This is a genomic window from Ruficoccus sp. ZRK36 (assembly GCF_019603315.1).
Taxonomy (GTDB): Bacteria; Verrucomicrobiota; Verrucomicrobiia; order Opitutales; family Cerasicoccaceae; genus Ruficoccus.
The window spans coordinates 1527431-1585101 of sequence record NZ_CP080649.1; the positions used below are offsets into that span (position 1 = coordinate 1527431).

The window sequence follows — 57671 nt, forward strand, 5'->3', positions numbered from 1 at the left end:
ATGAATAAACTGTGGCCGATTCTATGGGGCAAGCTCGTATCTTGTATCCGTAAGGTGTATCCGGCATGTTAATCCGCAGTTGACGCAGGGGGAAAAGAGGCGGATGTTTGTCCTCTGTTCTTTTTACAATTTTCAGGGGTGAGCTCTCGCGGCTCGGCGCTTGCGCCGGGTCGAGGAAAGTCCGGACATCATAGGGCAGGATTCCCGGTGAAAGCCGGGGCAGGGCGGCGCGAGCCAGCCTTGACGGCCAGTGCCACAGAAAACAAACCGCCTCGCGCCTCGGCGTGGGGTAAGGGTGAAAAGGTGGGGTAAGAGCCCACCGCCGCTTGCGGGTAACCGCGCGGGCAGGGTAAACCCATTCCGGTGCAAGACAGTGTAGGGGACCGGGCGGCCCGTCCATACGGTCCCGGGTAGGTCGCATCCCTTCGGGGAGACGCGCTTGCGCGTCAGATAAATGAGAGCAGCCGCTTCGGCGGCGACAGAATCCGGCTTATGACCCCCTGATTATTTTTACCGTTGACAGGGGAGGGAAGAAACGTAATTTCCTCCCCTTTTCCATTTTCCCAACTCGATTTTCCATGGCCAACACCAAACAAGCCCAGAAGTACATCCGCAAGACCGAGGTTCGCACGGAGCGCAACCGCAACGAGCGTAGCCGTCTCAAGACCCTGGCCAAGAGAGCCCGCACCGCCGAAGGCGAAGAAGGCACCAAGGTCGCTCGTGAGTATGCCTCCGCCCTGGACAAGGCTGTCAAGCGTGGTGTGATCCACGCGAACAAGGCTGCCCGCCAGAAGTCCTCGATCTCGGCCAAGGCTTTCGCCAAGGCCTAAGCGCCGGATGGTTCCGATCCTTTGACGGACCTCCGTTCCCGCCGGAACGGGGGTTTTTTTGTTTGGCAAAGACTTCGCTTCGAGGATCAATGCATAGGCAGCTGGCCTGGGCTGTGTGCCCGGTACATTTTCGATATGGCATCCTCCCAAAATCAACGTTTTATCGGCTTTCCTCCGCCTCTGCTGGGGGAGCGCCCGCTGCGCCTGCCCGTACTCGGGGCCGAGCCGGGTCGCTGGCTCGCTCTGGATAAGCCTGCGGGCATCCTCACGGACCGTCACCGCTGGCACCCGGACCTGCCCGGCCTGTTGGCCGCCTTTAATGAGCAGGTTGAGATGGGTAAGCCCGAGCTGGAGCCCTACGAGATCACCGCTGCGCGCCATGTTTACATCCTTGAGCCTGAGACGACGGGTGTGCTGCTCCTCGCTCTCAGCGAGAAGGCAATCGAGGAGCTGCGGGATGCCTATGGCTCTGCCCTGATGAATTTTACCTTCGGGTTTCTGGCCCGTTGGGATGGTGGGGATAAAAAGCGTACCTGCAGCCTGCCGATTTCCGTCCACACCACCGAGCCGCGCGCTCTGGTGTCGCATCAGAGCGGAAAAAAGTGCGAGACGGTTTTCCAGATGGATAAGCGGCTGGGGAACTACGCGTGGTGGAAGGCCGAGGCCAAGTACATGCGTCCGCACCAGATCCGCCTGCACGCGGCTGAAGTGGGTCTGCCCGTCGTGGGGGACCGGCTTTATGGTGGGCCGCCCCCGATCTGCCTGTCGGCCCTGAAGCGTGATTACCTCTCACGTGGGGTCGAGAAGCCGCTCTATGACGGCCTGTGCCTGCACCTGGAGTCTCTGGAGCTGCCGGATGGGGCTCGGCTGGAGTCGCCCCTCCCCAAGGGCCTGGGCGTGCTTCAGCGCCGCCTCAGCCAGCATGCACGAGACTGATCGCCTCCACGCGGGGGTCCCCGGTCGGGCATTTGCGGGGTTAATTCGACGATGGGGCAGAATAACGAGCTGTTTTGCATTTTTTTCTTGTCTCAAGGGCGATGAGCTTCATTGTCACCTGCTTTTTCCAATTTACGAATCTGCGTATCACTAACGCCAATTAACAGACATGGGTAACCTTAAAAAGAAGCGCCGCCTCAAGATGAACAAGCACAAGCGGCGGAAGCGTTCACACGCCAATCGTCACAAGAAGCGCACCTGGTAGTGTCTGCGCCTTTTGGCGCGACTCACCTGTTGTACGCATTTTGATGCCCAGAGGGATAAGCTCCGCACGGCCTTGACCGGCTGCGATGTTGCCAACCCTCTGGATGCTGTCGCCCGACGATTCTGCGTAGCCTGAGCTTTAACAAGTCCATGGCGCCATCCGGTGCCGTGGGCTTTGCTTTTCCGGCTGCGCGGGTAGGGTAGAGGGCTTGACGAAATCTTGCAGCTTGCTGGAGTAGCGAGCACGGACTGAGTGTGGATATGTTTCCGCCTCAATGCCCCTGCTGAGCTATGACTCTTGCCGAGACTGAGCGTTTACGTTTGCGTAACTGGGAAGACCGGGACCGCGATGTGTTTTTCGACCTGGTAGCCGATCCGGCTATCACGCGCTATCTGCTGCCCTGCACTTCCCGTGAGGAGGCAGATGAACGGTTCGCGCGCATGCGTGATCAGATTCGCGAGAGCGGCTACGGCTTTTATGCGTTGGCGCTGAAGGACTGCGACTCGGCGATTGGCTGGTGCGGGATCGCGCCTACCGATCTTGAGCCCTACCTGCCTGCCGGAACAGTAGAGATCGGGTGGCGTCTGTTGGTAGCCTGTCAGGGACAGGGTTACATGACCGAAGCCGCAAAGGCTTGTCTGCGAATGGGTTTTGAGAGATTTAGCCTGGAGGAGATTGTCGCTTTTACAGTGACCGGGAATCGGCGCTCAGAGGCAGTGATGCAGCGGATCGGCATGCAGCGCGACCCTCAGGCGGATTTCGACCACCCCCGAGTGCCGGTCAGTCGCCCGGACTTGAACCCTCATTGCGTCTATCGTCTTTCTAAAGAGATACACGAAAGCCACTTGCTGGACGCTTGAGTTCTTTTTGGTGCTCCATCTGGTGAAATCTACTCCACTGGAGCAGTGCCAAAGCTCTTTTTGGGGCAGATTTTCCATGGTCACAGGGGGCGGTGGGGTATTAGTTTTCTCACGGTTTCGGGGCCTACTGTATTAAGTCGACTGTGCTCGGTAACTGGCGGGAGTCTGTGGCGTGGGGTGAAGCGCCTAGTTTGCCAGGGGAAGGTTTTGTCTGGGTGAAATAAGTGTAAACCCTTCATTGAAAGTGGGAAAAAGAATTGCATATGCCAGCCCGCTACGATTATGACAGAGGCTCAATGTTGACCTGTACCCCATGGCATTGCTTCCAGTGGCCTGTTGGCTTATCGGGAAATTGACTGGGCTCGGGAAAGACATCGAGATCACCACTTCTATTTCGCGTCCATGCGCAGATCTGCCAATAAACCCCTCTTTGTTGATGTGTCCGATCAGGTCATGCTGATGGCTCGCGTCAATTCCCTTAAGGGGCCTATCCAAATTGAGGCTCTGATGGAGTGCCCATTGGGGCAGAGTCCTGAGCAGATTGGGCAGACTGTTGCACAGTTCTCAGGGCTGACCAAAGGGCAGTTGTGCCCGTCGATTTGTGGTGTGTACCCCCGGGAGGTGCTGGTCCGCCGTGCTTCTCTGGATAATCCGGGTCGTGCAAAGGATCCGGCTTATTTGTTGGAGATGGTACAGGCCCAGTTTAAGGTCGATGTAAACCAGTATGCGATCATGGTCTTGAACGCGGCCCAGGGTACGGAGTTCCGGCTCGATAAGGCTGTCAGTAAAGAGCTCCTGTTTTGTGGAGCCTCGCGCCGGGAGCTACAGGGACTTCAGGAGCAGTTGCTCTCCTATGGGCTCTATCCCGAGCGGCTTGAGCTGAGTACACTGGGTACGATCGGTGGTTTGATCCACGATGCCGAGCTGCGGGAGTGCAAGGCGCCGACCCTCGTGCTTGAGATTACCGATGACCACGCGCAGGTACTGATTTTCCAGGGGGAGTCACTGGATGTGGCCCGCCCGATTCCTCACGGTTTTAATAGCATGTACCCGCTGGTTCAGGAGCAGCTTGGGCTAAAGGATGTGGAATCCGCCCGGAAGCTCTTCAGCTCGAATACGTTTGATTTCACTGAGATGGGGCCGCTGCTGCTCAAAAAGATTATGAAGGAGCTGCAGGCTTCGACGGGTTTTTACGAGGTCCAGACCGGGCAGACGATTGGCCAACTCTTTCTCAGTAACCTGCCGGATAACCTCGACTGGATCGCCCGGAGCCTGTCGAGGACACTCTGTGTGGACATGCTTGAGCCTGATTATGAGCGCTGGCTCACCTCTCTGGGGATTGAGCTGGGCGAGGGCGTGGATGTTTCCCGTCTCGGACCCCGGTGGTTCAGCTTGTTCGCCCTGATGGGCAATTATAACCCAACCCATTCACCCGTTGATGCAAAAGGACAATAAAAAGGATCAGTTCCTGAATTGGCATCCGAACTTCCGGCTGACTGAGACGCTGCCGGATATCAAGGTCGTGCGTACCGGTTTTCTGGTAAACTTCGTGGCGATCACGGTGGTGCTGGTTTTGTTGGCTTTCAATGGGTACCGTGAGCTGCGGATTCATTCACTCAACAGCGAGATCGGGACGTTCGAGCAGCGGTTGGCTGAGGGCAAGACGCAGAACCAGGCTAACCTCAAACTGAGTAGCGAGTTTACCCGTCAGGCGAAACTGATCGATGACGTGCGGGCATTCCACATCACATCGGTGCCGCCGGTGGAGTTTCTCCGTGTCATCACCGCGACTCGCCCGGATGATATCGCCTTTCAATCCGTACGCTATGAGCTGGTGCAGCCCCCGCTGAAAAAGAAAGAGAAGCTGGTTAAGTCCAAGTTCCGGAGCCGTTATACGGTCACCGGTATGCTGAAGGGCAGCTCTGCGGAGGCCCTCATTGCGCTCAATAGTTATCGTGCCCGGCTCTCCTCATTGGAAATCCTGGAAGGGAAAATCGAAGAGATCCAGGTTTCTCAGCCGAGGCGTAACCCTTCGCTGGACCTGTTCGAGTTCGAAATCACCTTAACCCTCCTGCCTGAAGCATGAACGCCCAGAAGCTAATCGCCATTTACAGGCAGCAGCCGCTAGCGGTTATTTGTGCTGGCCTTGCCGTTATCATGGTTGCGCTCGCTTTTTTCCGGGGGGGGAGTCTGGTGGATAGCGAGTCTCGCTACAATGAGGCTTTGTCCGAGGCGGACGAGATGGAGCAGAATGAGCAGAACGCCATCGGGCTGGCCGAGGACGTCGAGCAGATAAACAAGATTGTCGAGGAGACTGAATCACGCCTGATGCGTGAGAATGCGCGTGCCGACCACTACCGTTATTTCCTGTCGCTGGCCGAAGGCAGTAAGGTCACGATGTCTGACCCGGTCATGATCCGCAGCCTGGTCCCGGGCACAAAGGGGGTCAATGTTGTGACCCAGAAGCTCGCTCAGATCGAATACCGCCTCTCGCTGCAGGGTAATTTTAATCAGATCATGGACTTTTTGTATTTGTTGTCTACCGGCCGCTATCTGACGCGGGTGGACGCAATGGCAATGGCCGGGGAGCCAGATATGGGACCGGACATCGTGACGGTTAACCTCTCCATTCGCATCTTGGCGACCCCTCCCCCCAAAGAGAAAAAGGAGGATAAAAATGGATAGTAAAGTTCTTCGTCCGTCCTTCCGGATTCCCCTGCGTCCGCTGGTTATTCTCGGTCTGATTGCGGCCTGCTCAGTCGATAGTGTTTCGGCAGCCGGACTGGTTATGCCGATCAAGCGCCGGGATGTGACTTTGAGTGCCGGCGAGCTCTACTTGCGCCCGCCCAGTGAGCAGGTTGAGGCCGAGTTGGCCGAGCTGAAGTATCCGTTCGCCTTTGAGCGCCCCCCCGAGCCTGTTGGCGTGGCTGAGAGCGAGAAAACGGATTCGGCCGCAGAAGAAACTGAGGCAGCACCCGTCGTCACCCGCACCGACGAGGAAGTGCTCCAGGCCTTTTCGTCCAAGTTTGAGCCAACGGGCATGATGGCTCGTGGGCAGGATAACTACCTGACTGTCCCGGTCGGCGACCGCACGCACTCGGTGAAAGAAGGCAGCTTGATCCGCTTTAACTACGAGAATGAGTCCTACAATGTTCGGATCTCAAAAGTGACGGACGAAAATTTTACGCTGAGTCTGGGCGAGGCCACCCTTACACGCCCTCTCAATACAGATTTCGATAAGGACCAGATTAAACGCTTTACCCCCCAACCCTAAGTTTTTCTACGCCAATTCCAACTAGATGAGGACCTTGAAAATGAAAATCGCACGACCCTTGATAGTCGCTATTTCGCTGTGCCTGCCCCTCCCATGGCTCTACGGGATCGATCCGCCTGAGGATACGATCAACCCGTTGGGCTCGGAAGAGGTGCCTCAGGATGATTTTCCGGTCGTTGATGGTGACGGTCACGTTGTTTCTCAGCAGCCGGGTGAATCCTCCCCCGCTGGCCAGGACACACCCTCCCAGACGCCTGAAGCCCAACCGGCTGCACCGGCTACTGCTGGTCGCTCGGAGTCCACGCCTCCGCCTGCTGTCCCCAGTGACGTCTATGCTCCCGATAACGCCGGTATCACCGTCAAAAATGTGACCGAAAGCGAGCCGACGATCGAAGTGACCGTCTCTCCCGAAGGTGAGAAGGAAATCGAGCGGGTTGAGTCAGATGTGCCTGCTCTTGAGCTGGACTTCCCCACCGGTGGTGAGGCCACCCTGGAGTTCCCCACAGATGTGGCGACCGACATGGACATGGAGATGGGGGACGATGATACCATTTCGGTGGACTTCCCGGATGAAGAGGTCCGCACCATCATTCGTAATGTGGCTGACCTATATGACCTCAACGTGGTCATCCCCGAGACCTTGGTCGGTAACACCACGATCAAGCTGCGTAATGTGACTTGGCGTCAGGTCTTCGAGGTTGTGCTCCAGCCGCTGGGCTACACCTACGTGGAGGACCGCAATATCATTAAGATCAAAAGCATGGATGAACTCATGCAGGAGCCGGTCGATACGCGGGTGTTTCTGATCAACTATGCGTTGGCAACGGATTTGCAGGCTTCTTTGGGTGCGCTCGTGGACCCGGCCTCCGGTGGTATCATACAGGTCGACACGCGTACCAATGCTCTGATCATTACGGAGCGCCCCTCGCGCATGAACGACATCCAGGAGATTATCGAGCGTCTGGACCAGCCGACTCCGCAGGTCATGATCCACTCGATGTTTATCGAGACTACGACCAACGAACAGCTTAACCTGGGTATTCAGTGGCCGCAATCCGCTACCTTTTCTATCTCTGGTTACAACAGTGATCCGACCGTTACGAATACGCCGATTCAGCTCGGTGGTATTGGCGTACCTCCGGGGACGGGTGCTCCCGGTAACGTGAGTTTCGCCAACAATGCGGTGCTGAGCATGAGCAGCCTGGAGGCGACACTGAACTTCCTGCAGGAGGATACGAATTCACGCGTCCTGAATCACCCCAGTGTGGTTACCATGGATGGCGAACAAGCGAAGATCAATGTGGGTGAAGAAATCCCGATCCCCGAGTTCGTCTTTAACGAAGAAACCGGCCGTTTCCAGATTTCCGGTTATGAGTATCGCGACACGGGGGCGGTTTTGACCGTGACCCCGCACGTCAACAGCGCTGGCTTCATCCGCCTGCAGGTTGAGCCCGAGCTGAGCAAGAAGGGCACGAACGGTGTCAGTATTTCGACCGGCACCGCCAGTGCGACGGAGATCCCCTCGTTTGACACCAAGACGGCCAAATCGACCGTTGTGCTCAAGGACGGTTACACGCTGGTCATCGGCGGCCTGCGTGAAAAGAAAAGCCAGGTCACTGAGCAGAAGGTTCCCTTCCTCGGGGATATTCCGCTGATCGGTGAGTTGTTTACCAATACGTCGAAAGACCCGGACAACAACAGTGTCAGCGACTTGCTCATCTTTATCACGGCCCGTACGCTCAATCCGGACGGCACCACGTATAAGGAAATGGTTGATCCCCGCATCCTTGATCGCATGCGTATCACTGATTCGGAGATCCCGGATTACCGTCTGCCTGCTCCCGAGGGTAAGCAGCTCCAGCAGGTGCTCGATATGCGCAATGATCTCGACGTGAAAAAGGAATCCGTCCGCCTGAACGAACAGGCCAAGGACCTGAAAAGCGAGATGAAGGGTGAGGACGCGGATGAAGACTCCTCCGACTCTCCCAAGCGTGCGACCCGCCTCCGTCACGGCCCGTAAGCGCTCTCCCGATTCGACATTCTTGATTCTCTTGATCCGCCCCGGTGCTCTTGGTACCGGGGTGTTTTTTTAGTGTTTGAGATGCTCTGCAGGCCCTCGGGTAGATGAGGGCTTGCCATCTATGGCTTTGGTTATGTTATCGAAACGCCTGTGGACGACCCTTCCCGCAAAGCCCCCAACCATCTGCCGGCCCATGTGAGTTTCCCTGAGGATTGGGAGCATAAGCATACGGACCGGACATGGGGCTGCATTACGCGTGTTGTTCACCGTCTGCCCGATGGGCGCTTGCACATTTGGACTTCCCGCCGACACCGCAAGGGCCTTGGTGCGCTCATCAAGCATAGCCCTGCACATGACTGGGCGGTGCTGGAGCGTCTCGCCCGCGAGAATCTGCGGCAATTCCACTGGTGGGGCTGGTCCCTGAACCGCTTGAGCTGGTGGATCGGCCTGATCTTTATCCTCGGCTCCATCTGCTTCGTGCTGGGTACGGTGCCGCTGGCCTACGAGGCGGTGGCGGACTGGATGGGCTGGAGTCAGTGGGCACTGGATTTTACCTGTTTCCTGGGCTCGGTCTTCTTTACGGTCGGCAGCTACATGCTTGTGCTTGAGGCGCTGAATGCGTCCTCAGACCCGAGCTCGAAGCACGCGGCTAAGCCTCCTCGCCCTCGCTGGCGCTGGCTGGGCTGGGAGTGGGGGCGGATTGATTTTCGCATAGCCAGCGTACAGCTAACCGGTGCGATCGTCTTTAATATCAACTGCGGGATGGCTCTGGTCGAGGGGCTGGACTGGTGGCAGAGCGACCTCTTTGTGTGGACGCCGAGCACCTTGGCCTCCTGCTGCTTTGTCACGGCCAGCTACCTGGGGCTGCTGGAGGTGACCCATCGCCGCTGGGCCTGGCAGGTGTGGGACATGAGTTGGTGGATCAATCTCTTTAGCCTGCTCGGTTCGCTCGGATTCCTGTGCTCAAGCCTGGTCGGCTACTTCGGTCAGGGGCCGGTTCAGTTCCCGCAGTGGTGGGGGAACATGTTCGCCTTGATGATGGGATCGTGGTTCTTCCTCTTCAGTACGTATCTGCTGGTGCCTGAGGTCCTCAGCGAAGAGGAGGAGCAGGATGCTCCTGCGGCTGGGTAAAGTCTGTCTGAGCGGGGCGTGGCCCTCTTGTTGTCGGCTAGCGTGATCAGGGTCTGAGTGTCGTCGCAGGCTTGCAAAGAGGCGCACTCCAGCTATGCTGAAAGTGTCCTTTAACTGATATATTAAGGTATGAGTACCCCGGCCAAGCCCATCCCCGCCCCGCGCATTAAGGAAACCCTCGACAACCTTCGCCAGAATATCGGAACCGTGATCCGAGGAAAGGATGAGGTTATCCGGCAGGTGGTCGTTTCTCTGGTGGCCGGAGGGCACGTGCTGATCGAGGACTTACCCGGAGTGGGGAAGACGACACTGGCCTATTGTCTGGCGCGCTCGGTGGACTGCACATTCTCGCGCATCCAATTCACCAGTGACCTGCTGCCCAGCGATGTGATCGGTGTCTCGATCTACGATGATCAGCTGAAGGAATTCGTGTTCAAGAAGGGGCCGATCTTCGCCAACATCGTACTGGCCGACGAGATCAACCGTACCACGCCGAAGACCCAGTCCAGCCTTCTGGAGGCCATGGACCGTGGTAAGGTGACGGTGGACGGACAGACCTACACCGTGGGCTCTCCTTTCGCCGTCTTTGCCACCCAGAACCCGGTCGACTACGAGGGGACGTTTCCCCTGCCCGAGAGCCAGATGGACCGCTTTCACATGCGCCTGCAGATGGGGTATCCGCAGTACGATGATGAGATGCAGATCCTCATGCGCAGTGATAACCGCGGCAGCTACGATACGATCGACATCGGCCCGGTTGTGACGAAAAAGGAAGTGCAGGAGATTCAGCACTACACCCCGCAGGTCTTTGTCGAAGAGAGCATTTTGCACTATATTCTCCAACTGGTGCAGGCGACTCGCACCGAGAGTGAATTTGAGGCCGGGGTCAGTACCCGTGGTACGCTTGCTCTCAAGCTCGCTGCTCAGGCTAATGCTCTGGTCGAGGGGCGCGGCTTCGTGATCCCCGACGATGTCAGTGGTGTGCTTCGGGCCGTCTTTACCCACCGCCTTAAGCTGCGCCGCCAGACTTCAGACCCGATGGAGGAGCGTCGCCTCGTGGAGGGTATCCTGAACCGCTTGCTCGACTCTATCCCCGTCCCGACGTGAGCACATGGGCAGAGCCGAACCCGGTGGCATCCCGCCCCGGAGACTGGGCCCAGCCGGATTTTTTCTCTATCCGCCTGAGCCGTGAATGGCGCTTTTGGCGGCTGTTGTGGATGATGGTTTTACCCCCGGAGGGTGGCCGTACGATCCCGACACCCTCGGGCTACGCCCTCATCCTTGTCGTGTTGGGCCTGGGGACGGCGGCCTACAACACCGCGAGCAACATTCTTTTCATGGCGCTCTCGTTGTTGCTCTCCAGCTTGATCCTGAGCGGTTTTCTCAGCTGGCTCAACTTCCGTGGCGTGCGTTGGCGTTTGAATCTTCCTGCGAGCTTCCGGGCCGGAGAAAAGGCGGACCTCCAGATCGAACTGAGCAACGCCAAGCGTATGTTGCCCACCTACAACATCTGCTTCAACGTCCGCACGAAGCGGCAGCGCAAGCGGGAGCGCGTGCTGCTGGAGTCCCGGCTCGATCCGGGGGCGTCCCGACGGCTGGACTGGGTTTTCAGGCCACAGCAGCGCGGGGTGGATACGATTATCGTGTCCGGACTGGAGTCGCAGTTTCCCTTTGGCTTTCTCCACAAGAGTATGGGGGGCGGGATCAAATGTCCGATCACGGTCGTCCCGTCGCGTGTGGAGTACGAGTTTCAGCCCCCAGTGGGCCTGCATGCGCATCGCCGTGGAGAGATCAGCCGTCGCCCTGGGAGTGGGGCGGAGTTGATCAACATCCGCCGTTATCAGGAGGGCGATCCGCAGCGGCTTGTGCACTGGAAGGCTTCGGCGCGTTTGCGGCGGCTGATGATCCGCCAGATGGCAGAGGAGACCCGTGAGGGGTATTTAATTTTCGTCGAGTCCCCGTCGTCGCTTTGGCAGGAGGGGGAACAGTTTGAGAAGTTCTGTAGCTTTGCCGGCAGTCTGGCCGAGGACCTCTTCCGCCAGGGCAGCCTGACCGGCTACGCTCTCAACGCGGACCCGGTGAACCCGGTTAAGCGCCTCCAGGATCTCAATCGTTTTCTGAAAGCACTGGCGGTGCTGAAACCGATCGACCACTATCAGCCCGCTCCCGATATAACGGGCTATAACCTGATCACTTTCCGCCCCGGAGCGGGTGGTGCCGTCCTCGCATACATAGGCGGAAACCCGGTGGGGACAGCATGAACAGCCTGAGTCAGACAGACCACCACCGTCTCAAATGGCTGTTGGGGCAGATACTGGCCCTGATTGCCTTCTGGGCCATGCTTTACCTGGACTTTGGCAGTCAGCCGCTGATTCTTTTGTTCGGGTCGCTTATTTTTATTACCCTGCTGTTTCCGGGGCTCCCGGGCCGCATCCCTGCCTTGTTCTGGAAGGCGATGACCCCCGCACTGATCCTGATCATCGCGCTCGATTTCCTCCTGCATGGGGAGGAGTTTCTGCGGCCACTGGTACGCATGGTCATGCTCCTGGCGGTGTACCGCTGTCTACAGTACAGGAACAGGCGTGAAGACCTGCAACTGGTGCTGCTGTGCCTGTTTATCCTCGTCATTGCCGGTGTGATGACGGTCTCTCTGGCCTTTGGGGTGCAGATGTTCCTGTTTACGCCGCTGGCGATGGTATTGCTGTTTGTGCTGAACCTGCTGGAGTCCACCCATGGGCGGAAGCTTGTCCGTGAAGACTGGAAAGGTTTCCGTTGGCTGGCTTTCCTGAGGCGTATTCGGCAGAGTATCGACTACCGGCTCATTGGCTTTACGGGGCTGCTTTTTGTCGGGGTTGTCACGGTCAGCAGTTTGATCTTTGTGGCGATTCCGCGTTTCCGCCTCGATCAGGCTTTACCCTTCTTGCAGATGCCGGGTACGGGGATGACGGGGTTTAGCGACATGGTGCGCTACGGAGATGTCAGTCGCCTCCAGAACGATGACCGCATCGCCTTGCGGGTCGAGACGCCTGAGAACGGCTCTATCCCCGCCAACCCCTACTGGCGGATGGTTGTGCTGGATGAGTACACCGAGCAGGGGTTCCGGGTTTCGCTTTCGGTCAAGCGCAACGAGATGGAGTTCAAGGAGGGCTGGAATGTGACGCCTTTGCGCCCCGCCCCCGATGACGAGAGCGAGGGAGACTGGGTGGTTTATATGGAGGGCAATGTCAGTGAGTATCTGCCCTTGCTCGGTCCGCATACGCACCTGCGTTTCCAGAAGATGAGCAAGTACCAGCTCTTCCCCCGGCTCAAGATGGTGGCTCTGGATGCGGTCAGTGCATCGCGTTTTGCCTACTCGGTCCGGGGGATGAACTCGACCGGACGGATCGCTGCTACCCAGGATGAGATCCTTGAGTTTGTGCAGCATGAGCCGCTGGCAAACCCGATGCGCGAAGACGAGAATATCCGCAACCTCAAGTATCCGGAGACGACGCGGGTTGTGCCCTGGCGTCAGGAAGACCAGGATTACCTGGCAGGTATTGTGCAGGAGATCACCGGTGGCGAGCCGATGGAGGCTCAGCGTTTTATCCCCAAGGCATTGGCATGGCTACACGAGCACTACCGCTATAGCCGGAACCTGCGTGAAGTCTACATGCATGAGGGCGATCCGCTCATGCTGTGGATGCAACACGATACGCAGGGGTGGTGCGAGCACTTTGCCGGGGCCTTTGCATTGATTTCCCGAGCGGCGGGCTTCCCCTCGCGTGTCGTGGCAGGCTTCGCCGGGGCTGAGTGGAACGGCTACGAGGACTACCTTGTCGTGCGTAACAGCAATGCCCACGCGTGGGTGGAAATCTACGACCTCAATGGCCACTGGCTGCGGGTGGACCCCACTCCGGCACAGGGTAGTACCGGTCCCGATGACATAAGCATGCAGACGGCTGCGGCCTTGGGGACTTTTTCCGGGTGGCAGGCCTGGCTGGATAGTATCCGTATGATCTGGTACCGGCGGGTGATCAGCTTCGACGAGGGGGACCAGGCTCGTCTGGCCGAGAATGTTAAAAGCTACTCCGAGCAAACCTATGCGCAGGTACGTACCTGGGTACGTGGAAAGATGGCGGCCCTCAAGGAATGGTTCCTCTACGGCTGGAACCGGGAAAAAGTTATCCAGATATGTCTCGCGGTGGCGGCCTCATGCGGGCTGCTGCTGGGCCTGAAATATCTCTATCAAGGGCTCCAGGCACTCATGCGCAGGCGTGGTAAACCCATGGGGCGCCATGGGGCAGGGCAGATCCGCCGGCGGGCGGGTGTGTTGCTGGGGCGTATCCGTGTGGCCCGTGAGCATGCCCAGTCCGAGCCCACAGATATCCCGGAGGCTCAGGAGTGTGAACGCATTTATCATGAGTTGCTGGCGCTGCGCTTTGGGGAGTCAGTGGAATGGCCCACCGCCAAAAATGTCTTCCGGCAAGCGCGTCGGCTACTGCGTAGTGCCCGGCGCCAGGGCTGGACTTGATTCTGGCAGCGTGTCATGACGGCACAGGACGCCCGATGATGGCTTATTGGCAGGCACATCTGGCTGTTTTTCATTTTTTTTTCGATTTGGCGTGCCATCGATCAGGATGATTCCCACAATGCGCCCACGATGGACGTCGAAATCCTCTCACGGATCCAGTTTGCCTTCACGATTGCCTTCCACTACATTTATCCGGCCTTCAGCATCGGGCTGGGTCTGTTTCTGGTTATAGTCCAGTTGTTTTGGTTGAAAACGCGGCGACCGGTTTACCACAACATGGCGCGTTTCTGGACGCGTATCTTTGGCCTTACGTTTGCTATCGGGGTTGCCAGCGGCATCGTGATGGAGTTCGAGTTCGGGACGAACTGGGCCACGTACTCGCGCTTTGTGGGGGACGTCTTCGGCAGTCCGCTTGCTATTGAGGGGCTCTATGCCTTCTTCCTGGAGTCAGGCTTCCTGGCCGTGCTGCTCTTCGGTTGGGACAAGGTCGGCCCGTACACACACTTTTTTGCCACTCTGATGGTCTGTCTGGGGTCGCACTTCAGCGCCGTCTGGATTGTGGTGGCCAACTCCTGGATGCAGACCCCGGCCGGTTACTACCTGGCTGAAAAGGTCAAGGTCACCGCTGACGGTATCCAACATCCCATGACAGCCGCTCTGGCCGAGGGCACCTTTACCATCAAGGAAGTGCCGCTGCCGTCAGACTATATAGTTCAGGCTGACCAGCTTGATAACGTTCGCGCCGTCATCACCGACTTTTGGGCCATGGTTTTCAACCCCTCTTCGGTTGACCGCCTGACTCACGTGGTTCTGGGCTGCTGGCTGGCCGGGGCTTTCCTCGTCATCAGCATCAGCGCCTTCTACCTGCTGCGTAAGCGCCACACCGAGTTTGCTAAGTCCTCGCTGAAGATCGCCCTGACCATGGGGACAGTTGCTGCCCTGCTCCAGCTCTGGAGTGCGGACGAGACCGCCCGTGGCGTGGCTGATAATCAGCCCATCAAGCTGGCTGCTATCGAGGGCTTGGCTGAGTCGCAGACCGAGGCCCCCTTGGGCTTGTTCGGCATCGTGACTTGGGAGAAGGACGAAGAGGGCAATATCACCGGCATCAATGAAAGCTCGCTCAAGGTGCCGGGCCTGCTGAGTATTTTGGTCTCCGGTGAGTTTATGGACATGCAGAAGGCCTCCGAAGTCGAGGTGAAGGGCCTCTACGAGCTTCCTTCTGACGAGTTTATCAAGTCCCGACACCCGGACGCCACCCCCGAGGAAATCGCAAAGATCCGGCCCGACTACTGGCCGGAAGTGCCGGTGGTATTCCAGACCTACCACATCATGATCGCCTGCGGTATGGCCTTGATCGGGATTACGATACTCGGCTGTATCCTGTGGAAGACCGGGATGCTCTTTAAACTGGAGAAGAAATGGGTCCGCGGCTTTATGTGGATTCTGGTCCTGTCGGTCTTCATCCCGCAGATCGCTAATCAGGCGGGGTGGTTTACGGCTGAGATGGGACGCCAGCCCTGGGTCGTCTACGAGGTCTTAAAGACCTCGGAAGGACTTTCTAAGGCGGTGAAAGCGCATCAGGTGCTGAGCTCGCTGATTGGTTTCTTCCTGATCTACACCCTTTTGTTCTTTGTGTTCCTGTACACGCTCGACCGGAAAATCAAACACGGCCCGAAGGACGACGAGTCCATCGAAGTGCTGCCTGAAAAGTGGCAGAAGCTCGTAAAGGTCGAGCATGGGCCGACGCTGGACAAATGATTAAGACGGAGAACGACACATCATGGATCTAAACACCATTTGGTTTATTCTCGTCGGCGTCCTGCTCACCGGCTACGCCATGCTTGATGGCTTCGACCTCGGCGTGGGGGGCATTCACCTTTTTATTAAGGATGACAAGGAGCGGCGTATCCTGCTCAACGCTATCGGCCCGGTCTGGGACGGTAACGAAGTCTGGCTCGTGACCGGGGGTGGTGCGCTCTTTGCGGCTTTCCCGGAGGTCTACGCGACGGCGTTTTCGGGCTTCTATGATGCCTTCATGCTCCTGTTGTTCTGCCTGATCTTCCGGGCCTGCGCGATTGAGTTCCGCAGTAAGGAGCCGGGCCGTCTCTGGCGCCGCAGCTGGGACTGGGGCTTCTCCGTCGGTAGTATGCTGGCAGCCTTCCTTATCGGGGTGGCCATGGGGAACGTCACCTGGGGTATTCCGTTGGACGAGAACCACGAGTTCGTGGGTAACTTCCTCGGTCTGCTGCATCCCTACGCGCTCTTCCTCGGTGTCACGACACTGGCCCTGTTCATGATGCACGGTAATATCTACCTGATCATGAAGACCGAAGGGGCCCTGCAGGAGAAGCTCAAGCGCTGGGTGAAGATCACCATCCCGGTCTATATCGGCTGCTTCATCATCTTTAATCTTTGGACGATTTTTGCCTGCCCGCACATCGAGAGTGTGATGCACAAGCGCCCGGTTGAGCTGGGTATTGTCTTTGTGCTGGCTCTGCTGGTGGTGGCAAATATCCCCCGTGAGGTGCACAAGGGCCGGTACTTCCTGTCCTTCCTCAGCTCCTGTGCCGGTATGGGCTTCCTCATGCTGCTGTTCGCACTGAGCGTGTACCCGAACATGATTTTCTCTAATCCTAATCCCGCCAACAGCCTAAACATCTACAACGGCTCTTCCTCCGAGGGGACGCTGGAGATCATGTTCTGGATCGCTCTCATCGGCGTACCAATCGTGATCACCTACACCTCGTGCGTGTATTACATCTTCCGGGGCAAGGTGAAATTGACCGAAGAGAGCTACTGACGCCGCTTGGCATAGCTTGATTTGGTAGATTTCTCCGGCTAATCCGGGGGTGAGCCCTTGCAACGGCACGCGAGCTGCTGTTATATAGGCTTTACCCAAGCATGCATTTCCAAAACTACACCACGGACGACTTCTTTGATGAAATGTTCGAGGCGCCTGGCAAGGTACGTCCTCACTATGAAATGCTCGCCGAGCGCTTTTCGCGCTTGAGTGACGAAGAGTTTGAGGAAAAGCGGCAGGCCGTTGACCTGTCTTTCCTCAGGGCAGGGGTGACCTTTACGGTTTACTCTGACAATCAGGGAACGGAGCGCATCATGCCCTTTGACCTGATCCCGCGTGTCATCCCCGGTGATGAGTGGGACCTGCTGGAGCGAGGCCTCAAGCAGCGCCTGGAGGCCCTCAACCTCTTCCTGCATGACATTTATCACGACCAGAAGATTTTAAAGGATAACGTCATCCCGCCCAGCTACGTGCTCAGCTCGAAGGACTTCCGGCGCGAGATGATGGGTGTGGATGTGCCGCGTAATATTTACATCCACATTTGCGGCACCGACCTGATCCGCGACGACAAGGGCCAGTACCTCGTCCTGGAGGATAACGGCCGCTGCCCCTCCGGCGTTTCCTATGTGCTGGAAAATCGCGCCGCCATGCGCCGCGCCTTCCCGAATCTTTTCCCCTCCGCGGGTGTGCGCCCGGTCGAGCACTACTCCGAGGATCTGCTCAAGATGCTCAAGCACATCTCGCCCGTGCAGGACCGCGAACCGACGGTGGCCATCCTCACGCCCGGCGTGTACAACAGCGCGTACTTCGAGCACTGCTTCCTGGCCCGCCAGATGGGGGTCGAGATCGTAGAAGGACGTGACCTCGTCGTGCGCGACTACAAGGTCTACATGCGCACCACCAAGGGGCTGCAGCAGGTGGACGTGATTTACCGCCGCATCAACGACGACTTCCTCGATCCGAGCGTTTTCAACCCGGACTCGCTGCTCGGCGTGCCGGGCCTGCTCAACGCCGTGCGCGCGGGTAACCTCGGCCTCGCCAATGCGATCGGTACCGGGGTGGCTGACGACAAGGTCATGTACTACTTCGTGCCGCGCATGATCAAGTACTACCTGGATCAGGACCCGATCCTGCCCAATGTCGAGACCTACCTGCCTTCCGAAAAGCAGGACTACGACTTCGTGATCAACAACCTCGACAAGCTCGTGGTGAAGTCCGCCAACGAGGCGGGCGGCTACGGGATGCTGATGGGCCCTTGGGCCACGAAGGAGGAGATCCAGAAGTTTCACGACGACATCAAGAAGAACCCGCGCAACTATATCGCGCAGAACCCGATTTCGCTCTCACGCCACCCCACCTACTGCGGGGAGCTCGGCTTCGAGGGCCGCCACATCGACCTGCGCCCGTACATCATCTGCGGCGACGGCATTAAGATCACCCCCGGTGGGCTTACCCGTGTCGCTTTGCGCAAGGGCTCGCTCGTCGTCAACTCCTCCCAGGGCGGTGGTGCCAAGGATACCTGGGTGCTGTATAATCAGTAATCACCGCACTTCCCCAATCTTTCACCCGACATTTCGACTGACCCATGCTTTCCCGCGTCGCAGACTCAATTTACTGGATGGCCCGCTATATCGAGCGTGCTGAGAACATCGCCCGCCTGGTCGAGGTCAACCTGCAGCTCTTGCTGGACTTCCAGGATGTGGACGACAACAAGCTCAAGGAGCACTGGGACCCGCTCATCCGCTCCACCGGTGACGAGGAGCGCTTTTACTCCAAGTACTCGAAGGCCACCAGTGAGAGTGTGCTGGAGTTCCTGACCTTTGAGCTGGAGAACCCCAACAGCGTGCTTTCGTGCGTCTTTAACGCCCGCGAAAACGCCCGCATGGTTCGCGACCAGATCACCTTCGAGATGTGGGAGACGCTGAACAAGCTCTACCTCTTCCTCAAGTCGGGGCGCGCCCGCCAGCTCTTTGAGGCGGACGTGCACGAGTTTTATCAGCAGATCAAGGAGCACTCCCACCTGTTTCAGGGGCTGGCACTGGCCACGGTTTCCCGGGACGAGGGCTACGACTTTCTCCAGGTGGGTTCCTACATCGAGCGCGCGGACAAGACGACGCGTATCCTCGATATCAAGTACCACATGCTCCTGCCCAGCGTCACCGATGTGGGGGGCGCGGTGGACGTGACTCAGTGGACTGCTGTGCTGCGCTCGGCCAGTGCCTACGAGGCCTATCACCAGCTTTACGTGGCCGACGTGAACCCGGCCAAGATCGCCGAGTTCCTTATATTTTCCGAGACCTTCCCGCGCTCCATCCGATTCTGCGTGCAGATGCTCAACGAGTGCCTGCACCGCATCTCCGGCTGTCCGCTGGCTAACTACTCCAATGAGGCCGAGCGCCTCTGCGGCCGCCTCTTGTCTGAGCTCAACTACGGCTCGGTCGAGGAGGTGTTCCAGGAGGGGCTGCACGAGTATCTGGATCGCATCCAGGACCGCCTCAACGAGATCGGCGGCTCCACCTACAAGGCGTACATGTTCCTGCCTCCCGTCGATATGGCAGGCGAGATCCAGGTCCAGCAGCAACAGCAGCAGTAGTGTTGTAGGCGAGCAGGCTGTCCCCATACTTTTAAAGGTTGTCGTCTTTGCGGCGGGGGCTTGGAGTTGGGATGTGCCGAAAGTTCTCCTGCTTCTCTCTCTTCTGATCTGTCCCTTTGCTCTGCGGGCGGTGGGCGTGTTGATCGACTACCCGGAGCAGGGCACCACGTTTGAGCTGAGCGTAAAGAAGTACGAGCCGCCGCTGGTTATTGTGGACGGCCAACTGGAGGCCGGGCAACAGCCGCCCGAGTGGTGGGCCGCCTATGACGCCTTGAAAAACTACCGTGACGGCCGCGACTATGCGTCGTGGATCCGGCACTTCTCACCGGCCCTTCAGCGCGTCAACGGCTACGGCCCCGAGCGTTTCGCGGCCATGCAGCAGTCCCGGCCTACCGCCGTATCGAATCCGCCCGTACGCAGCGTGCTCTATCAGGTGCAGGTGCTCTGGGCGGGGCGGCATATCGTAGTGGTGAAAGTTGTCAACGAGCGCGTGACGAGCTACCCGGCTGATTTGCAGGATCTACCAATGTCGAGCACGACCCTTGTCTTTGAAAAGGGCGAGGACGGCGTCTGGTGCAACCAGTGGCTTCAGGATTCCGGGCCGGGTATCGAGCTGCCCTATAACGACCTGCGCCGCATCGACGCCATCATGGAGGCCGGCTGCGTGTACTATCACCACGGCCTGAAGCCCGGTCGCGGCCCCGCGCCAGTCGAGTAGGGCTTAAGGCTTTTCCAGCCGCTTGGCGTAGCGGGCGGCCATGACCGCGCAGACCATGAGCTGGATCTGGTGAAAGATCATGAGCGGCAGTACCATCAGCCCCACGGCCGCAGGAGGGAAGAGTACGTTGGCCATGGGCACACCGTTGGCCAGGCTCTTCTTGGAGCCGCAGAAGACGATGGTGATTTCGTCCTCTTTTCCGAACCCCAGCAGGCGTGCTGCGTGGATGTTGATGAAAAGGACGACGGCCAGCAGGACGCAGGAAAAAAGCACGATCATCCCGATGCTAAACAGATCGATCTGCTTCCAGATCCCGCCCACCACGGCCTCGCTGAAGGCCGTGTAGACGACCAGCACGATCGAGCTGCGGTCGGTGATGTTGATCGCTTTCTTGTAGCGGTGGATGAGGCCCTTAAGCAGCGGACGGCAGAGGTGCCCGATGACAAAGGGCAGCATCAGCTGCAGGCAGATGGCTCGAATCGCCCCCAGAGTGTCGCCGGAGCCGCCTTCCTGCGTCTCCATCAGCAGGCCGACCAGTATTGGCGAGAGGAATATACCCAGAATGCTGGAGGCTGAGGCGCTGCAGACCGCTGCCGGGATATTGCCCCCGCCGATCGAGGTAAAGGCGATGGCCGACTGCACCGTGGCGGGCAGGGCACACAGGTAGAGAAAGCCGAGGTAAATGTCCTCGTGCATGGGGTGGGGGACAAAGAGCTGCATCCCCAGCCCGAGCAGCGGAAACAATATAAAGGTGCTGGCAAAGATCGTCAGGTGCAGCCGCCAGTGCCCGAGCCCACCGATGAGTGCCTGACGCGGCAGCTTTGCCCCATGCATGAAGAACAGCAGCGCGATGGCCGCTGTCGTCAGGTGCCGGAAGATCGTATCACCCACACCATGCGCCGGCAGAAAGCTGGCCAGCACGACCGCCCCGATCAGTACGATCAGAAAACCGTCAATGTGCGTACGCTTGAGCCAGGAGGTGAGCATGGGATAAAGCAATGCCTCAAACCGCCCCCCACCGCCAGTCGAAAAGGTGTGACTGGGCTTACGCAGCCCAGACTCGCGGTGCGTGTCCGCACTCGACTTTCGATGCTGCGCATCGTGTCAGCGATAACTTAAACCAGCCGCGCTGGTTTAAGTTATCGCTGAGCAGAGCATCAAAACTGGACCGTCACTATGGGAGGATAAATCTAGTCTGCGGGGCACGAACCGTTGATGGCATTTTCTCCTGAAAATGCCAAGGTGATCCAAAGGATCACGGGTCCAGGGCTATGCCCTGGGGGCAGCGACTGCAAGGAGCGATGGGGCAGAGCCCCATCATTGTCCAGTGCGGTCACGCACTAGTCGGTGAGAATGTCCTTGGCGCCCTTTTTCTGCGGGATAAAGGGCAGCACATGCTCGGTGTAGGGGATGAGCACGTCCAGCAGGTACGGGCCGTCGTGGGCGAGCATTTCCTTGATGGCCGGGAGCAGGTCTTCCTTTTTGTAGATGCGTCGGCCAGCGATGCCGTAGCCCTTGGCGATACCCGCAAAGTCCGGGTAAACCGCGTCGATGTTATCGGGGCTGCCGATGTTCTCCGGGTCGCAGAGGATGGTGTGGCCGCGCACGCCGTCGTAGAAGCGGTCTTCCCACTGCACGACCATGCCCAGGTGCTGGTTGTTCAGGAGCATGATCTTGGCGTCGATCTTCTCGATCTTGGCCGTGGCCAGCTCCTGGATGTTCATCTGGAAGGAGCCGTCACCCTCGATGTTGATGACGGTCTTTTCCGGGAAGGCGACCTTGGCGCCGAGGGCGGCCGGCAGGCCAAATCCCATCGTGCCCAGCCCCAGAGAGCTAATGAAGTGGCGCGGTTCCTTAAAGTGGTAATACTGGGGGGCCCACATCTGGTGCTGACCGACACCGGTCGAGATGATGGCTTCGCCCTTGGTTTCCTCGTAGAGAGCTTTAATCGCATCCTGAGCGAGGATGTACTTGTCGCTCTCCTTGTAGGTAAAGGGGTAGGGGTGCTGTTTTTTCCAGCCGTTGATGGTGGTGTACCACTCAGACAGGTCGGGCTTGGCGAACTCACCGGCCTTGATCAGCTCGATCATACGCTTAAGCGCGTACTTGAGGTCGCTGTGGATCGGGAAGTGCGTGTGCTTGTTTTTGTTGTGCTCGGAGCGGTCGATGTCGAAGTGGACAATCTTCGCCTCGGGGGCGAACTTCGAGACGGTGCCGGTGATGCGGTCGTCGAAGCGCGCGCCGATGCAGATCAGCAGGTCCGAGTCGCACACCGCCCAGTTCCCGGCGACGGTGCCGTGCATACCAAACCAGTACAGGCTCTGCGGATCATCCGGCGGGAATGCACCCAGACCCATCAGGGTGGAGGCGACGGGGATGCCCGTCAGCTTGGCAAACTCACGCAGTTCGTCCGAGGCGTGAGCGGAGATGATGCCGCCGCCGATGTAGAGAGCCGGTTGCTTGGATTCGGAGATCAGGCCGAGCACTTCTTTGAGCTGCTCATCGGAAGCCTCCGGCAGGGGCGGGTAGCCGGGGATGTCCACGGCACCGGGAAAGACCGGCTCGAACACCTTCTGCTGGACGTCCTTGGGGATATCGATCACGACCGGGCCGGGACGGCCGGTGGTGGCGATGATAAAGGCCTTTTTGATGATCATGGGCAGCTCCTCAGCCTCTAGCACGAGGAAGCTGTGTTTGACCACAGGCAGGGTCATCCCGAAAAAGTCTGTCTCCTGAAAGGCCGTCTTACCGATGAACTCCTGAAACACCTGGCCGGTGATGGCGACCAGCGGGATGGAGTCCATAAAGGCATCCGCGATACAGGTCACGAGGTTCGTCGCGCCGGGGCCGGAGGTGGCCATGCACACGCCGGGCTTACCGGTGGCGCGGGCGTAGCCATGGGCCATGAAGCCGCCTCCCTGCTCGTGGCGGGGCAGGATCGTACGCAGTTTTTTGGCGCGGGTCAGGGCCTGGTGCAGCTCGATCGAAGAGCCGCCCGGATAGGCGAAAATGACGTCTACGCCCTCACGCTCCAGGCACTCTACGACGACGTCGGCGCCCTTCATGGCGGGTCCTTTTTCGTCTTGTGGCGGGAAGCTGACAAGGGGTTCGGTCTTCATGGTCTGGTGAATTTTAATGGTTAACTGCGTGTGCGTCCGGCCTCTGTTGGCGAACGGAAAATAAGGCGCGAAACACTAGACTTTATGCACCCGGAAGCAAGGCCGAAGTTTGCCCCCAACGGAAACGTTGACAACGGTTCATACCGTATAGCAGCATGCGCTGTATTTAACTTTATTTCTCGTGTTGGGTCATGTCAAAAGCTCTTCAATATCGGCCTGAAATCGATGGGCTGCGAGCGGTCGCCGTATTGCCGGTGGTCTTTTACCATGTCGGCTTATCCTTTCCCGGTGGGTTTATCGGGGTCGATGTGTTTTTCGTGATCTCGGGTTTCCTGATTACCGGGATTATTATGAGAGAGTTAGAGCTTGGAAACTTCTCGATCATGAGGTTTTACGAGCGTCGAGTGAGGAGGATTCTTCCCGCCCTCACCATGGTGCTCCTCGGGACACTGGCTGTCGCCTATTTTACGTTTTTTGCCACCGAGTTTGAAGAGCTTGGCCAGCATATTGTCCCTGTCTCGATTTTTCTGGAGAACTTAAAGTTATATACGCTCGGTGGAGACTATTGGGCCGAGTCGACGGAGCGGTTGCCCTTACTGCACATGTGGTCTCTGGCCATTGAGGAGCAATTTTACATTTTCATTCCGGTCCTTTTAATCGTTCTCCATCGGTTCTGGCGCAGGCATATCCTGCTCTTTTTCGTTCTGCTTTATCTGGCTTCGTTAGCCTGCTGCATTGTTGTCACCGGGATTGATACCAAATTCGCCTTTTACATGCTTCCGACCAGAGCCTGGGAGCTGGCGAGTGGTTCACTGGTTTTTATTCTTATAAGCCAGGGGCGTACCCTTTCAAAGGCCGTTGGCAATCAGGTGCTTTCGATACTGGGTATCCTCATGATCCTGGTCGGGTGCTTTATCATTAATGATGACCGTCAATTCCCCGGCGCGTGGGCGTTGATTCCCACGCTGGGCGCCTCCCTGTTCATATACGGCTGTACGGAAGTGCCGACACTGGCCGGGCGTTTACTATCCTGTGCCCCGATGCGCCTGATCGGTTTGATCTCGTATTCCTTGTACCTGATTCATTGGCCGCTGCTCGTGTTTGTTAAGAATTATCGCTTTCCTGACCCGCTTTTGCCCCTGGACAAGGTCATGATTGTGGTGGTTTCCATATTGCTGTCGCTGGCCAGTTGGAAGTTTGTAGAGACTCCGTTCCGGCGTTTGGGCAGGCACCGCTTAACTTCTCCGGCGGTTGTGGCAATCGGTTGTGCCGTGTTGGCTTTGTTCTTCGTGCTGGGGAAGTACATCCGCCTGCGGGACGGTATGCCGGAGCGCTTCGACTCACTCAAGCCGGACCTGGCCCGTAACATTGCCCACTCGGATTGGGTCAGCCTTACCGGGGCTCGGAAATACGGAAACTCGCGTTATTACGAGACCGGGGGATACCAGTTGCGCACATCCCCGGATCAGCCGCCTCAAGTGGTCCTCTTTGGCGACAGTCATGCAACGATGTTTGCTCCCGCCATTGACACGGTGACCACTGAGCTGGGGCTGCCGACATCGTTTTGCGCAAACGATGGCCAAAAGACATATATTGAGGATACGGATGAGCAGCGGGAGATGATGAATCAGCTTCTCGATCAATGGCATCCGAAAGTAATTATCTACATCTGCCGTTGGGAGGATTTGCTCAAAAACTCGGATGAGCAGGCCAGAACTGAGATATTTGCCCGGCTGGAGGAGCTGGCGTCTCGATGTGACCAGCTATATGTCTTTAATGAAATCCCGCGTATTTTTGACATCAAGAGAATCCGTGCCAGCGATTACATCTACGGAATCGCCAGAAAGAACGGCTGGGAGCTGCCGACTATTTCGGATCAGTCAACTTCCCTTAGTAATGACGTTGTGAGGTCCGAGCTTGAGAGCCTTGGCGCACACAATATCGAATTGGTCGATGCTTGCAGCCTCTACACAGAGGAAGGCTCCGTTGTTTATCATGATAATGAGGGGTACCTGTACTACCGGGATGATAGCCACCTGAATGCGATCGGAGCGGAGAAGATTACGCCACTGCTGCGTTCATTACTGGTGGAGACGTTTTCGGAGGTAGATGGAGGCACTCCTCCAGCAGGTGCGAGATAGTTTCGTCGGTCAGGCAGGTCTCTGATTTTGGGAGGTTACGCTCTGGATTTCTTCGGCGGGTGAATTAACCATCAGCCAAATCAAGGCTTGCGCCGGAGGGGTGGGGTGCGCTGTGCTCGTGCGCTATGCCGAAAGTACTCTTCATCGGGGATATCGTTGGAAAACCGGGGCGCGCCTTCGTCCAGAAGCACCTGGCAGCCTTCCGGGAGGAGCAAGGCATCGACCTCGTCGTCGCCAATGCTGAAAATGCCGCCGCTGGCTCCGGGGTGACCACCGCGATCGTCAACGAACTGCTCGCCGCCGGAGTGGACGGCATCACGCTGGGCGACCATGTCTGGGACCAGCGCGGGTTCGCCGACGAGATCAACGGCTTGGAGAAAGTCTGCCGACCGGCAAATCTGCCCCCGCAATGCCCCGGCCGGACGCACCTGATCCTGGAAAAGGATGGCTTCCGCCTGGCAGTGTGCACCCTATTGGGTAACAATTTTATGAAGCTGACCGCGGACTGCCCCTTCCGGACCGGCGACCGCCTCCTGGGCGATATCGGCAGCTCAGCTGATGCTGTTTTGATGGAGATCCACGCCGAGACGACCTCTGAGAAGGTGGCCTTCGGGTGGTACTTTGACGGGCGCGCCTCTGTCGTGGTCGGGACGCATACGCATATCCCCACCGCCGACAACACCATCCTGCCGCGCGGTACCGCCTACCAGACGGATGCCGGGATGAGCGGCCCCTACCGCTCGGTCCTCGGGCGTGAGGTCGAGCCCATCGTCCTGAAATTCCTCGACGGGATGCCGCGGCGCTGGCCGGTGGCCGAGGGTGACGTGCGTATGTGCGGGTTGATGGTGGATATAGATGCCTCCTCCGGCTTGTGTTTGAGTCAGGAGCGGGTATGCTTGACGCAGGAAGTGTGAAACTTTCCGGGAATGCCGGGGTTTCCCCGTGCCTCTAACCCGCTCACAGTTCCTGATGTAAATCCTACCTCCGTTGAATACCCGTTGAAGCCCTTTTCTCAACTGGCCGCGTTGACGGCATTTATGGCTGGAGTGGCCCTGCCAGCCCAGGCGCTGATCCTCTACTCGGGTGACAACAGTGCCAACCAAACCGCACCCGCTAACGGTGCACCCTGGGAGCAGGTCGGGAGCATTTGTGGAAGCGAGCCGGCCAGTAACGGTAATGGCACGGCTATTCATGTGCGGGGAAAGTACTTCCTGACCGCAAATCATGTCCCGACCGGTGAGCGTTTGGTTACCTTTGATGGTGAGACCTACTCCCTCATCGATCAGAATTTCACCCCTGTTCAAATCACAACAGGTACCGGCTCAGTGGATATGAAGCTGTGCAAGCTGGTCGATGATCCCGGTCTGGATGATATCGTGCTAAATACCAATAGCATGTTTGATCGAAGCCGTTCGACGACCACCGTCATGATTGGCTATGGCATGGGCAGAGATCCCATCCAGGAAGATCAGACTGATACGACCCGCACCTGGGACTGGGGCTCATACCCAACGATCGTAAAGCGTTGGGGCACGAACGAGGTGGAAGGGGCTGTTAGTGTCGCAAACGTACCGGACTACAATTACACCTACAACGGACTGGCGATATATGCCAATAACGACGCTGGCGATAATGAGGGGGCTTTAGCTCTTAGTGATTCGGGCTCGGCTCTTTTTCAATATATCGGTGGTCAATGGGTTCTGTCAGGCTTGGCTACGCTCGTGCAGACTAGCGATAGCTCCACCTTTGGAGAATACCAGACGGTGGAGGAGGAAACGACTTTTACCGGTGACGCAAACTACTACGTGCGTATCTCCAGTTATGCCTCGCAGATCGAGGCAGCGCTGCCGGACCTGTCCACGTATACGGGTTGGCTGACGGATAATTCCCTCAGTGGGGCCGATGCCGCCTCTACCGCCGACCCGGATGCTGACGGCATGACCAACCTGGAGGAATTTGCCTACGGGACGAACCCGGTGGTCGCTGATGCAACGCTTTCCCCGCAGACGGCTCTGTCGGGCAGCAGTATGGTCCTTTCGTGGCAGCAGAGCACGCTCCCGGAGAGCGTGACCATCGAGGTGCAGGAGACCGACGACCTCCTCAACACCGCCTTTAGTGCGTCCTCGCTGACGCCCGAGCAGGTCGGCCTCGACGGTGACATCGCCCAGATGCGGGTCACGCTGACGCCTGCCATCGGGGCGCAGACATTCCTGCGCTTGTCGGTGACGACAAGCGAGTGATGCGCTAGCGTTTTGCTTTGGCTTACGGGCGCATGATTCCGGCTCGCGAAGGATTCCAGTGGTCAACGCCTGCCTCGGGGGCAAACGCCTTTGCGGGCAGTTGCCAGGCCACATGTCCATCGCAGTAGACGTAGGCGACTTTGTCGTCGTTGCGGGGATCGAGGTCCGTTAAGTCGTCCCCGCGCTTACTCCAGAAGTGCGCCATAAAGTGGTCGCTGGTTTGCTGGCGGTTCGCGGCAAAGAGGACCGTGCGCTCTGGATGAGGAACGAACTGGGCGCTCCCCCAGTGCGCTGGGCGGCCTTCATAGTCGTCGATGGCCGGGTCGAGCTGGAGGTAGCCATTGATGCCGTAGCTGTAGCGGTTCGACAGGCTGCCGCCAGAGCCCTCGGCAGGGTTGAGCGGGTCACGCAGCATGCGGGCTTCGTACTGGATGTAGCGCGGGTCACCTCGACTGCTCAGGGGCTCTTTCCAGAGGTAGCCAGAGAGGGCGAGCCACCATTGGCGTTCACTGCGGGTAAAGGAGTGGTTACTGCGCGGCCATCTTCCCTTATTATCCGTGGCGTAAACCAGCGCGGCGGTGCCGAGTTGGCGGATCGTTGCCGTGGACTTACTCAGCCGGGCGCTCTCCTGGGCACTGTTGACGGCCGATGCCGTCAGCGCTCCCAGCAGGGCGAGGATGACCAGGCCCACCATGACCTCCACCAGCGAGAAGGCCGCCCCGGTGTGGGACCGGGTGCGACTCTGGATCGGTGGGTAAGGCCTAAGCATCGGTACGCGTGGGCTTAAGGCGGCGCAGGCTCAGCAGGGAAAGAGCAAGCAGGCCCCCTCCCAGTGCGTAGGTGGAGGGTTCCGGCACGGCGGTGAAGTCCAGGGTAAAGGACTGAGCCGTGTAGGAGCTGTCGGCGATACCGTCGATGTCTCCCAGATAGATCGTGCCGGAGACGCTGTAGCTGGCTACGGTGGGATCCGCTGCGAAGACCGGATGCGTCATCGTGTCCGGGTACATCCACTGCGTGCTGGAGCCATCCGTGCCGAAGATCGCGGTGAACTCGGTCGGGGAAGAGTCCCGCACGTAGTAAGCCTCCAAACCACTGCCGGATACATCCATATCGACCCAGAAGTACAAGCCCTCCGGGGCGGGATCGAACGTAGTCACAAAGCCGTACTGGCGCGTCCAGGCCAGCCCCTCCTGACTGGGATCAAGCGTGGCGTACCAGGGGTCGGACGGGTTGAAACTGCTGCCCGGCGAGAGCGTGCTCAGTGGCTGCATCTCGGGGACGGAGTTGTCCACGATTACGGTCAACGCGCTTGCCGGGGCGGCATAGCTGTTGAAGTCGATGTTGATGTGGATCATCGGCATCTTTTGGCCGACGGTGTTGATTTCCTCACCTCGCGCGGTGAGTGCGCAGGCGCATAGAAGCGATATCGAAATTAGTTTATGATACATGAGTTGCGTAGTGTTTGTGTGTCGCTGCAAACAGTGAAAGCCCATGCGCAACAGGCGCACGGGAACGAATAGGGAATCGGGAGACGCTTAGGCGACCCGTGGAGGGGGCGTCTCCGGCAGCGACGGCAACACAGCCGCCTGTTCATGAATCATCGGGGGCAGGGATATTCGCTGCCCCACTGGGGTGAGCGACAGGCGCTCGGCCCGTGGCAGAAGGAGCTTAACGCTCAGGTACTCGGCCTGGCGGGCAGCCTTGAGAGGCTTGGGCTCCTTAAGCAGATTAGCGTCGACCAGACCGCAGATATCACAGGGATACTCCCCGCCAAAGGTCCGCTCAATCGCCTCGCGTAGCTTGGCGCCGCGCTGCTGCTCCTCACTGAGCATGCTTGCCCAGGCCACACCCTGTAGGACCGCCCAATGAACATTGAGGGCGGAGAAAAGGGCCAGCAGGAGCAGGCAGCAGCCAGAGATGCGCAGCATATAAGCCAAGCTGCGTGTCGTTATTAATAAGTCAAGTTAATGCCATGAAAAAGCCGGACTTCGCGAATGAAGTCCGGCTCCGGTAAAGATTCGTTTGAGCAGGCGTCAACCTCTGGTGCTCATGGCTCCGGGTGTACCCCGGGCTAGCGGTCGCGGGAGATCAGGAACAGGTAGATCAGGTTCGCGAGCGAGCTGATGAACGCGGCCACATAGGTCCAGCCAGCGGCGTTGAGCGTGCGCACGACACCGACGGCTTCATCCTGGTCGATGATGCCGATCCCGACGAGCTCCTTGCGGGCGCGGGCGCTGGCGTCAAACTCGACCGGCAGCGTAATGAGCTGGAAAATCGTCAGCACCAGATAGCAGGCCACGGCGATTTTTAGGCCGATCAGGTTTGCGGCGAGGAAGGGGAGGAAGAAGCTGGCGATCAGCACGATCGGCAGGATCTGCGAGGCAGCGGTCGTGATCGGAATCAGGCTCATGCGCAGTTGCAGGGCCTTGTAGCCGACCTTGTGCTGGATGGCGTGTCCGGCCTCGTGCGCGGAGACGCCGAGCGCGGCCAGGCTGGTGCCGCGGTAGTTGGCGCTGCTCAGGGCGAGACGTTTGTGGAGCGGGTCGTAGTGGTCGGTCAGCTGACCGCCGATTTCGACGATTTCCACATCGGTGATCCCGGCCTTGCGCATGACGGCGGAGGCGGCTTCAGCCCCGGTGATGCGGCCACGCGATGCCACCTGGCTGTATTTGCCGTAAGTGCTTTTGACTTTATGCTGTGCCCACAGGCCGAGGATAATCGTCGGCACGACGAGCACGAGCCACAGCCCCCATCCGCTGCCCATCGGGATGATGATGCCGAGCGTGGGGAAAAGGGAAAGTGAGAGAATTGTGTTCATGGTAGTGTCGTATAGCAAATGCAGTTCACGCTGGTTTTCAAGGGAAAGCGGTCGGTTATGCGGGTACGCACAGCCCATCCCTCCCTTGCTCTATTACAGGCAACTCGCGAAAAGGTTCCCTCCGCATGAGAGGGGTATTGTGAGGAACGTACTCCCTTAATGCTGCTCTGCCATCAACCCGGCTCGAATGAGGAGCGAGTTCTGGTCCGGGTCACGGCCCATGAAGTCGTGGAAGAGCTTTTCGGGCGGCTCGGAGTTACCCTTTTGCAGGATCTTTTCTCGGAAGTCCTTCCCGGTCTCGGCATTGAGCACCCCTTCCTCCTTGAAGCGGGTGAAGGCGTCGGCGTCGAGCACCTCGGCCCATTTGTAGGAGTAGTACCCGGCGGCGTAGCCGGTCGGGTCGGAAAACAAGTGGGTGAAGCGGCGGACGATGGCGGGGGACTTGGTCTTGAGCGGAGCGCGGTAGCCCTCCAGGGACTCGTCCACCCAGGCGTCGAGGTCGCGGCCCTCGTGGTTCTTGAAATTGGTGTGCAGATCGAGATCCATCTTGCCAAAGGAGAGCTGGCGCATCGTCGCGGTGGCCTGCTCGAAGTTGCGGGCTTCGAGCATCTTGTCCAGCAGGGCAGTGGGCAGAGGTTCGCCGGTGTCCACATGCTTGGCGAAGAGGTCGAGCGCCTCTTTTTCCCAGCACCAGTTTTCCATGATCTGCGAGGGCAGCTCGACGAAGTCCCAGGCGACGTTTACGCCGTTGAGGGATTTTATTTCGACCTTGCCGAGCAGGTGGTGCAGGAGGTGGCCGAACTCGTGGAAAATGGTCTCCACCTCGCGGTGGTTCATGAGCGCGGGCCTGCCGCCGACGGGCGGGTTGAGGTTACCACACATCAGGCCGAGGTGCGGGGCCACGGAGCCATCCGGGAGCGGCCCGCCGGTGCGAAGGTAGTTCATCCACGCGCCGCCGCGCTTGGACTCGCGCGGGTACCAGTCTGCGTAAAAGGAGCCGATGTGGGTGCCGTCGTTGTCGAGCAGATCGTAGAACTTTACGTCCGGGTGCCAGACCTCGGCTACGACATGATCGGCTGAGGGCGTGCCCTCGTCAAAGCGCTGTTCCTCGCCGCTTTCGGGGTCAGTGAAGCGGGTGGGGCGCTGCACGATTTTCACACCGTAGAGACGCTCCACCAGGTCGTACATGCCGGTGACGACGCGGTTGATCGGGAAGTACGGCTTCAGCTCTTCTTCGTCGAGGTCGTAGCGCTTTTTGCGGAGTTTTTCAGACCAGTAGGCGACCTCCCAAGGCTGGAGGTGGTCCTGCGGTTGGCCGGTCTGCTCGGCTTTAAAAGCCTCCAACTCGTCGGTCTCGGCGGCAAAGGCGTCCTTGATGCGGGCGTGCAGGTCCTCGGTAAACTCCAGGGCGGCAGCACCGTTTTTGGCCATGCGGCGCTCCAGCACGAGATCGGCAAAGTTAGCCTTACCGAGCAGCTCGGCCTTGGCCTGGCGCTGCTCCAGAATCTTCCAGATCAGGTCGGTGTTGTCGTGCGGCTCCTTGTGGCCGACGCCGATGGAGCCTTCCCAGACCTGCTTGCGCAGGGACTCGTCATCAGCGTACTTCATGACGGGCAGGAGCGAGGGCATGTGCTGAGTGAAGCGCCAGACGGGCTTCTCATCGGAGCCGTGGTCTTTGGATTTGGCGGACTCGCGGGCGGCATCCTTTGCGGACTGCGGCAGCCCGGACAGGCGCGCCTCGTCCTCGATCAGCAGTTCCCAGGCGTTGGTGGAGTCGAGGACGTTCTCGCCGTATTTCTGGGTCAGGCGCGAAAGCTCGGCGTTGATGCCTTCGAGCTGCTTCTTCTTTTCCGGCGACAGGTCCGCACCGCTGCTGCGAAAGTCTTCCAGTGTCTCCTCCAGCAAGCGCTTGCGGGTGCCGGTAAGGGCCTTGGCCTCCTCGGTTTCGGCAAAGGCCTTGATCACCTGCCAGAGCTTTTCGTTCAGGCTGATGCGGGTGTAGAACTCCGAGACCTTGGGCAGCATGGCGTTGTAGGCCTCGCGCAGGGCGGGGCTGTTCGAGACGCTGTCGAGGTGGCCGACGCTGCCCCAGCCACGGGTGAGCTCCTCGGTCGCCGCCTCCAGGGCGAGCAGGGTGTTCTCAAAGGTCACGCTCTCCAGCGGTGTGTCCGCGATCGCGTCTAGCCGCGCCTGTGCGTTTTTCAGGGCCAGCTCGATGTCGGGCTGGATCTGGGCAGGCGTGAGCAGGTGCCAGGGGATGATAAAGGTGTCGGCGAGAAAGGGATGGTCCATAGGTTTGATTTGCAAAGGTGTCGGATTCACCGCTGATGCCAAACGCAAAAAACGTCAAGGCGCGGACGTGGAATTGATCGTGGCCGGAGTTATCTGCTTCGCGTGTGGCGCTTATAAATCTGAAACGCGCTGGGGAATTTTGTGGCAGGGATTTTTTGCGTATGCTTAAATACTGGCGTGAATACAGAACCGCAAGCAGTCCGCTACCACGAACGGGGCAAGCCCGAAGACGTCCTCAAGCTCGAATCGATGCCCGCCGGAAACCCCGGTAAGGGAGAAGCGCTGGTCGCTCTGCGTGCGGCCGTCATTCACCCCTCGGACATGGGGATGATCGGCGGCACCTACGGGCGCCTGCCTGACCTGCCGGCCGTCGGTGGCCGTGAAGGCGCGGGCGTCGTTCTCGCCGTCGGTGAGGGTGTGACGGAGCTCAAGGTCGGTCAGCAGGTCAAGATGCCCGAGGCGCTTGGTGCCTGGCGTCAGGCCGTCGTCGCCCCGGTCGAAGATTTTATCGCCATCCCTAACGAAGTCCCGGCCGAGATGGCCGCGCAGGCCTTTATCAACCCGCCGACCGCCCTGCGCATCCTGCGCGACTTTATCGACTTCAAGCCCGGCGAATGGATCATCCAGAACGCCGCCAACTCCGCCGTCGGGGTCTCCATGATCCAGCTCGCGCACCACTGCGGCCTGAAGACGATCAACGTCGTTCGCGACGCCGAGACCTGGGAGCCGATTCTCAAGGATATGGGCGCAGACGTGGTCGTGGCCGAGGAGTCCGGCTACGAAAAGAAGATCAAAGAGCTGACGGGCGGGGCCAAGCCGCGCCTCGGGCTCAACTCCATCGGCGGCGACAGTGTGATCCGCCTCATCCGCTGCATGGCCGACTCGGCCAAGGTTGTCACCTTTGGCGGCATGGTCGGGGACAAGGTTCGCTTCCCCACGCGCAACCTCATCTTCAACGATCTGCACCTGTGTGGCTTCTGGATGGACAAGTGGGTGCGCACGCACAGTAAGGAAGAGTTTGACGCCATGCAGGCCGAGATCTTCGACCTCATGGCCAAGGGCGCGCTCAAGCTCCCCATCGACAGCACCTACAGCTTTGACAAGGCCACCGAAGCCGTCGCCCGCGCCAACGCCGGTGGCCGCAAAGGCAAGGTCCTCATCACCTCTGACTGGCAGGGCTAAGCCCTACCGCTTCGTTTTTCTAAACACAAAAAAGCCGCCCCCGAATCGGGGGCGGCTTTTGTTTTAAATGAGTTCGTGGAGACTGTCCCGTTTAGGAGACGGCACCCTTGTAGTACTCGTCGGCCTTGGCCCAGTTGACCACGCTCCAGAAGGCGCTGATGTAGTCAGGGCGCTTGTTCTGGTACTTCAGGTAGTAGGCGTGTTCCCACACGTCGAGGCCGATCACGGGCTGGCCGTGGCAGGGGACGCATTCGCAGTTCATCCAGGGGTTATCCTGGTTGGCGGTCGAGCCGATCTTGAGCTTCTTGTCGGCGTCGACATAGAGCCATGCCCAGCCGGAGCCGAAGCGGGTGGCCGCTGCGTTGGCGAATTCTTCCTTCATCTTGTCGAAAGAGCCAAAAGCTTCGTCGATCGCCTTGGCCAGCTCGCCGGTCGGAGCACCGCCACCATTCGGGCTGATGATCTTCCAGAAGAAAGAGTGGTTGGCATGACCGCCACCGTTGTTGCGGACGGCCGTGCGGATGTTTTCGGGGATGTCACCCAGCTTGGCACACAACTCGGACGGGCATTCGGGCCCTTCGATGCCAGCTCCAGACAGGGCGTCATTGAGCTTGGTCACATAGGTGTTGTGGTGCTTGGTATGGTGGATCTCCATCGTTTGTGCGTCGATGTGAGGCTCGAGCGCGTCGTAGGCGTAATCCAGTTTCGGTAATTCGTAAGCCATCTTGCTTAGTGAGGTTAACAGTTGTTTTAGAAGGATTTGAGTTCGCAATAGACAGCCAAAGTTCCCGCACGTCAACGCCGTCGGGCATTTTTCCTGACAATAGACCCTGCCGTTAGCCTGCGAGGTTGTCTATGACTTGCGGGCACAGGAAGGTGGCGTGGATTGCATTTGCAAAGCAGCTGCTTCTTTCCATACATTGCACTTGAGATGAAGGTCTGTGTGCTCACGCGGGAGAAAAACCCGAAGATCCTGAAGCGGCTGCATCTGCTCGGCCATGGGGTCAGGGCGGAGAGCCCGGAGCGTGTGCAGACGCTGGACCCCAACTCCACCGACATGGTCTACCTGATCCCCTGGAGCTCCTCCAAGGAGGAGAGCTGGAGTGAGCAGCGTGTGATCCTGGCGAGAGCCAGCCGCTACTATCTGGTCTATGGCCAGAGCATGGACACGCTCAATGTCATGAATGCCGCCCGTGACGGTGCCTACGATGTGCTCGACGAGAGTGATTCGGATGAGCGCTGGAACGAGGCCATCGAGGCCGCCGCTAAGTCGCAGGCGCTCTGGTGGCAGCTCTACGGCGGTCTTGGCCAGAGCCAGAATGAGAAGTTGATCGGCCAGTCCAGTGCCATGAACGCCCTGCGTGAGTCGATCCAGCGCATCGGCCCGACGGACGCCAGCGTGCTGGTGATGGGCGAGTCCGGCACGGGTAAGGAGCTCGTCGCGGAGTGCCTGCACGACTCCTCCAGCAAGGGCAAGTTTGTCGCCGTCAACTGCGCGGCCATTCCCTCCGACCTGATGGAGAGCGAACTCTTTGGCGTGCAGAAGGGCGCCTTTACCGGGGCCGGAGCCGATAAGCCCGGCCTGGTCGAGGAAGCCTCGGGGGGGACGATCTTCCTCGATGAAATCGGTGAGATGGACATCTCCCTGCAGCCCAAGCTGCTGCGCTTTCTGGAGACGCGGCAGGCCCGCCGGGTGGGCAGCACAAAAGAGTACCGCTGTAACGTGCGGGTCATCTCCGCTACGAACCGCGACCTGCGCGCCGACGCCGAGGCCGGGCGCTTCCGGCTCGACCTGTACTACCGCATTTCCGAGATCATTCTCAACACACCGCCGCTGCGCCATCATTCCGGGGACATCCCCGAGTTGGCCCGCTCGCTCCTCGACGCCGCCGCCATCCGCCTGGGGAAAAACTTTGAGACCATCGAGCCCGAGCTCATCTACCGCTTTCAGCTCTACGACTGGCCCGGTAATGTGCGCGAGCTCAAGCAGGTGATCGACCGGCTGGCCATCCACTACACGGGGCCGGCCATGCGGGCCGCCTGGTGGGAGCCCCCGGAAAAGACCGACCCGTACACGACCGTGCTTCCCGGTGGCTTCAAGCGCCGCAATACCCCGACACCCTTTGGGGGCGGTAGCCGGGTGCCTTTTGTCCCGCAGGCCAGTAACACATCGAGCCCGCGCAGCGGTACACGTGCGCCTTTTGGCGGAGGCTCATCGTCCTACGGCGGTGCCGGTCATGCCGATCCTGCGCCATATCGCCGTGCGCCCATGCCGAACAAGCGCGAACGCTTTGAGATGGCCAAGGAGCTGCTGGAGCAATCCGGCGGCGACCTCGCCTGGACCGCCGCCCAGCTCGGCATCCACCCGACGACCCTCTACCGCTGGCGCAAGTCGGGCAAGGTCTAGCCAGGGCCTGCCCTGAACCCTGGATGCTGCGCATCCCATGCCTTTGCTGGTGGCAAAGGCATGGCGTAGGGCTCGATGAGGATCGTGTTTCTCCTGGCTTCGAGCGCACAAAAAAGCCCGCCATTGCAGGCGGGCTTTTGCGGAAAGGTTTGTGGTTCTCTTGGGGTGGTCTTCGTGAGCTTCGTGTCTACTTTGTGCTCTTCTTGACCGTATCCTCTCTACTTCTCGGGGATGGCAGTCGGGGAGGAGGTGCCGGTGGTCGAGGTCGGATCGACCGGAGTCAGCACGACAACGTCTTTGCCGTCCTTGACGATCACGAGCACATCGTCCGAGCGCGAGGTGAGGGTGGCGCCGTCCATCGCCTTGAGGAGCTGGTCTTCGAGCTGCATGAGGTCTTCGGGGCCAGCCATCTTGGTGGAGAAGCCGATGCCGAGCTTAAGCGTCTGCGGATCGACCGGAACCGACCAGTTGTTGATCGGGCCCTTACCCACGAGGCTCTCACCGGTGTAGGTGACAGTGATCGGCTGCGGGGTCTCGACCTCGGTACCGTTGACCTCGGCCACGATGTAGGCGCCGGCTACCGGGACCGGCGTGTGCGAGCAGGCCGCGAACGCGAAAAGAGAAACGACAGAAAGAAGAGCGAGGATGAATTTCATGCCCGCGAGCAAAGGCGTTAGGGGCAGAGAAGGCAAGTCGTTATGGTGGGGTGTGGCTTAAGTGATTGTATAGATTAAAATATTGGCGGAACCGTCTTGGTGATTATTATGATGTTTATGGATTTTTCATATTTATGTATGGCCGTGGCTATCTTGTTTTGTGTGCTGTGGGTTCTGTCGAAGCAACAGATTAAGATTGTACGTACAGAGAGTCGCGCTGAGATCAGTCGCATGGTATCTGTCATTGAGGAAAAAGATACTGAAATCGAAGGATATCGATTGAAGTATTCCTCTGTTTTTGACCAAGAAGCGACTTTGTTTCAGATGGGGCAGGAGGAGGCAGGTTTAAGTCTCAGAATAGATCAACTTCGGTCTTCGTATTCTGAGAAAAAGGCCATCTTTGATCGGCTGGAAGCGCAGGTCGCCGTTTACGATGAGCGGCTCTCGTTTGCAGAGCTAGGTGTCTATGAACCACACTTCGATTTCAATGATAGCGAGGCTTTCAAGAGAAGGATTAAGCAAGTGCAAGAGCTTCAAAAAATATTGGTATCAGAGAAAACTGCCCTGCAGTGCCCGACTGCATGGACTGTTGATGGGAGCGTGTCTAAGGGCCAAGTGATGATTAACAGACAGGTGCGACTTTCGTTGCGAGCTTTCAACAACGAGTGTGGCGTGGCGATCGCTAATGTTCGGTGGAACAACGTTAATGCGATGGAAAAACGTATTTTAGCAGCTGAAAAAGCGATAAACCGGGAGAATGGATCGATGAATATCGTTATAAATGATTCATACGTTCAGCTCAAAATAGAGGAGTTACGACTGACCCATGAATATCGTGAACAGCTCAAAAAAGAAAAAGACGAGAGGGCGGAGCTAGCACGGGCTGAGAGAGAAGAGAAAAGATTGCTAGCGGAAGCCGAGGCGGCAGAGCGTGAGGAGCGAAAATTTCAAGTACTCTTGGATAAAGCAAGAAAAGCAGCTGGTGTTGACGAAGCTAGAATTTCGGAACTGGAGGCCGCATTAGCAGAAGCTCGGGAAAATAGTGAGCGGGCCCATGCCATGGCTGAGATGACTCAGTCTGGATATGTCTATATTATTTCAAACGTTGGTTCATTTGGTAATGATGTGGTTAAGATTGGGCTTACGCGCAGACTGAACCCCGATGATCGTGTTCGTGAATTGGGTGATGCGAGTGTGCCTTTTACGTTTGATACGCATGCGATGATTTATTCGGAAGAAGCACCTGCATTAGAATCCGCCTTACACAAGGAGTTTGCTGACAGAAGGATCAATATGGTCAATATGCGTAAAGAGTTCTTTTGCGTAACAATTGAAGAGGTGGAGGAGGCGGTTTCTCGTTTAGCTCCCAATGCTAGTTTCTTTAAGGATCGTGAAGCTCAGGAATGGCATGAAACGCTAGCTCGCCGAAATCAAATGTTGGAGGATTTGCAATGGCAGGGGGAAAGATTCCCCGCAGAGCTATAGCCGCATACTTTTTCCTGCTGCTGCAAAACCGCATTGCACCGCCGGGCGAATGGCTTACGGTTGGCGGTTCTTGAGCGAGGAGAAGAACCAGTCCCCGATGGCCGAGCGGCCAAAAATCCGCGTCTTGCCCGATCGCGTGATCAACCAGATCGCGGCGGGGGAGGTGATCGAGCGCCCGGCGGCGGTGGTTAAGGAACTGCTTGAGAACGCGCTCGATGCCCGCGCTGATCGGATCGAGATCGAGTTCCGGGGCGGCGGTAAGAGTCTGATCCGCGTCGAGGACAACGGTATCGGCATGACCCCGGAGGATGCGCTGATCGCGCTGGAGCGTCACGCCACCAGTAAGCTGCGCGAAGCCGCCGACCTCTCCACGGTGCTCAGTCTGGGCTTTCGCGGGGAGGCGTTGCCGAGCATTGCCAGTGTGAGCCGTTTCACCCTGCGCAGCCGCGCCCAGGGTTGGGAGCACGGCACGGAGATTTTTGTCAACGGCGGACGCATGATTCACCAGCGCGAGTGCGGGATGCCGACCGGCACCCGCATCGAGGTGGCCAACCTGTTCAACAGCGTGCCCGCGCGCCGGAAGTTTTTAAAGAGCGACGCCACCGAGTCAGCTCATATCACGCACCTGGTGCGGCTCCATGCGGTGGCCCGGCCTGGCGTATCTTTTTCGCTGATCGAGAATGGCCGCAGCGTTTTTTCGTCGCCCAAGTGCCCGGACATGCGTGAGCGCGTGGCGGAGATCTGGGGGCGCGATCTGGCAGAGGAACTGGTCGAGCTGACCCCGGCTGAGGGGGCGAACGGCATGCGCCTGTCCGGCCTGATCGGTAAGCCCGGCACCGGCCGCGCGACCCGGCGGCAGATGATCGCGCTGGTCAATGGCCGCCCGGTGGACAGCCGCACGCTCAACTACGCGCTGATCGAGGGCTACCACTCCTTTATCCCGAAGGGGCGCTACCCGCTGGCCTTCCTGTTTCTGGAGATCGACCCGGCGGTCATCGACGTGAATATCCACCCGGCCAAGCGCGAGATCAAGTTCCGCGACGAGGGCCGCGTGCGTCAGTTCGTACTGCAGTCGGTCGTGGCTCAGCTTCAGCAGCTCGCCTCGCAGGCACGGCATCCGACCCTGCAGGGTGGGCGCGAGGATTTCGAGAAGTACGTGCTGCCCCGCCGCGAGCCCAAGCCCTTCCCGCTGGCGGGCGAGGCGTCGGACCAGCCAGAGATAAAGGGACCGGCGAGCCCGTCCGCCAAGCCGACACCTGCGATCAAGCCTTCGATCTACCCGCGAACGAAGCCCGGCCCGGTCTCGGATGATTTTAAGCACAAGTATCTTTCCCCGGACTCCGACTCCCCGGCAGACAAGACGCCTGCCCCTGAAAAGACCGCTCCGCCCACCGAGAACCCGACGGGCAACGCCGCTTCCTCCCATGAAAAGGCCGGAGAATCACCGTCCCCCAAGGCAGCGGCCAAAGACGCTCCCTCAGGTGACGCAGCCGGCCTGCCAGTGGTTAAGTGGACCCCTGCGGGCGGCTCGTCCGAAGTTTCGGAGGATGACGAGTCCTCCGGTGAAAAAACGTTTCACTTCAGCTGGCGTTGCTTGGGGCTGCTGCGCGAGGGCTATGCGATCTTTGAGACCCCCTCCGGGCTGGTCGTTTTGGACCGGCGTGCAGCTCATGAGCGGGTCTGGTTTGAGCAGCTGCAGGCACGCTTTGCCGAGGATGACCAGCCCAGCCAGCGGTTGCTTTTTCCCGTCGGTCTGGAGCTGGAGCCCCTGGCCGCCGCCGCGCTGGAGGAGAACCTGCCCGCGCTGCAGGCGCATGGTTTCGGGATCGAGCCCTTCGGGAAGAACTTTTTCCGCCTGGAGTCGCACCCCGATTGGCTGGCTGAGGCCGAGGCCGAGACATTTGTCCGCGACGTGATCGAGCGCCTGCGCGAGGGTTCGCTCGACCTCTCTCGGCCTGCGGTGGGAGACGAGGCGCTGGCCCGTCTGGCCGTTTCCCGCGCCATCCGCCCATCCGATGCTGTCGGCAGTGAAGAAATGACCGAGCTGGCCCGCGCCTTGCTACAGTGTCAGCAACCGCTAAACTGCCCGCGCGGACGCCCGACCTACTTCGAGTTGTCCCACCGCGAGCTGGCCCGTCGATTCGGGCGCTAGCGCTCTCACTTCACAGCTATGATCCAACCAGCACTCTGCGAGAAATCCCATTCCCGTTCGCGGCTGTCTGCTGGGTGCTTATGTGCCGTTGACGTGAAAATCCGTGCCCGTTTGGAACAAGACCGGGGCATCCCCCTGTCTTAATCGCTTTCAACCGTGTATGACTTGTTCTTTTAATCGTTAGCCCGGGCCATGCATTTTGCCTACCGGGGTCGAGAAACGTTGACCTTGGCCGCGTAATGTCCGATTCCGGTGCTGTCACCTCCCTGATCTTAACCTCCATATCAACCGCTATGCCTTCGAGTCCCAAAGCCACCAAAAAGACCGCCAAGAAAGCCTCCACGGCTCCTGCCAAGAAAAAGGCCTTTAATTTTAACATCGACGCCGACGTCGAGGGGCTGAAGACCTCGATCGAAAACCACCTCACCTATTCGCTGGCGCGCGATAAGACCACCGCCACCTCGCGCGACTGGTGGCTGTCCCTGTGCTACTCGGTCCAGGACCGCATCCTGCACCGCTACATCAAGACGCAGGCCGTCCATAATGAGAAGGACACACGCCGGTCCTACTACCTTTCGCTGGAGTACCTGATGGGGCGCCTGCTCTCGAACAACCTGGTCAACGCCGGGCTTTTCGACGCTGCCAAGCAAGCTCTGGAGGAGCTCGGTCTGGACATGGACGACATCCTGGAGGAGGAGCCGGACATGGGCCTCGGTAACGGTGGCCTCGGCCGCCTGGCTGCCTGCTTCCTGGACTCGCTCGCCACGCTCGACCTTCCCGCTGTCGGCTATGGTATCCACTACGAGTTTGGCCTCTTCCGTCAGGAGTTTATCGACGGCCGTCAGGTGGAGCGCCCGGATAACTGGCTGCAGTTTGGTAACCCGTGGCAGGTCAACCGCCCGGAGTACCAGGTGAGCGTGCCCCTCTACGGCCATGTCGAGTACCACTTTGACAGCAAGGGCGACTCCTACCCGGCATGGGTCGGGACAAAGGAGCTTATCGGCCTGCCCTGGGACATTCCGATCGTCGGCTATGGTGCCCGCACGGTGAACTTCCTGCGCCTTTGGGAGTCCCGCGCCTCGCAGGAGTTCGACTTTAGCGTCTTCAACGAAGGCGGCTACGTCGAGGCCGTGCGCGAGAAGGCCATCGGTGAAACCATTTCCAAGGTCCTGTACCCGAACGACAAGACCGAGAGCGGCAAGGAGCTGCGTCTGGTCCAGCAGTACTTCTTCTGCGCCTGTTCGCTGCACGACATTATCCGCCGCTTCCGCAAGCAGAACCACGACAACTGGGATGCCTTCCCGGACAAGGTCGCTGTCCAGCTCAACGACACCCACCCGGCTGTCGCTGTCTCCGAGCTCATGCGCATCCTCGTCGATGTGGAAAAGCTCGAGTGGGAGCGCGCCTGGGGGATCTGCCGCAAGGTCTTCGCCTACACCAACCACACCCTGCTGCCCGAGGCGCTGGAGAAGTGGTCCGTGCCGCTCTTCCAGAAGGTCCTGCCGCGCCACCTGCAGATCATTTTCGAGATCAACCGCCGCTTCCTGGAGGACGAGGTCGAGGCTCAGTGGCCCGGTGACAACGTCAAGAAGAGCATCCTCTCGATCATCGAGGAGGGTAGCCCGAAGCAGATCCGCATGGCCTACCTCGCCACCGTCGGTAGCCACTCGGTCAATGGTGTGGCCGCGCTCCATACCGACCTGCTGAAGAAGCATCTCTTCCACGACTTCAACGAGCTGTGGCCGAACAAGTTTAACAACAAGACCAACGGCATCACCCCGCGGCGCTTCCTCAAGGTCTGCAATCCCGGCCTGGCTGCGCTCATCGAGCGGGAGATCGGCCCGGAGTGGCCCTTTGACCTGGACCGCCTGCGCGGCCTCGAAAAGCTGGCTGACGATGCTTCCTTCCAGAGCGAGTACATGGCCGTCAAGCGTGCCAACAAGGAGCGCCTGGCTGAGATTATCGAAATGGACTGTGGCGTCACGGTCAGCCCGGACGCGATGTTCGACGTGCAGATCAAGCGCCTCCACGAGTACAAGCGCCAGCACCTGAACCTGCTGCACATCCTCACCCTTTACCGCGATATCCTCCATCATCCAGAGAAGCAGCAGGCCCCGCGCGTGGTGCTCTTTGGTGCGAAGGCCGCTCCCGGCTACGAACTCGCCAAGGACATCATCTACACGATCAACAAGGTCGCCGACGTCATCAACAACGACAAGCGCGTCGGCGATAAGCTCAAGGTGGTCTTCCTGCCGAACTACCGCGTCTCGCTGGCCGAGCGCATCATCCCGGCTGCCGACCTCTCCGAGCAGATTTCCACCGCCGGTAAGGAAGCCTCCGGTACCGGTAACATGAAGCTCGCCCTCAACGGCGCGCTAACTATCGGTACGCTCGACGGCGCCAACGTCGAGATCAAGGAGGAAGTCGGCGACGATAATATCTTCATCTTCGGCATGACGGTGGAGGAAGTGCTGGAGCTGCGCGCCTCTGGTTACAACCCGTGGGACTTCTACCGCGGCGACGACGACCTCAAGCACGTGCTCGACTGGCTCGGTTCGGACACCTTTACGCCCGGCCATCCCTACGCGCTCGATCCGATTCGCCGCAGTCTGCTTGACGGGGGCGATCCCTTCCTGTGTTGTGCGGACTTCCGGTCCTACATCGACTGCCAGAAGCTCGTCAGCGACGCCTATCTGGACAAGCCCCGCTGGGCCCACATGGCGATCCTCAACACCGCGCGTATGGGCAAGTTCTCCAGTGACCGCACCATCCGCGAGTACGCCGACGACATCTGGAACCTTAAACCGCTGCCGGTGGGCGAATAGCCCGCCCGGCGGCCAACCGCCATTTTGTGAAAAACCAAGAGCTTTGTAACTTCTTCCGCACCCGGGCTAAATCGGTCAATCTCTCCGCCAGCTACAAGGCGCTCAATGGCAAGTACGTGGACAGCCTCTTGCCGGCTGAGCCGATTGCCGTGCAGCCGCGTCTGCGCGTGAGCCAGGAGACCAAACTCGACCGCGACCTCGTCCGTCATGGGGGCATCCGCACGTTTGAGTGGGTGCTCACCGGACAGAGTGTGGCCGACATGGCCTTCCTGCGCGAGAGCCAGGAGATGCTGCACGATCTGTACCCCTCGGGCTACCAGAGCGTGATCAACGCTGCCGGCACCTTTGCTACGCCGCAGGCGCTGCGCGGGTTTGTCGAGGCTCTCGATGATGATGACGACCTGGGCATGCTCGGGCGTAATCTGCTCTACATCCTGGACCCGTTCCCCACGGAGCTGTCCTTTCACCGCGACGTGGTGGCGCTCTTCGCCGAGTGGCCGCGTCGTCCTGCCATGGTGCTGACCGCCGACGGTACGCCCCCGAATTTCCTCTCCCGCGTGCTCGACTGGGGCTACGCCGGGATTGTGCTCCAGGCCGCCAAGGACTTCGAGCGCGCGGTGGTGGATCGTTGCTACCTGACCGCTCGCAAGGACCGCGAGCCGATCGGTAAGTACACCTTTGACGGCGGGGCGCTGCCCATCAGCCAGGGCCGCGAGGCGATCCTTAACGAGCTGGCCGCGCAGTCCGTCCTCGGTAACAAGTCCATCGCCTGCGAGCCGGTTGCCGCCATCCTCGAACTGCTCAGTGACTCCCATCCGGGCAGGGTCAACGCATAGAGTAGGTGCCGGCGATTCGTTTTCTTAACCGCAAAGACGCAAAGGGCACAAAGCGCTGCCGCTGTTTGGTCGATAGACAAAACATAACTGTCAGCATTCTGGTGGAACGAATGTTTGAGTATGTTGATTGATGGTGCAAATAACGCCATCAAAATTAACCGCAGAAAACGATCAGTGTTTAGGGCAATTTTAGGATAAGGAGAAGTTTTTCAGATATAGCGGTAGCGCTTTGTCCCCTTGGCGTCTTTGCGGTTAATCCCATTCCATTGGCCGTTGACTCCTGAGCCTCTGCGGCTGAAAACTATCAGCCTTTGCCATGACGACCCTTACGCTTCAGTCCCCCCTCGATATGCACCTGCACCTGCGGCAGGATGCTATGCTCAAAGCCGTTGCTCCGCTCACGGCGGAGACTTTTGCCGGGGCAGTCATCATGCCGAACCTCGTGCCGCCGGTGGATTCGCTGGAACGGCTTCAGTGGTATAAAAAGGAGATCCTAGCCGCCACTGGGCGCGATGACTTCGAGCCGTACATGACGCTCTTTTTCCGCTCCTACACGCGCGAGGAGCTGGAGGCCGCCAAGCCCCACATCATCGGGATCAAGCTCTACCCGGCGGGCATCACGACGAACAGCGAGGGCGGAGTTTCCCAGATCGACCAGGCCGAGCCGACCATCCGCCTGATGGAGGAGCTGGGCATCCCGCTCATGATCCACGGCGAGAGCAACGGCTTCGTCATGGACCGCGAGACGGAGTTCCTCTCCATCTATCAGCGCCTGGCCGAGCGCTTCCCGCGCCTGAAGATCATAATGGAGCACATCACCACGGCTGGTGCGCTTGCTCTGCTGAATCAGTTCGAGAACCTGCACGCCACCGTGACTGTGCAGCACCTGATCATCACCCTCGATGATGTGGCCGGGGGCATGCTCGACCCGCACCTCTTCTGCAAGCCGATTGCCAAGCGCCCCGAGGACCGCACCGCGCTCGCGCATGCCGCTGTTAGCGCGCATCCGAAGCTTTCTCTGGGCACCGACTCTGCCCCGCACCCGCAGCATAAGAAAGAATGCTGTGGCTGCGCCGCCGGGGTCTTTACCGCGCCCATCGCCCTGCAACTGCTGGCCGGACTCTTCGAGGAGAACGACGCGCTCGATAAGTTGCAGGCTTTTGTTTCGGACAATGCCCAGCGCATCTACGGCGTGAAGCCGCCCGCCAAGACCGTTACGCTGGAGAAGAAGCCCTTTACCATCCCCGCCAGCTACGGCGATGTCGTCCCCATGTGGGCCGGACGCACCATCCCCTGGAGCGTGACCTCGGTCGAGTAGGGGTTTGGTGGCAGGAGCATCAGTGAGCACCTGCGTCAGCTGCCAGTGATTCGTTTTTTTTATTTAACCGCAAAGACGCCAAGGGCTCAAAGCGCTGGCGCTATATCTGGAGACCTTCTCCTTATCTTAAAATTGTCGTGAACACTGACCGTTTCCAGCGGTTGGTCTTGATGGATTTATTTCCACCATGAATCGACATGCTCAGGTATTCGTTCCATCAGAATACTGACAGTCTTTTTTGTATCTATGGACCAAACAGCGGCAGCGCTTTGAGCCCTTGGCGTCTTTGCGGTTAAACTCTTTTACTCCTCCTTTTGCCTCCCCCTACGCGGTGGGGCCGGCGTAGCGCAGGATAAAGGTGGTGTGTCCGGGCAGGTCCATCTTGAGGGAGTGCTCGCGGCCATCCCAGGAGATTTCGTCGGTCATGAGGCCGCCGCCGAGACCAGCACCGCCGCCGCCGTAGAGGTCGGAGTTGGTGTTGATCATCTCGCGCCAGTACCCGGCATTGGGGACACCGATACGGTAGCCGGGGCGCGGCACAGGCGTAAAGTTGCTCACCACCGCGAAGGTCTCTTCCGGGCTGTCGCCGGTTCGCAGGAAGGACAGGACCGAGTTTTCCGAGTCGCCGCCGTTGATCCACTGGAAGCCCTTGGGGTCGCTGTCGTAGCGGCCCAGCGAGGGGTGCTGAGTGTAGAAATGGTTCAGGTCGCGCACCAGCCGCTGGATACCCTCGTGGTCCATGTACTGGAGGAGGTGCCAGTCGAGGCTGCTGTCGTAGCGCCACTCATCGCTCTGTCCGAACTCGCAGCCCATGAAGAGGATGTTCTTACCCGGCCAGGCCCACATCCAAGCGTAGAGCGAGCGCAGGTCCTGAGCCTTCTTGGCCATGTCAAACCCGGCCCCCATCTTGTTGATGAGGGAGCCTTTGCCGTGGACGACTTCGTCGTGTGAAAAGACCTGCATGAAGTTTTCGGAATACTGGTAGAGCATCCCGAAGGTCATGTCGTTGTGATGCCAGCGGCGGTGGATGGGCTCCTTCTCAAAGTACTGGAGCGTATCGTGCATCCAGCCCATGTTCCACTTGTAGTCGAACCCGAGGCCCCAGTCCGAGGTGGGCTTGGTCACGCCGCCGAAGGAGGTGGACTCCTCCGCGATCATGAGCGTGCCGGGGTAGTACTCGTGTACGAGGTCGTTGGCCTGACGCAGGAACTCGATGGCCTCGATGTTTTCGCGGCCGCCGTACTGGTTGGGGATCCACTCGCCCTCTTGGCGCGAATAGTCCAGGTAGAGCATGGAGGCCACAGCGTCCACGCGCAGGCCGTCGATGTGGTAGCGGTCCATCCAGGACAGGGCGCTGGCGACGAGGAAATTCCGGACCTCGTGGCGGCCGTAGTTAAAGATCAGCGTGCCCCAGTCCATGTGCTGGCCCTGGCGCGGGTCGGCATGCTCGTACAGGCAGGTGCCGTCAAACTCGGCCAGCGCGAAGGCGTCGCGTGGGAAGTGTGCGGGCACCCAGTCCATGATCACACCGATGCCGGCACGGTGCAGCGAGTCCACGAGGAACATGAAGTCCTGCGGGCTGCCGTAGCGGTGGCTGGGGGCAAAAAAGCCGGTCACCTGATAGCCCCACGAACCGGTGAAGGGGTGCTCGCTGAGCGGGAGAAACTCCACGTGGGTGAAGCCCATGTCGTTGACGTAGGCGGTCAGCTCGGTGGCCATCTCGCGGTAGGTCAGGGGGCGGGCGCCATCCTCGACTACGCGCTTCCACGAGCCGAGGTGAACCTCGTACACGCTGACTGCGTTCTGCTGGTCCTTGCACTGAGCGCGTTGCTCCAGCCATTCGCCGTCACCCCATTCGTAGCCGTCGGTGTCCCAGACGATGGAGGCGTTATGTGGCGGGGCCTCGTAGAACGTCGCGTACGGGTCGGTCTTGAGGTGCAGGTAGCCGTCCCCGCCGACGATTTCGTACTTGTAGTTGGCACCGGCTTCGAGGCCGGGGATAAAGATTTCCCACACACCGGAGGAGCCGAGGGTGCGCATCGGGTGGTAGCGGCCGTCCCAGCTGTTAAAATCCCCGACCACGGAAACGCGCCGGGCCGAGGGGGCCCAGACGGCGAAGCTCACGCCCTGCACGCCGTCGTAGTGCTTGATGTGCGCACCGAGCTTTTCGTAGATGCGGTGGTGGTTGCCCTGGTTGAAGAGGTACAGATCGTCTTCGCTCAGTGCGGGCAGGAAACAGTACGGGTCCCAGAACTGGCGGATCTCGCCGTTGTAGCGCTGGGTGCGCAGCCGGTAGTTAAAGGGCTCCTTGCGGTCGGGGATGAACCCTTCGTAAAAGCCGCTCTTGTCCAGTTGCTTGAGGGGCCAGCGTTCATCGCTGTCGATGTCGACGACTTCACAGGTCTTGGCGTCGGAGAGGTAAGCTCTGGCGACCAGACCCTGCTTGCCCTTTTGTTTGGCGGGATGCAGCCCGAGTACATCGTGGGGGTGGGAGTGCCGGGCCTTGAGCAGCAGATCCAGATCGCTTTCCGGGATAATCATTACCCGTGAAATTAAGTGCCCCTCTTTATGATGACAAGTGCGAACGCTTCTCGAAGTGCCTTCAGCGCTGAGAAAATCCTTTTCCCCCGGCGCATCGGCTGAGCGTGCCTGGCGGGAAAACGCCTTCCGGGCGGTTTTTCGCTTCACAGCGGGCCGCTCCGCCGCCATCTTGGCGTCAGTGAACGCCGACGTGGAGAAACTCCTTACCCTGCAAGAGCGGGAATCACGTAAACTAGCGCTCGAGACGCAGCTGCTCCAGATCCCCCGCGAGGTGGACAAGGCTCAAGCCCGCATCGACGAGGAAAAAGCCGCCGTGGAGGCTGACCGCCAGGCGCTCAAGGAGGTTGAGGTGCGCCGTCTCGATCTCGACAAGGAGGTGCAGTCGCTGGAGGCACAAGTCGTCAAGTACAAGACCCAGCAGATGGAGGTCAAAAAGAACGACGAGTACACCGCGCTCACCCACCAGATCGAGGGGCTAGAGTCCCAGATCGGTCAGTGCGAGGAGCAGGAGATCGAGCTCATGCTCAAGTTTGACGAGCAGACGAAGGCCACCGCTGAGTCCGAGGCCACTCATAACGAGCAGATCCGTCTTTTTGAAAAAGAAATCGCCCGCCTGAATACCCAGATGGAGGGCGTCAAGGCCGAGATCGGGGAGGCCACCGCTGCCGCCGAGGCTGCCGCCGTCGAGGTCACGGAAAACTGGCTCGCCCCCTACCGCGAGGCACAGGGCCGCCATGCCCGCCCGCCGTGGGTTGTCCCCATGCGCGACCACCACTGCGGCGGCTGCTACCTGAAGGCTTCCGGCGAGGTCGAAGGCACCGTCCTCAAGGACAAAGAGCCCGCCCACTGCGACAACTGCGGCCGCGTACTCTACAAGGAGTAGGGCAGGATAGCCGAGTGTTGTGCGCGACGATCCCTATGAGCTCTTTACAGCTCCGCTAGCTGATATTCTGCGGCGTTTAATAATGTTTATTGCCACGCTTTATGTGGCAGGGATTTTGGTGTGCTACGCCTTTGCGATGATCGTTGAGGGAAAGATTGATATGATGTTGTTTGCAATCACCCCCATCCTTCCGTTTGGGCTGATCTATGCAGGCATCTCATCAGGACCAGGGTTGATCAGCTATACGATACTAGCATTTCTGGGATTTCTATTCATGGCGACTCAGATGCGCTACCGCTGGCTTTGGCTTGTATTTCTTATTCAGGGGGCCGAGGCATTCCGTTTGATGTATAGTGCGTTTGCTTCCGTTTAGCGTGGTGGAAGCAGGACTGTATCCACAGATTACAGAGAGAGAATACTGGGCTGCGATTGGCTTTTACCGCCCAAGCTCGTACTCTCCCATACCTATTGAGGTTCGCGATTTTCGGGAACAAATCCTTGGTCGGGTTGATCCATGGGGAGCCGGCCATACTCTCATAACCTCACTCTCATGCCTGAATATACTGCTCCCCGCTTTCTGTCCTCCGCGCTGATCGTTATCGATATGCAGAACGACTTCGTCCTGCCGGGAGCGTCGGCCTGTGTCGAGGGGACATCTGCAGTGGTGCCGCAGGTGGCGGAGCTGGTTAACGCTTACCGCCAAGTCGGGCTACCGGTGATCCATATCGTTCGGCTGTACGAGCCGGATGGCACGAATGCCGACCTGTGCCGCCGCGCGCATATCCAGCAGGCCGGGGGCGGTATCGCTGAGCCCGGTACTGAGGGTGCGCAGATCGTGGAGGCGCTGCGACCCAGCCCGACACTCAAGCTCGATACGGCCTCGCTACTGGCCGGGCACGCGCAGGCGGTGGGTGAGCATGAGTTTATTTTCTACAAGCCACGCTGGGGTGCTTTTTATGGGACGGCGCTGGAGGTCTTCCTGCGCGAGCACGGGATCGATACGCTGGTCTTCGCCGGGTGTAATTTCCCCAACTGCCCGCGCACCAGCATCTATGAGGCGAGCGAACGCGACTTCCGGCTCGTGCTGGCGCGGGACGCTGTCTCGCAGCTCTACCCGAAGGGCGAGGAAGAGCTGGCGTCCATCGGTGTCCGGTTGATGGGCGTAGGTGCGATTCGCGCCGAGCTGGGGTTGTAACCCCGGCTATTGCTGCTGCGTTGCCTGCTCCTGTGCGGCGGCTTTCTCGGCTTGGTACTGCTGCATGAGCTCAGCCGTCTTCTGCTGGACGGCAGGCATCACCTCCATCATGCGCGGCATGATGACCTCCATGGTCCGCTGTTGGACTTCGGGAGTTTTGGAGATTACAGCCTGCCCGGCAGGCGTGGCGTAAAAGTCGGAGATGCCCTTGAGTTCGCCCGCAGTGAATGTCTCGGCGTAGATGTCGATCATGTCGTTGGCCATGGCGTTCCAGTCCATGAGATTGTTAATCTCGTCAAAGGCGCTGGCCTGGATCTCAAGCATACGCTCATCTACGGGCTCGCCCGATTGCTCCATCGCCTGGCGCTGCATCTGTAGCATGGCTTCTTTCTGTTTGGCCATCATCTCGCGCATCATCTTCTCGAAGTTTATGAGGCGGAAAATCTCCTCGGCCTCGGCACGAGCCTCGGCGGTACCCGCTTCACCATCCAGCTCGGAGGCGCTGGCCAGCCGCAGGTGCTGTGTCTCGCCGTCCTTTTCCAGGGTGAGGGTTTTGGTCTTGGCGTCGTAGGCGCCGACGGTCCAGCCGGCGTAGACACCGCCGGGGGTGACCCAGCGGCTGTTCTCGCCGGAGGGTTCGCTCAGGGAAAAGGATATCTCGTCACCCATTTCAAGCAGAGCGCGCAGAACGATAGCGGGCGGCTCAGCATTCGGGGTCGGGGTGTTGGTGTCGGCACGCAGGACCGAGGCACTCAGGAGGACTGTGATGAGTCCGCAGGCGAGAAATTTTTTCATAGGATGGGGCGGTTTGGGTAGTAAGGCACGGGCCACAGGATGACCGGTGCCCGAAGATAGGCGGTAGAAAACAGGCACGCGTCAGCACCTGTGGATTGGGATGCAGTAAGCTCTAGTAGGTGTAGTGCTCGCTGCGCTTTTCGATGATTTTGGAATGAAAAACAACGGGGCCCTGCTCGTTTTCACCAGAGGCATTAAACGTAATGGTAGCGGTAGCTTCCTTTTTCAGCGGGCCATCGGATGCGTTTACAGGGAGCCAGTTGGTCGCGTCTAATTGAAACACACCTTGCGCGACCTTCAGGTCCGGGGGTAGGCGGGGAGGGGTCAGGTTCTCGACCGTCATGTCGGTATGGAGTTTGAGGCATTGCTGCCCGTCAACTTCCTCTGTGCCGGTAACGGTGACGGTGCCGTTGACGTCCTCGGCGACCACCTGGGTTTTTGCGTTGGAGGTGTTTTCGGCGGCTTTCTCTTTGTTAACCGTCCAGCTGTCGCCGGGTTTGACCAACTCGCTCGTGCCGTAGACTTCATCGGCAGTGGCGCGTCCGTCATAGATGAAAAGCATGCTGCTGAGTGCTTGCTGGGCCTGCGGGGCCACGGGCTCCCCGTCCACGCTGAACTCGGGGCCATTGGCGCCCATGGTTGCGACAATCACCGTGCCAGCCGGAGTGAGAATACGGGGAGAGTCTGCATCGCTTTCCACATCCAGGGTCAGCTCCTTGACGGTGATTTCGGCGCCGGTGACAAGCTGGCGATCATTGACAGCCGTGACGGCCACCGTGCCGTCGAAGACCAGCTTGATGCTGTTGGACTTATCCATGATCGACTCGCCGTTCACAGTCAGGTTGACCGCGATGCTGTTATCGAGCTCCATCTGCAGGCCATAGGTCTGCCCCACGTGGCGGTCTGGAGTGATCTTGACCGGCCAGGAGTCGGCGGCGTTTGCAGCACAGGCGACGGCAAGGAGGATGCCCAGCAGGGTATGGCGGAAGACGGACTTCATGAGAGTAGGCTGCTTGCCCACGTACTTGTTTGCAATGGCATAATCCAGCCTCAACGCCAGCTCAGGCGAATGCCGAGCGGACAGTGGTCCGAGCCCATCACATCGCTGAGGATAAAGGCGTCGGCCAGATGCGGCTCCAGATCTCTGGAGATCAGAAAGTAGTCGATGCGCCACCCGATATTCCGGCCTCGTGCGCCAGCCCGGAAGCTCCACCAGGTGTACTGCTCGGCCAGGTCAGGGTTACGGTGACGAAAAGTATCGATGAAGCCGCCCTCCAGGTGCTTGGTGAACTCTTCCCGTTCCTCGTCGGTAAACCCGGCGTTACGGCGGTTGGCCTTGGGCCGGGCAATATCGATTTCCTCGTGGGCGACGTTGAAGTCCCCGCACACCACGACCGGTTTGGTCTTGTTCAGAGAGACGAGTAGCTCCCGGAACTGCGGGTCGAACACGCCGGTGCGGTAGTCTAGCCGCCGCAGCTCGTTTTGGGAGTTGGGGACGTAGACGTTGACCAGATAAAAGCGCCCGAAGTCCGCCACCTGCACGCGTCCCTCCTGCGGGTGTACCGTGCGGTCCGGCCACTCCAGACTGACACCGTCGGCCGGATTTTGGGAGAATATCGCCGTGCCCGAGTATCCTTTTTTCTCCGCCGAGTGGTAGTACTGGCAGGAGTAGGGGATCTCCAGCTTGGGGATGTCCGCCTCGCTCGCTTTGATCTCCTGCAGGCAGAGGATATCAGGCTGATGGGTCGCGATAAAATCGCCGAAGCCCTTCTTCATCACGGCGCGCAGGCCGTTGACGTTCCAGGAGATAAGGGTCAGCTCGTCGGGCAGGTGGGTCTCGGTTTCGTTCACGCTGCCCAGCCAAAGCCAGGACCCCGGGCTGCTCAAGGTAATTGCACCTGCAGGACGAATTCCCGGATGAAAAAATCACCGAAAATGCGTAACCTCTCAGGGGCGCGGGGGCGCTGATTCCCGTTAATACTTGACTAAACTAGGCAATCGGGCTCATTTTTAGCCTTTACACATCTGAACCCAAGCCACCTCCAGCGAAAGAAGTTCCACACTGCATGTCTAACGAAGTCATTGAAGTCGAAGGTAAGATCGTAGCCGTTTTGCCCGGTACCATGTTCCGGGTCGAGCTGCCTAACAAACACGTCGTTTTGGCGACGATTTCCGGTAAGCTCCGCAAGAATTTTATCAAGATCACGACCGGCGACATGGTGAAAATGGAAATGACGCCGATGGACTTGAATCGCGCCCGGATCACCTACCGCCTGCGTAATGCTAACCAGCAGCGCCGCGCGCCGATCCGTAGCTTTGGGCCGAGAAACCGCCGCCGCTAGACGGTCTGCGCGGTTGCGGCCAGCCCGCATATCCCCATTTCTCTCACCCATTAACCTTAATCTCTGAACGTCATGTCAGGAGCCTACACCAGTATTACGAACACCATCGGTAACACACCGCTGGTCAAACTCAACAAGGTTACCGAAGGCCTCGAAGCCGAAGTCTGGCTCAAGTGCGAGTTCTTCAACCCGCTTTCCAGCGTCAAGGACCGTATCGGTCTGGCGATGATCGACGCGGCCGAGAAGGCCGGTAAGCTCAAGCCCGGCGGTCTCGTGATCGAGCCGACCTCGGGTAACACGGGTATTGCCCTCGCCTTTGTCTGCGCCGCTCGTGGCTACCGCTGCCTGCTGACCATGCCCGAGACCATGTCGCTCGAGCGACGCGTACTGCTGCGCATGCTCGGTGCTGAGATTGTCCTCACTCCCGGCCCGAAGGGCATGGGAGGCGCGATTGCCCGTGCCGCTGAGCTGGTCGAGGAGAGTAAGGGCGAAGCTTTCATGCCCCAGCAGTTTGAGAATCCGGCCAACCCGGAGGCTCACCGCAAGTCCACCGCTGAAGAGATCTGGAATGCCACGGAGGGCAAGATTGACGCCTTTGTCGCCGGGGTCGGAACGGGCGGGACCATCACCGGGGTATCCGAGGTGATCAAGTCGCGTAAGGACCTTTACACCGTGGCCGTCGAGCCTGAGGCCAGCCCCGTCATCAGCGGCGGTAAGCCCGGCCCGCACAAGATCCAGGGCATTGGTGCCGGTTTCATCCCGAAGAATCTCAATACGGATATTCTCGACGAGATCATTCAGATCACCAATGAGCAGGCCTTTGCCACCGCGCAGGATATCACCGCTCGTGAAGGTATTCCGGTCGGCATCTCCTCCGGCGCTAATGTGCGTGCCGCTCTGAACCTGGCCGCCCGCCCTGAGATGGCTGGTAAGAAAATCGTCACGGTCGCCTGCAGCTCGGTCGAGCGCTACCTCAGTACGCCGCTGGCAGAAAAGGCCCGTCAGGAAGTCGCCGCTGGCTTCAATATCTAGGCTTTTTAGAAAGTTTTTCCTATCCTGAGCTCCCGGTTTTATGCCGGGAGCTTTTTTTGTTATGTTACTGGACCCTGCCGGGAGATACGGGCTGTGTTCGTTTTTAATATCAAAAAATATCTTATTTTGTGAATAGGGTTAATTTTGGCTTGTCATGGGGTCGATAGGCCGGGATGCTAGAGACTACTACAGGTAGATGTAGTAGCAGTAGTGGTAGCTTAAGGACCGCCGTTTCTCTCGGGAAGCGGCGGTTTCTTGTTATAAACATCCACCTCGTTACCCAATGGACAAACTGTCTGGGAAAGGAGATAGCCTCCGCCCTGAGCTTGCGGTTTCTGCGTTTATGGTTTGGCTGAAAGCATGAGTACCCCGGACAACTCGATGTGCCTCCTGTGGTTTCGCCAGGATCTGCGCGTTGAGGATAATCCTGCTTTATCGGTAGCCGCCGAGACTGGGCAACCGATCCTCCCCGTCTATATCTACGACGAAAAGTCTGACGGGGACTGGGCACCCGGTGGAGCCTCGCGCTGGTGGCTGCATCATGCTCTGGCCGACCTGGCCGAGCAGCTGAAGGAGCTGGGACTGCCGTTGATCATTCGCCGGGGTGAGACACTGGAGTGCTTGCGCGATTTGATCCGTGAAACAGAGGCGAGCGTCTTGTGTGCTAACCGTCGCTACGAGCCTGAGGCACGCCGCCTGCAGGATGCCGTCGAGAAGGCATTGTCAGGCGAGGGTGTCGAGGTGTCGCTTTCAAATGCGGCCCTGCTCTTTGAGCCTTGGGAGATCGAGAAAAAATCTGGCGGCCCCTTTCAGGTCTTTACTCCCTACTGGCGAACTTGCCGCGAGCAGGCGTGGCCTGTGCCGGTCGAAGCCGACTCGCATGGCCTGCATGGCCCTGAGGAGCCCACCGAATCTCTGGCCCTGGACGATCTGAAGCTGCTGCCACGTATCGGCTGGGACGCTGGGTTCTATGAGGCGTGGACGCCGACCCGGGCGGGTGCGCTGGAGCGTCTGCGTACATTTATCGGCGAAGCTTTGGGCGACTACGAGGATCAGCGGGACCACCCGGATGCGGACTTTACCTCGCGTCTATCGCCGTATCTGCATTTCGGGCAGATCGGGCCGCGGGAGATTGTCGCCTCGTTGTCTGAGGCGGGATGTCTCGACCTGCCGGGGGCGGACAAGTTTCTGGCCGAGGTCGGCTGGCGTGAATTTTCATACCACTTGATGTATCATTTTCCCGATACGCCGGTCGCACCGCTTCGCTCAGAGTTCGAGGAGTTCCCCTGGCGTGAAAATGAGGAGCTGCTGCATGCCTGGCAAAAGGGCCGTACCGGATACCCGCTCGTTGATGCCGGGATGCGCCAGCTTTGGCAAACCGGATGGATGCACAACCGCGTGCGCATGGTTGCCGCCTCGCTGCTGGTTAAGCATTTGCTCCAGCCCTGGCAGGCCGGCGCGCGGTGGTTCTGGGACACACTGGTAGATGCCGACCTCGCCAGTAATACTCAGGGTTGGCAGTGGACCGCCGGGTGTGGGGCCGACGCAGCGCCGTACTTCCGGGTCTTCAACCCTGCGGCCCAGGGAGAGCGCTATGACGCAGATGGCGAGTATGTGCGCCAATGGGTGCCGGAGTTGGCGGATATGCCCGCCAAGTACATTCACCGCCCCTGGGATGCTCCTGCCGAAGTCTTGCGCGCGAGTGGGGTTACGCTTGGGGAGGATTACCCGGAGCCAATCGTCAGCCATATCGAGGGGCGCGGGCGTGCGCTGGCCGCCTTCGAGAAATTTAAGAAAAGCCGCTAACATCTACTGAGAGGAAAAAATTATGAAAGTCGCTATTGCCGGTGGAACCGGCCTGATCGGAAAAGCCCTGCAAGCCTCGCTAAAAGCGGACGGGCACTCATGCCTGGTCCTGTCTCGTTCACCGGAGGAGGGCCAGATCGCGTGGGACCCGACGAGCGGAGAAATTGATTGGGAGGCTCTCAACGGTGTGGATGCAGTGGTAAATCTCGCCGGGCGCAATATCGCCAGCCGCTGGAGTGAGTCCGTCAAGCGTGAGATCCGCGAAAGTCGAGTCGAGGGGACGGCTTTACTGGCCCGTACTTTGGCCCAGCTCGACCCGAAGCCGCGCGTGTTTATCAACGCCTCGGCCATTGGCTACTACGGGGTGACGCGCGAGGAGGAGCTGACCGAGGAGGCGTCTGCCGGGGGCGGTTTCCTGGCTGAAGTTTGCCGCGAATGGGAGGCCGCTGCCGAGCCAGCAGCCGCCGCTGGCGTGCGAACCGTGCTCCTGCGCAACGGTGTCGTTCTCTCCCCGGAGGGCGGTGCTCTAGCCAAGATTCTCACACCCTTTCGCGCAGGCCTCGGTGGCCCTGTCGGCGACGGTAAACAGTGGATGAGCTGGATCGCTCTCGACGACGTAGTCGGCCTGATCCGCTTCTGTATCGAGCACGAGTCCATCCGTGGCCCCGTCAATGTCACTGCGCCCGCGCCCGTGACGAATGCCGAACTGGCGACCACGCTGGGTGAAGTCCTGGATAAACCTTCCAGTATGCCGACGCCCGCCTTTGCGATAAAGCTGGCCTTTGGCCAGATGGCGGATGAGACGCTTTTGTCCAGCGTGCGCGTACTCCCCGCCAAGGCCGAGGCCGCTGGCTACGTTTTTCGTTTTCCAGCCTTGAAACCCGCGCTCGAACACCTGTTGAGTTAGGGCATGCGTGCGGTAATTCAGCGGGTGGACGCGGCCTCGGTCAGCGTCGAGGGTGACGTGGTGGGTGAGATCGGCCCTGGGCTGCTCGTCTTCCTCGGAGTAGGCGAGGGCGACACGGCGGACGATGTCGCCTGGCTGGCCGCAAAGGTGTGCAAGTTGCGTGTCTTTGAGGATGACGAGGGCAAAATGAACCGTGCGGTGACTGAGACGGGCGGGGGTGTGCTCGTCATCAGCCAGTTCACGCTCTTCGGGAATTTAAAGAAAGGCACGCGCCCTTCCTTCAATCGCTCGGCTCCGCCCGAGTTGGCGATTCCGCTTTACGAGGCCTTTATCGCGGAGACCTCGCGCCTGCTGGGGAAACCCGTCCCCTCGGGACGCTTTGCTGCCGACATGACCATTCACGCCGTTAACGATGGCCCGGTGACGCTTGTCCTGGATACGCGCCAAAAAGATTTCTAGCCGTGCCCGAGCCGAGAGGTAAAGTCCTGCCCATCGCGTTCTACCGGCGTGATACCGAGCTCGTTACCCGCGAGCTGATGGGTAAGCTCCTGTGCCGCCGTATGCCGGACGGCTCTGTCCTGCGCCTGCGTTTGACCGAGCTGGAGGCCTACGTCGGCCCGCACGACAAGGCCTGCCACGCCAGTCGTGGGAAGACCCCGCGTACCGCCGTGATGTTCGAGCCCGGCGGTGTCTTCTACGTTTACCTGTGCTACGGCATGCACTGGATGCTGAACATCGTCACCGCGGGAAAGGACTACCCGG

The 57671-nt window shown here is 59.2% G+C and carries 50 protein-coding genes and 1 other RNA gene (1 of these 51 cut by a window edge); 38 read left to right on the forward strand and 13 right to left on the reverse strand.

Annotated features, from left to right (window positions below; translation table 11 throughout):
- Positions 1-131: 131 nt before the first annotated feature.
- The 19 genes from rnpB to K0V07_RS06870 all read left to right on the forward strand — a co-directional run bounded on the left by rnpB (position 132) and on the right by K0V07_RS06870 (position 19937).
- An RNA gene (gene rnpB, locus K0V07_RS06780) (RNase P RNA component class A) lies at positions 132-509 on the forward strand.
- Between the two features lie 69 nt (positions 510-578).
- A complete protein-coding gene (rpsT, locus tag K0V07_RS06785) occupies positions 579-830 on the forward strand; it encodes a 30S ribosomal protein S20 (RefSeq protein WP_220623783.1) in 252 nt (83 codons plus the stop codon).
- 135 nt (positions 831-965) lie between these two features.
- Positions 966-1766 (forward strand): pseudouridine synthase, encoded by an 801-nt coding sequence (locus K0V07_RS06790; protein ID WP_220623784.1) that lies wholly within the window; start codon positions 966-968, stop codon positions 1764-1766.
- 169 nt (positions 1767-1935) lie between these two features.
- Positions 1936-2031, forward strand: coding sequence for an AURKAIP1/COX24 domain-containing protein (locus K0V07_RS06795; RefSeq protein ID WP_189511993.1), 96 nt, complete (start codon positions 1936-1938; stop codon positions 2029-2031).
- A 290-nt stretch (positions 2032-2321) separates the two neighbouring features.
- On the forward strand, positions 2322-2891 hold the full coding sequence (locus K0V07_RS06800; RefSeq protein WP_220623785.1) for a GNAT family N-acetyltransferase: 570 nt from the start codon (positions 2322-2324) through the stop codon (positions 2889-2891).
- Between the two features lie 402 nt (positions 2892-3293).
- Positions 3294-4346 (forward strand): hypothetical protein, encoded by a 1053-nt coding sequence (locus K0V07_RS06805; protein WP_220623786.1) that lies wholly within the window; start codon positions 3294-3296, stop codon positions 4344-4346.
- Complete coding sequence (locus tag K0V07_RS06810; RefSeq protein WP_220623787.1) at positions 4330-4977, forward strand: hypothetical protein; 648 nt, start codon at positions 4330-4332, stop codon at positions 4975-4977. The genes K0V07_RS06805 and K0V07_RS06810 overlap by 17 nt, the downstream gene beginning before the upstream one ends.
- Positions 4978-5048: 71 nt before the next feature.
- Positions 5049-5576: a hypothetical protein gene (locus K0V07_RS06815; RefSeq protein WP_220623788.1), complete on the forward strand. Its 528-nt coding sequence runs from the start codon at positions 5049-5051 to the stop codon at positions 5574-5576.
- The gene (locus K0V07_RS06820; protein WP_220623789.1) at positions 5569-6165 is read left to right on the forward strand and encodes a hypothetical protein; all 597 of its coding nucleotides are present in this window, start codon (positions 5569-5571) and stop codon (positions 6163-6165) included. The genes K0V07_RS06815 and K0V07_RS06820 overlap by 8 nt, the downstream gene beginning before the upstream one ends.
- Positions 6166-6205: 40 nt before the next feature.
- Positions 6206-8185: a secretin N-terminal domain-containing protein gene (locus K0V07_RS06825; protein WP_220623790.1), complete on the forward strand. Its 1980-nt coding sequence runs from the start codon at positions 6206-6208 to the stop codon at positions 8183-8185.
- Positions 8186-8335: 150 nt separating this feature from the next.
- Complete coding sequence (locus K0V07_RS06830) at positions 8336-9316, forward strand: hypothetical protein (RefSeq protein WP_220623791.1); 981 nt, start codon at positions 8336-8338, stop codon at positions 9314-9316.
- Positions 9317-9445: 129 nt separating this feature from the next.
- Complete coding sequence (locus tag K0V07_RS06835; RefSeq protein WP_220623792.1) at positions 9446-10423, forward strand: MoxR family ATPase; 978 nt, start codon at positions 9446-9448, stop codon at positions 10421-10423.
- Positions 10420-11577 carry a DUF58 domain-containing protein gene (locus K0V07_RS06840; protein ID WP_220623793.1) on the forward strand — a complete coding sequence of 386 codons (1158 nt, stop codon included), beginning with the start codon at positions 10420-10422 and terminating at the stop codon, positions 11575-11577. Before K0V07_RS06835 ends, K0V07_RS06840 begins: the two co-directional genes overlap by 4 nt.
- On the forward strand, positions 11574-13826 hold the full coding sequence (locus K0V07_RS06845; RefSeq protein WP_220623794.1) for a DUF3488 and transglutaminase-like domain-containing protein: 2253 nt from the start codon (positions 11574-11576) through the stop codon (positions 13824-13826). Before K0V07_RS06840 ends, K0V07_RS06845 begins: the two co-directional genes overlap by 4 nt.
- Before the next feature lie 129 nt (positions 13827-13955).
- Entirely contained in the window at positions 13956-15584 is a 1629-nt protein-coding gene (locus K0V07_RS06850; RefSeq protein WP_220623795.1) for a cytochrome ubiquinol oxidase subunit I, read from the forward strand.
- A gap of 22 nt (positions 15585-15606) precedes the next feature.
- Entirely contained in the window at positions 15607-16626 is a 1020-nt protein-coding gene (cydB, locus tag K0V07_RS06855; RefSeq protein ID WP_220623796.1) for a cytochrome d ubiquinol oxidase subunit II, read from the forward strand.
- A 101-nt stretch (positions 16627-16727) separates the two neighbouring features.
- Positions 16728-18167, forward strand: coding sequence for a circularly permuted type 2 ATP-grasp protein (locus K0V07_RS06860; RefSeq protein WP_220623797.1), 1440 nt, complete (start codon positions 16728-16730; stop codon positions 18165-18167).
- A gap of 44 nt (positions 18168-18211) precedes the next feature.
- Positions 18212-19219, forward strand: a complete 1008-nt coding sequence (locus K0V07_RS06865) for an alpha-E domain-containing protein (RefSeq protein WP_220623798.1) — start codon at positions 18212-18214, stop codon at positions 19217-19219.
- 73 nt (positions 19220-19292) lie between these two features.
- Positions 19293-19937 (forward strand): hypothetical protein, encoded by a 645-nt coding sequence (locus K0V07_RS06870; protein WP_220623799.1) that lies wholly within the window; start codon positions 19293-19295, stop codon positions 19935-19937.
- Between the two features lie 3 nt (positions 19938-19940).
- Here K0V07_RS06870 and K0V07_RS06875 read toward each other — a convergent pair whose 3' ends face one another.
- Complete coding sequence (locus K0V07_RS06875) at positions 19941-20924, reverse strand: bile acid:sodium symporter family protein (protein WP_220623800.1); 984 nt, start codon at positions 20922-20924, stop codon at positions 19941-19943.
- Between the two features lie 353 nt (positions 20925-21277).
- A complete protein-coding gene (ilvB, locus tag K0V07_RS06880) occupies positions 21278-23056 on the reverse strand; it encodes a biosynthetic-type acetolactate synthase large subunit (protein WP_220623801.1) in 1779 nt (592 codons plus the stop codon).
- A gap of 191 nt (positions 23057-23247) precedes the next feature.
- On the opposite strand from ilvB, the gene K0V07_RS06885 reads away from it, so the two are divergent.
- The 3 genes from K0V07_RS06885 to K0V07_RS06895 all read left to right on the forward strand — a co-directional run bounded on the left by K0V07_RS06885 (position 23248) and on the right by K0V07_RS06895 (position 27437).
- Positions 23248-25197 carry an acyltransferase family protein gene (locus K0V07_RS06885; protein ID WP_220623802.1) on the forward strand — a complete coding sequence of 650 codons (1950 nt, stop codon included), beginning with the start codon at positions 23248-23250 and terminating at the stop codon, positions 25195-25197.
- A 125-nt stretch (positions 25198-25322) separates the two neighbouring features.
- Positions 25323-26111 carry a TIGR00282 family metallophosphoesterase gene (locus K0V07_RS06890; protein WP_220623803.1) on the forward strand — a complete coding sequence of 263 codons (789 nt, stop codon included), beginning with the start codon at positions 25323-25325 and terminating at the stop codon, positions 26109-26111.
- 84 nt (positions 26112-26195) lie between these two features.
- Positions 26196-27437 (forward strand): hypothetical protein, encoded by a 1242-nt coding sequence (locus K0V07_RS06895; RefSeq protein WP_220623804.1) that lies wholly within the window; start codon positions 26196-26198, stop codon positions 27435-27437.
- A gap of 22 nt (positions 27438-27459) precedes the next feature.
- Here K0V07_RS06895 and K0V07_RS06900 read toward each other — a convergent pair whose 3' ends face one another.
- The 5 genes from K0V07_RS06900 to K0V07_RS06920 all read right to left on the reverse strand — a co-directional run bounded on the left by K0V07_RS06900 (position 27460) and on the right by K0V07_RS06920 (position 32547).
- Entirely contained in the window at positions 27460-28206 is a 747-nt protein-coding gene (locus K0V07_RS06900; protein ID WP_220623805.1) for a prepilin-type N-terminal cleavage/methylation domain-containing protein, read from the reverse strand.
- Positions 28199-28885, reverse strand: coding sequence for a hypothetical protein (locus K0V07_RS06905; protein WP_220623806.1), 687 nt, complete (start codon positions 28883-28885; stop codon positions 28199-28201). Before K0V07_RS06905 ends, K0V07_RS06900 begins: the two co-directional genes overlap by 8 nt.
- 87 nt (positions 28886-28972) lie before the next feature.
- On the reverse strand, positions 28973-29365 hold the full coding sequence (locus K0V07_RS06910) for a hypothetical protein (protein WP_220623807.1): 393 nt from the start codon (positions 29363-29365) through the stop codon (positions 28973-28975).
- A 143-nt stretch (positions 29366-29508) separates the two neighbouring features.
- Positions 29509-30255: a zinc metallopeptidase gene (locus K0V07_RS06915; protein WP_255568170.1), complete on the reverse strand. Its 747-nt coding sequence runs from the start codon at positions 30253-30255 to the stop codon at positions 29509-29511.
- A 156-nt stretch (positions 30256-30411) separates the two neighbouring features.
- Positions 30412-32547 (reverse strand): M3 family metallopeptidase, encoded by a 2136-nt coding sequence (locus tag K0V07_RS06920; protein ID WP_220623808.1) that lies wholly within the window; start codon positions 32545-32547, stop codon positions 30412-30414.
- 177 nt (positions 32548-32724) lie between these two features.
- Here K0V07_RS06920 and K0V07_RS06925 point away from each other — a divergent pair, with 177 nt between their 5' ends.
- Positions 32725-33729, forward strand: a complete 1005-nt coding sequence (locus tag K0V07_RS06925; protein ID WP_220623809.1) for a 2-enoyl thioester reductase domain-containing protein — start codon at positions 32725-32727, stop codon at positions 33727-33729.
- A 91-nt stretch (positions 33730-33820) separates the two neighbouring features.
- On the opposite strand, the gene K0V07_RS06930 is transcribed toward K0V07_RS06925, so the two are convergent.
- Positions 33821-34453: a superoxide dismutase gene (locus K0V07_RS06930; RefSeq protein ID WP_220623810.1), complete on the reverse strand. Its 633-nt coding sequence runs from the start codon at positions 34451-34453 to the stop codon at positions 33821-33823.
- 207 nt (positions 34454-34660) lie between these two features.
- Between K0V07_RS06930 and K0V07_RS06935 the strand changes: the two genes are divergently transcribed.
- On the forward strand, positions 34661-36136 hold the full coding sequence (locus K0V07_RS06935; protein ID WP_220623811.1) for a sigma-54 dependent transcriptional regulator: 1476 nt from the start codon (positions 34661-34663) through the stop codon (positions 36134-36136).
- Positions 36137-36354: 218 nt separating this feature from the next.
- On the opposite strand, the gene K0V07_RS06940 is transcribed toward K0V07_RS06935, so the two are convergent.
- Positions 36355-36792 (reverse strand): META domain-containing protein, encoded by a 438-nt coding sequence (locus K0V07_RS06940; RefSeq protein ID WP_220623812.1) that lies wholly within the window; start codon positions 36790-36792, stop codon positions 36355-36357.
- 138 nt (positions 36793-36930) lie between these two features.
- On the opposite strand from K0V07_RS06940, the gene K0V07_RS06945 reads away from it, so the two are divergent.
- From K0V07_RS06945 to pyrC, 5 genes are all read left to right on the forward strand, one after another.
- A complete protein-coding gene (locus K0V07_RS06945; protein ID WP_220623813.1) occupies positions 36931-38277 on the forward strand; it encodes a DUF4041 domain-containing protein in 1347 nt (448 codons plus the stop codon).
- A gap of 70 nt (positions 38278-38347) precedes the next feature.
- Entirely contained in the window at positions 38348-40429 is a 2082-nt protein-coding gene (gene mutL, locus K0V07_RS06950; RefSeq protein ID WP_220623814.1) for a DNA mismatch repair endonuclease MutL, read from the forward strand.
- 293 nt (positions 40430-40722) lie between these two features.
- Positions 40723-43254 (forward strand): glycogen/starch/alpha-glucan phosphorylase, encoded by a 2532-nt coding sequence (locus K0V07_RS06955; protein WP_220623815.1) that lies wholly within the window; start codon positions 40723-40725, stop codon positions 43252-43254.
- 26 nt (positions 43255-43280) lie between these two features.
- The gene (locus K0V07_RS06960) at positions 43281-44090 is read left to right on the forward strand and encodes a hypothetical protein (RefSeq protein WP_220623816.1); all 810 of its coding nucleotides are present in this window, start codon (positions 43281-43283) and stop codon (positions 44088-44090) included.
- Between the two features lie 316 nt (positions 44091-44406).
- Positions 44407-45408, forward strand: coding sequence for a dihydroorotase (gene pyrC, locus K0V07_RS06965; RefSeq protein WP_220623817.1), 1002 nt, complete (start codon positions 44407-44409; stop codon positions 45406-45408).
- A gap of 324 nt (positions 45409-45732) precedes the next feature.
- On the opposite strand, the gene glgB is transcribed toward pyrC, so the two are convergent.
- Positions 45733-47949 carry a 1,4-alpha-glucan branching protein GlgB gene (glgB, locus tag K0V07_RS06970; RefSeq protein WP_255568171.1) on the reverse strand — a complete coding sequence of 739 codons (2217 nt, stop codon included), beginning with the start codon at positions 47947-47949 and terminating at the stop codon, positions 45733-45735.
- 55 nt (positions 47950-48004) lie between these two features.
- On the opposite strand from glgB, the gene K0V07_RS06975 reads away from it, so the two are divergent.
- From K0V07_RS06975 to K0V07_RS06985, 3 genes are all read left to right on the forward strand, one after another.
- Positions 48005-48832, forward strand: a complete 828-nt coding sequence (locus K0V07_RS06975; RefSeq protein WP_220623818.1) for a hypothetical protein — start codon at positions 48005-48007, stop codon at positions 48830-48832.
- Positions 48833-48851: 19 nt separating this feature from the next.
- On the forward strand, positions 48852-49205 hold the full coding sequence (locus K0V07_RS06980; RefSeq protein WP_220623819.1) for a hypothetical protein: 354 nt from the start codon (positions 48852-48854) through the stop codon (positions 49203-49205).
- 177 nt (positions 49206-49382) lie between these two features.
- Entirely contained in the window at positions 49383-50027 is a 645-nt protein-coding gene (locus K0V07_RS06985) for an isochorismatase family cysteine hydrolase (RefSeq protein ID WP_220623820.1), read from the forward strand.
- A 6-nt stretch (positions 50028-50033) separates the two neighbouring features.
- On the opposite strand, the gene K0V07_RS06990 is transcribed toward K0V07_RS06985, so the two are convergent.
- The 3 genes from K0V07_RS06990 to K0V07_RS07000 form a co-directional block, all read right to left on the reverse strand.
- Positions 50034-50822 carry a DUF2059 domain-containing protein gene (locus K0V07_RS06990; RefSeq protein ID WP_220623821.1) on the reverse strand — a complete coding sequence of 263 codons (789 nt, stop codon included), beginning with the start codon at positions 50820-50822 and terminating at the stop codon, positions 50034-50036.
- A 112-nt stretch (positions 50823-50934) separates the two neighbouring features.
- A complete protein-coding gene (locus K0V07_RS06995; RefSeq protein WP_220623822.1) occupies positions 50935-51822 on the reverse strand; it encodes a hypothetical protein in 888 nt (295 codons plus the stop codon).
- A 50-nt stretch (positions 51823-51872) separates the two neighbouring features.
- Entirely contained in the window at positions 51873-52640 is a 768-nt protein-coding gene (locus K0V07_RS07000) for an exodeoxyribonuclease III (protein WP_220624073.1), read from the reverse strand.
- 248 nt (positions 52641-52888) lie between these two features.
- Between K0V07_RS07000 and infA the strand changes: the two genes are divergently transcribed.
- The 6 genes from infA to K0V07_RS07030 all read left to right on the forward strand — a co-directional run.
- Positions 52889-53164: a translation initiation factor IF-1 gene (gene infA, locus K0V07_RS07005; protein WP_220623823.1), complete on the forward strand. Its 276-nt coding sequence runs from the start codon at positions 52889-52891 to the stop codon at positions 53162-53164.
- A gap of 72 nt (positions 53165-53236) precedes the next feature.
- Complete coding sequence (gene cysK / locus K0V07_RS07010) at positions 53237-54196, forward strand: cysteine synthase A (RefSeq protein ID WP_220623824.1); 960 nt, start codon at positions 53237-53239, stop codon at positions 54194-54196.
- A gap of 360 nt (positions 54197-54556) precedes the next feature.
- Positions 54557-56002 (forward strand): deoxyribodipyrimidine photo-lyase, encoded by a 1446-nt coding sequence (locus tag K0V07_RS07015; protein WP_220623825.1) that lies wholly within the window; start codon positions 54557-54559, stop codon positions 56000-56002.
- Positions 56003-56024: 22 nt separating this feature from the next.
- Complete coding sequence (locus tag K0V07_RS07020; protein ID WP_220623826.1) at positions 56025-56909, forward strand: TIGR01777 family oxidoreductase; 885 nt, start codon at positions 56025-56027, stop codon at positions 56907-56909.
- A 3-nt stretch (positions 56910-56912) separates the two neighbouring features.
- Entirely contained in the window at positions 56913-57368 is a 456-nt protein-coding gene (gene dtd, locus K0V07_RS07025; RefSeq protein WP_220623827.1) for a D-aminoacyl-tRNA deacylase, read from the forward strand.
- Between the two features lie 2 nt (positions 57369-57370).
- Positions 57371-57671, forward strand: partial view of a DNA-3-methyladenine glycosylase gene (locus tag K0V07_RS07030; protein ID WP_220623828.1) — the 5' portion only. The gene runs 242 nt beyond the window's last position; 301 of the gene's 543 nt are visible here — the first part of the coding sequence; the start codon lies at positions 57371-57373; its stop codon lies off the right edge, out of view.

Excerpts from the sequence above, each read along its gene's own strand:
- K0V07_RS07020 (WP_220623826.1), top strand. The coding sequence starts at position 56,025 with ATGAAAGTCGCTATTGCCGGTGGAACCGGCCTGATCGGAAAAGCCCTG.
- K0V07_RS06805 (WP_220623786.1), top strand. The coding sequence starts at position 3,294 with ATGCGCAGATCTGCCAATAAACCCCTCTTTGTTGATGTGTCCGATCAG.
- K0V07_RS06890 (WP_220623803.1), top strand. The coding sequence starts at position 25,323 with ATGCCGAAAGTACTCTTCATCGGGGATATCGTTGGAAAACCGGGGCGC.
- K0V07_RS06885 (WP_220623802.1), top strand. The coding sequence starts at position 23,248 with ATGTCAAAAGCTCTTCAATATCGGCCTGAAATCGATGGGCTGCGAGCG.
- K0V07_RS06900 (WP_220623805.1), bottom strand. The coding sequence starts at position 28,206 with ATGCTTAGGCCTTACCCACCGATCCAGAGTCGCACCCGGTCCCACACC.
- K0V07_RS06920 (WP_220623808.1), bottom strand. The coding sequence starts at position 32,547 with ATGGACCATCCCTTTCTCGCCGACACCTTTATCATCCCCTGGCACCTG.
- K0V07_RS06915 (WP_255568170.1), bottom strand. The coding sequence starts at position 30,255 with ATGAACACAATTCTCTCACTTTCCCTTTTCCCCACGCTCGGCATCATC.
- K0V07_RS06955 (WP_220623815.1), top strand. The coding sequence starts at position 40,723 with ATGCCTTCGAGTCCCAAAGCCACCAAAAAGACCGCCAAGAAAGCCTCC.
- K0V07_RS06800 (WP_220623785.1), top strand. The coding sequence starts at position 2,322 with ATGACTCTTGCCGAGACTGAGCGTTTACGTTTGCGTAACTGGGAAGAC.
- K0V07_RS06935 (WP_220623811.1), top strand. The coding sequence starts at position 34,661 with ATGAAGGTCTGTGTGCTCACGCGGGAGAAAAACCCGAAGATCCTGAAG.
- K0V07_RS06820 (WP_220623789.1), top strand. The coding sequence starts at position 5,569 with ATGGATAGTAAAGTTCTTCGTCCGTCCTTCCGGATTCCCCTGCGTCCG.
- pyrC (WP_220623817.1), top strand. The coding sequence starts at position 44,407 with ATGACGACCCTTACGCTTCAGTCCCCCCTCGATATGCACCTGCACCTG.
- ilvB (WP_220623801.1), bottom strand. The coding sequence starts at position 23,056 with ATGAAGACCGAACCCCTTGTCAGCTTCCCGCCACAAGACGAAAAAGGA.
- K0V07_RS06815 (WP_220623788.1), top strand. The coding sequence starts at position 5,049 with ATGGTTGCGCTCGCTTTTTTCCGGGGGGGGAGTCTGGTGGATAGCGAG.
- K0V07_RS06795 (WP_189511993.1), top strand. The coding sequence starts at position 1,936 with ATGGGTAACCTTAAAAAGAAGCGCCGCCTCAAGATGAACAAGCACAAG.
- K0V07_RS06850 (WP_220623795.1), top strand. The coding sequence starts at position 13,956 with ATGGACGTCGAAATCCTCTCACGGATCCAGTTTGCCTTCACGATTGCC.
- K0V07_RS06985 (WP_220623820.1), top strand. The coding sequence starts at position 49,383 with ATGCCTGAATATACTGCTCCCCGCTTTCTGTCCTCCGCGCTGATCGTT.
- rpsT (WP_220623783.1), top strand. The coding sequence starts at position 579 with ATGGCCAACACCAAACAAGCCCAGAAGTACATCCGCAAGACCGAGGTT.
- K0V07_RS06810 (WP_220623787.1), top strand. The coding sequence starts at position 4,330 with ATGCAAAAGGACAATAAAAAGGATCAGTTCCTGAATTGGCATCCGAAC.
- K0V07_RS06790 (WP_220623784.1), top strand. The coding sequence starts at position 966 with ATGGCATCCTCCCAAAATCAACGTTTTATCGGCTTTCCTCCGCCTCTG.
- K0V07_RS06995 (WP_220623822.1), bottom strand. The coding sequence starts at position 51,822 with ATGAAGTCCGTCTTCCGCCATACCCTGCTGGGCATCCTCCTTGCCGTC.
- K0V07_RS06910 (WP_220623807.1), bottom strand. The coding sequence starts at position 29,365 with ATGCTGCGCATCTCTGGCTGCTGCCTGCTCCTGCTGGCCCTTTTCTCC.
- K0V07_RS06905 (WP_220623806.1), bottom strand. The coding sequence starts at position 28,885 with ATGTATCATAAACTAATTTCGATATCGCTTCTATGCGCCTGCGCACTC.
- dtd (WP_220623827.1), top strand. The coding sequence starts at position 56,913 with ATGCGTGCGGTAATTCAGCGGGTGGACGCGGCCTCGGTCAGCGTCGAG.
- glgB (WP_255568171.1), bottom strand. The coding sequence starts at position 47,949 with ATGATTATCCCGGAAAGCGATCTGGATCTGCTGCTCAAGGCCCGGCAC.
- K0V07_RS06845 (WP_220623794.1), top strand. The coding sequence starts at position 11,574 with ATGAACAGCCTGAGTCAGACAGACCACCACCGTCTCAAATGGCTGTTG.
- cydB (WP_220623796.1), top strand. The coding sequence starts at position 15,607 with ATGGATCTAAACACCATTTGGTTTATTCTCGTCGGCGTCCTGCTCACC.
- K0V07_RS06825 (WP_220623790.1), top strand. The coding sequence starts at position 6,206 with ATGAAAATCGCACGACCCTTGATAGTCGCTATTTCGCTGTGCCTGCCC.
- K0V07_RS06860 (WP_220623797.1), top strand. The coding sequence starts at position 16,728 with ATGCATTTCCAAAACTACACCACGGACGACTTCTTTGATGAAATGTTC.
- K0V07_RS06990 (WP_220623821.1), bottom strand. The coding sequence starts at position 50,822 with ATGAAAAAATTTCTCGCCTGCGGACTCATCACAGTCCTCCTGAGTGCC.
- cysK (WP_220623824.1), top strand. The coding sequence starts at position 53,237 with ATGTCAGGAGCCTACACCAGTATTACGAACACCATCGGTAACACACCG.
- infA (WP_220623823.1), top strand. The coding sequence starts at position 52,889 with ATGTCTAACGAAGTCATTGAAGTCGAAGGTAAGATCGTAGCCGTTTTG.
- K0V07_RS06835 (WP_220623792.1), top strand. The coding sequence starts at position 9,446 with ATGAGTACCCCGGCCAAGCCCATCCCCGCCCCGCGCATTAAGGAAACC.
- K0V07_RS06940 (WP_220623812.1), bottom strand. The coding sequence starts at position 36,792 with ATGAAATTCATCCTCGCTCTTCTTTCTGTCGTTTCTCTTTTCGCGTTC.
- K0V07_RS06930 (WP_220623810.1), bottom strand. The coding sequence starts at position 34,453 with ATGGCTTACGAATTACCGAAACTGGATTACGCCTACGACGCGCTCGAG.
- K0V07_RS06875 (WP_220623800.1), bottom strand. The coding sequence starts at position 20,924 with ATGCTCACCTCCTGGCTCAAGCGTACGCACATTGACGGTTTTCTGATC.
- K0V07_RS06865 (WP_220623798.1), top strand. The coding sequence starts at position 18,212 with ATGCTTTCCCGCGTCGCAGACTCAATTTACTGGATGGCCCGCTATATC.
- K0V07_RS06945 (WP_220623813.1), top strand. The coding sequence starts at position 36,931 with ATGGCCGTGGCTATCTTGTTTTGTGTGCTGTGGGTTCTGTCGAAGCAA.
- K0V07_RS07015 (WP_220623825.1), top strand. The coding sequence starts at position 54,557 with ATGAGTACCCCGGACAACTCGATGTGCCTCCTGTGGTTTCGCCAGGAT.